We start from the raw sequence: 56336 nt of genomic DNA on the forward strand, positions 1-56336 counted from the left end.
GCGAATTAATGTAAATGGAAATGGTTATGAAAAACTGTTATTAAATAACTTTTTAGAGAATGGTTCCAATCCCTTAATTTATAGAAAAGCTTTAATTACATTAGGTGGCTTTGACGAATCTTTAAAGGCGGCTCAGGATTGGGATATGTGGCTGCGATTAGCCTCTAACTTTGATTTTATATGTGTACCATCTGTACAAATCTTATATCGTATCAGTAGTAATTCAGTTTCTTCCAATCTTGTCAGACAGGAAAAAACCTGCTTGCAAGTGCTTGAGAAAGCGTATAAAGAAAAACCTTCAACACTTAAGCAGAGTTGGAATATAAGCCTAGCAAATTTATATAAGTATCTGACCTGCAAAGCTCTACAAAAGCCATTTAATCGGCAAAAAGGCCTAGCATCTGCTAGATTTCTGTGGAAGTATTTTATTAACGACCCTTCAAGATTTCAAAATATAAATTTCAGCTTAAAATTATTCTTGAAAATCGTCATACTTTTTACTTCGCCCACCTTGCTCTACAGTATAAGAAATCGGCGCGAAGTCAAAAGCCAAAAAGCTGAAACATTGCTCAACATCTGGGTAGCTTAAAATTGACCAGAAAGCAAAAATGTATATTCAAGTGCATTTACGATCTCTAGTTAATGCAAAAAATCTTTGGAATAATTACTCTAACAGTGGTTTTACCTTACCAGAGATGTTAGTAGTTGTTGTATTAGTTGGTATATTAGCTACCATCGGAATACCCAACTGGCTAACTTTTGTAGAGATTCGCCGTCTTAACACTGCCCAAGACAAAGTTTATTATGCTATGCGCCAAGCGCAAAGCCAAGCCACCAAAGATAAATTGACTAAGCAAGCCAGTTTTCGTATAGAAAATGGTGTTGTGCAATGGGCAGTTCATCAAGCAGAAGCAGGACAGTTCATTTCTGATACTGTTAAAAACAATGGTACCCTATGGCATAATCTTGAGCCAAACATTCGTATTGATGAAGAGGAAAACAATAAAGGAAAAAAGGAGACAACTTTACAAAAACATACTTCACAGCAAATGTGGCGAGTTTTATTTAACTATCACGGTTGTCCTATCTCTGAAATTGGAAATCAGTGTACAGTAGGCGGATTAGGACAGATAACCTTCTACAGCTTGAATGGTGGTAAAGCTAGACGTTGTGTCTATGTTTCTACTATTTTGGGGGCTATGCGAACAGGAAAAGATCATCCTAGAGCTAACGAAAACGACAAGTATTGCTATTAATACCAATTCTATGTGAGGCTGCATAGAATTGTAGAATAAAGAGTGGAAAAGAATCAAAACTAAAATTAAACAATGGCACGCCCTTTCAATCTAGAAATATCGGAGAGTGCTGAATATTTGTCCAAAAGTCTTAGCAAGGCTCGGACATCTGCGGAAAAAGAACGATTGCTTGTTCTGTGGTGGATCAAAACAGGACAAGTGACACAGCATCAAGAATTGAGCCGCATATTAGGTAGAGATGGTTCAACCGTAACACGGTGGTTACAAAAGTATCGGCTTGGGGGGCTAGGGAAATTATTAGAGGTGAAAACATCACTCTTGTGCGACTCCCAAGATTACACTAGAAATGCGATCGCGGTTGGAGGAAAAACTAGAATCTCCTCAAGGGTTCGGTAGCTATGGGGAAATTGTAGAATGGCTCAACCAGGAATTTCATGTAGAAGTCAAATATAAGACGGTCTATCGTCTGGTAAGCTATCAACTCCAAGCGAAACTGAAAATACCTCGACCGATGAGTAAACAACTTTCCTGTACAGGCTGTGAGCCTGTTTAAAAAAACATTCCCCACGCCTTTGTCAGCTTGCAAAACCTTTTAGGTCAAGGAAAGCGACTGCGTTATCTGTGTCAGGATGAAACCAGACTTGGGTTGAAAACGGAAACTGGGCGAGTGATTACGGCTTGTGGTGTCAAACCCATAGTCACAGTACAGTGGCCAAGAGAGGCATTCTGGCTATATGGAGTAGTTGAACCATTAACAGGATGGCATTTTTGCCAGGAATATCCTCATTTGGATAGTGAGAATTTTCAGAAATTCCTTGATGTCCTATTCCAAGAACTAGGTAATGATATGGCGCTGATGCAAATGGATCAAGCATCTGCACATCAAGCCTTGAGACTGTCTTGGCCAGAAAATCTCATCCCGATTTTTCAACCTGCTCATAGTCCTCAACTTAATCCAATTGAGCGGTTGTGGCAGTTTATTAAACAACAGTTCAAAGGTGAGAATTTCTCTAATTTACACGAACTGCGCCAACGGGTTGAACACGAGTTAGCTCAAATGTCTTCTCTCGTAATCGCCTCTTTGACAAGTTATGATTTTATCCTCGAAGCTCTATTCTCTGAAGCTTTATTCTATGCATCTTCATAGAGAATTGGTATAAGATATTTTTAGTCGATTTAAGCAAGGTATTGTGTACTGAACTTACCAGCAAACTCAAAACAGCACCTGATTATTTTCACTCGCTATCCAGAAGCAGGCAAGACAAAAACCCGATTGATACCTGTTTTGGGAAATGTTGGTGCTGCCAATCTTCAACGAGAAATGACTGAATATACAATATTTCAGGTTCAAAAATTGCAAAAAGCCATTGACATATCTGTGGAAGTGCGCTTTGCAGGTGGCGATTTGCAACTTATGCAAGACTGGTTGGGGTTGGATTTGGTTTACCAGTCTCAAGGTGAAGGAGATCTAGGTTTGCGGATGGCGCGATCGCTTTTCGATTCCTTGCAATCTGGTGCAGAAAAAGTAATTATCATTGGTACAGATTGTCCTGGAGTGAATGCCCAGATTTTAGCAACAGCTTTTGAGAAGTTACATGCCTTTGACCTCGTACTTGGGCCTGCGCTCGATGGTGGATATTACTTAATTGGTTTGCGCCAACCCATCCCGGAGCTATTCGTTAACATCGAGTGGGGAACTGCTCAAGTATTCCAGAAAACCGTGGATATTGCTCAGAAACTTAATTTATCATACGTGGACTTGTTGCCCTTAGCTGATGTTGACCGACCGGAGGATCTGTCAATTTGGAAACAAGCCCTTACAGGAAAGATGGAGCGATCGCTTTAAGCAATAGAATCAAAGGGGGGTCAATTTAGATAATGCAAGCTAATTGAAAAAGTGTGTAGGCATTACTTTTCCATAAAGATCTGAGCCGATGAGCTTGGGGATGAGAATTAAGAGACAGAAGCAATAAAATCCTGTGGAATATCAGCATTGCTGAAATAGCTCCTTAAAGCTTTTTGAGACTGCTTCAGGTTTAGCAACAATTTCGACAATTTTATTGCGTGCATCGGCTTCAAACAGCGCCTCAACAACAACTTGGGCGACTTTTTGCCTGGGGATGCTACCATCAAACAGTGTATCTGCACTCTGCATCACGATGTGGTCTGAGTTGTCTTCATTCTTCAACCCCCCAGCCCGGACAATCGTATAAGTCAGACCACTTTTCTGAATATACTCTTCAGCTTGTTTTTTCCACAACAAAATTAGCCAAAACAAGTTCAGCGGATGGAAAAGCCGGGAAGTAGACAAAGAAGAAACTAAGATAAGATGCTCAATTCCCTTTGCCTTAGCAGCATCTACTAAATTTTTAGTCCCTTCAAAGTCCACTTTATAGGGACCAGTGGGGTCAAAGCTAGGTTTTGCTCCAGTCGCAATCAACACAACTGTGCTATCTCCCAACGCAGCAGTTAAACTTTCTGGTTGTAACACATCGCCCACCAATAATTCGGCTTCAGGAGACAGAATACCCCTAGCTTTCTCTATATCCCGCACTAAGGCTCGAACGGGAATATTCCGCGCAATCAATTCTTGCACAATCCGCCGACCTGTTTCACCAGTTGCCCCTGCTACAAATGCTTTCATGATAAATGCTATCCTGAGAAACTATTGTGTGCTTGTTCAGTTCTTTATTTTAGTAATTCTATGGAGTCGATCGCAGATTAATGAGGTTTCGGTCAAAATGGGATCTGAATGCGAAATGACCCAGGTGTGTGGGGAATCATTAATATAGACTAACGCCAAAATATACAGTAATGCATTTATGCTTTCAAGAAAAGGCGAATATAAATCCTGGGAAATAACAGAAGCAGTTTTACCTGTAGCGTCCAGCCAAGAAGCCGAGAACACATTAACAGAACCAAATGTAGCGACACTCACAAAATTTTACGGTCGTTATCAAGATTTTATGGAAATGGCTGCCCCAGTAGAGAAGGTTGCTGAGTATCTAAATGCTCACGCTTCATGGTTTTCGCGCTGTGCTGAACCCATGAAGGTACAATCACTTGGGGAAAATGGTTATGCTTTAGTAATTGGTCGTTTTGGTTCTTTTGGTTATGAAGTAGAACCGAAAATAGGTTTGGAATTGTTGCCTCCACAAGAGGGTATTTACCGCATCCGTACAATCCCTATTCCTGACTACCAACCGCCTGGTTATGACGTAGACTATCGTGCATCTCTACAGTTAATAGAAACTGATGTTTCCACTAGCATTAGCAAGGTTACAAGAGTTGAATGGGAATTGGACTTGATAGTTTATCTTCACTTTCCCAGGTTTATTCAGCGATTACCCAAGTCTATAATTCAATCTACAGGCGATCGCTTACTTAACCAAATTGTCCGCCAAGTTTCCCGCCGCTTAACTCGTAAAGTTCAGGAAGATTTTCATAAATCTTTGGAAATACCCTTTCCTGCTAATTCTAAACAAAAGCGCTGAGTTTACAGTCCTTTGTCATTTCTCATACACTAATGACAAATGAAAAAGCGCAAAGTCGAGCCAGTCGCACAGTCAGGGTTTCCCGACTTGGGCGAACTGGCGTTGAGCGGGGTTTTCCTCCGTTGGCGCAGCTCGCCGCAGGCATCAGACGGCAGTTCCTTTAAGCGGGGGAACCCCGCCAACAGACTGCCTCAACTTTGTAAGAGAGGACAAATGACAAATGACTACGCTTGAGTGAGAATTTTTTGGACAATTTGCACCCCAGTAACAGCCTGCCAGGCAAAAAGTCCCAAAAGGATAAAATTTAACAAAATGTGAGTCGCACGTGCCCAATTTGCCCCTTTCTGCATATAAGGAGACAAACCAGCAGAAAATGCAATCAAACTCGTCATACCCAGTCCTGCTAGTAAGTGAGAACCAAAAAATAATTTGCCATTATTAATGTAAGTGACAGCCATAGCACCGATCGCACCTGCTACCATCAAAGCCAGGAGTATAGACCCCATTTGGTAGTGTTTGACGTTATATCTACCTTTAATCAGTTGTTTCTTTTCTTCCCCCTGAGCATTTCTGGTACGCTGTACTTGCAGCCCCAAGTAGGCAGCATAAATTGCAAGTGCTAATAGCGCCCACATGAGCACCGGATGAATGAAGTTCAGCCAATATTTTACTGACGTAGAAAGTTCCAGACTCATCGTGTTCTCGCCTAATCATTAAATCTTCATAAAAATTAGCATAACTCTATTTTCTGTGCTTGAATTGGCACAAATTGAAGAAGTCATTAGTCATTAGTCATTTGTCATTGGTTATTAATTCTTCTCCCTCACTCCCTCATCTCCCCCTATCCCCTTGTCCCCTTGTCCCCTTGTCCCCCACTCCCCACTCCCTACTCCCTACTTACCATCTCCCCCGACTATTTTTCTTTGCCCTCTTGCCAAAGTGGATAAACAATCTCAGACTAAATTTTGAGGGTAGACGAACAAAATCCCCTGTGTGGGATCTGATCCATGACTGAAAACAAAGATACTTTGCTGCTTAAAGCTGCTAAAAGTGGTGATATTAAAGGGCTGTGTGCGCTACTAGCTGCTGGTACGAGGGTAGACGCGTGCGATCGCCAAGGCACTACGGCGTTAATGTTTGCCGCCAATTTAGGCTACACCGAAATTGTGCGATCGCTGCTGGATGCTGGGGCAAATATCAACTTGCCCAGAAAACTCTATGGTTTGACGGCTTTGATGTTGGCGGCTAGTGTCAAACAACTTGACATTGTGCAACTTTTACTATATAGAGGTGCAGATGTCAATGCCACTAATGAAGATGGCAGTACAGCTTTAATGGCAGCAGTACTCAAAGGTCATATTGATGTAGTGCGAGTTTTATTGGCTGCTGGTGCCCAAGTTAATATCGCTGATAAAGATGATGATACGGCGTTGAAACTCGCCGTTAAGCAGGGAAAAATAGAAATTATAGAAGCAATTCTCCAAACTGGTGTTGATGTCAATATCCACGATCAGGAGGGTGAAACACTCTTAATGCTAGCGGCAGACTTGGGACATCTGGAGATTGTGGAAGCACTGCTAGCAGCAGGGGCTGATGTGAATGTGAAAAACGCTGATGGTGGAACTGCCCTATTGGCAGCAGTGGCAGCTGGACACAGTGCGATCGCAGCAGCTTTACTAGATCGAGGTGCCCAGATTAATCTTCAAGATCGAGATGGTGAAACTGCCTTACACCTTGCCGTTGTGGAAGGCTACATTGATGTTGTGCAAATGTTACTTAACAGGGGTGCAGATGTCCAAATTAGAAACCACTTGGGCGATACACCACTGCTTGTAGCAGCATTGCAGGGACATAACCAAATTGTCGAGGCACTGCTACGTTCTGGCAAAGATATAAATGGGAAAAATCTTGGTGAAGTACCTTTAACGTTGGCTGCATCACAAGGACATACGCAAACGGTGCAAATTTTATTAGACTATGGTGCTGATGTCAACATTCCAGGGGATGATGGCAAAACTGCTTTGATTAAGGCAACCGAACGCAAACACAAAGAGATCGTACATTTGTTGCTGGCAAAGGGGGCAGATGTAAATTTTCAAGATTCAACGAGGGCTACATCATTGATGTGGGCTGCTTCAACAGGTTATGGCGAAATTGTGCGGTTATTACTCCAAGCAGGGGCAGATGTGAATTTGAAAAACCAGAGTGGTTATACTGCTTTGATGATTGCAGAATTTAATGGTTATAAGAATGTGGTGCGGAGTCTGCAAAAAGCTGGGGCGCAAGAATAGAATAGCTACCTAAATTTTTCTTCATCTAAAATCTTTTCAGATACAGCAGATTTCAAGGAAAGTGAGGTACACAACGATTCGTCTGTTATATCCAGATATGAAGGGTGTTTTACTCCTGAACTCTGAATTCTGTTGTATATCTTGACAAATTATTGAATGAGGGTTATCAACTTAAATCTAAAGAAGTTTAACTATTTAATAATTCGTAATAACACTCTCTATGAGACGCTGCGCGTAAAGAGCGTCATTATCAATTACGAATTATTTTAAAATAATTAAGTCTAGACCTAAGAATTGAAGAAGGCAGCTATGGTGGTCTTGCTGGAGGCAGAAGGTTTTTTTTCAGAAGGGGATTCAAATCCCTCACGCCAGATGCTCCACTTGGGGAAACCCCAAGACCGCACTAACTCCTGAAAAGGAGCCACCCTTACGGGTTCGCCAGTTACTCATGGGGGAAACCCCCTGTCCCCGTACTGACTCACCAAATTTTCAATTTGGTGCGGTGTTTCACCTTGTTCTAAGGGTACGAGCAGGAGGAATGAGGCAGTTTTACTCCTGCCTCCTGCCTCATTCCTCCTGCCTTCATTGATAAATAAAGCAAAACTCCGTCGTAGCTATTGTGAACTTGCTACGGCGGAGAAAGAAAAAATTAAAACGCCAAAAGGGAGCAGACCAAATGCTTGCGTCACAAGATAGAAAGAAAGCAAAAATGAAAAAGTAAATTTCTTTTTTACTTTTTACCTTGTACCTTTTACCTGCTCTCCCCCTTAGCGTTTCCTACTGTGCTAGATGTGCAAAATATATAGTTTTTAATTGAACAGAAAAGTATTCTAACGATCATTTTTTATGTATTATCTTAAATTATCTTAAAGACTAAATACAAACAAGTCACCAAAAAAGGTTGATGTACAACTATTTGGGTGATCGCTATGGAAATTTAAATAAAAATAAATAAAAAATTAAATTTAGTAGAATCACTGTGGTGAATCCTTTGTCACCATAACCCCAAGCATCGACTCATGACTTGACCAAGCATAAATGCCCAATGATTATAAAATTTGCAGAACTACTAGTGTCATATCATCAGTGTTTTGTTTATCAGCACCGATGAATTGCTGAACTTGGTCAAATAGGTAATCCACAATCTCCTCTGGCCCATTGCAGTATTTACAAGCCGTATTGAAGCCAGTAACAAAATTGTCTTCATCGAAGCGATCGCCACCAGCAGCAGCGGCATCAGTTAAGCCATCTGTATAGTAAATAATTGTATCTCCAGGCTCTAGCTGTGCCTGGGCATCTTCATATTGGCTGTTAGCATCCAAGCCGATTAGCATTCCCAAAGTATCTAAACGGGTGACAGTTTTTGTAGCTGCGTGCCACCATAAAGGAGGATTGTGTGCCGCATTGCTATAAGACAGAATTCGGCTGTAGGGATTATATTCTGAGTAAAATAGTGTTACAAAGCGATGGGAATTTTCCAAATCCGCATACATAACTCTATTTAAATTTTGTAGAATTCTGGCGGGGGAATTACCATGTAGCACTTCTCCTCGTAGCATTCCCCGCATCATCGTCATAATCAGCCCAGCAGGGACACCTTTGCCCATGACATCTCCAATAACCAAACCCCAGCGACTAGTTTCGGTGCTACCTTTGATCTTGGACTGAATTTTATTATGATTGGTAGCAATAAAGTCGTAGTAGTCTCCGCCGACGCGATTAGCAGGTTTACACCGTGCTGCTAGGACTGCACCAGGAATTGTCGGACATTGACGTGGTAGAAGTCGCCGTTGAATTTCTGCGCCAATTTCTAGTTCTTGGTCTAGGCGTTCTTTTTTTCTTAGTTCTACAGCTAGTTCATCGTTTTCGATCGCCACTGCTGTTTGGTCTGCCACTAACCTAACTAACTTTTGCCTGGTTTCTGTCCAACTATATTCTGGATCGCGGCTCAAGACATAGAGCCATCCCCGTTCTGTATGCTTTACCAGAATCGCTGTACCAAAGATTTGCACATCTGGCCCCAAATAGCGATGCATCTGGTCATCCAAAATCCCCGTGGCTTTCGCTAGGGGGGCAGTATTGGGCAAAAGCGTGATTTGACTACTGGCTATTTCTAGCGCTTTGCGGATATTCTTGCGCTGGCCACTATCTTGCCAATGTAACTGTTCTAACCTGACTTGACCATTAGGTTTGTAGAGAAACAGGGCGCTACCGTCTGCATCTGTTACTCTTGTTGCCATCAGCGGAATCAGTTCCAAAAACTGATTCAAATTATTGAAACTTCTCAGGGCAAATCCTAAAGAACTTAGCAAATCTTGAATTTTGTTCTGTTCCCGGTGCAACCTTGCGACGAGTTCTTTGAGTGCCACGACTGGTGTGACATCTGTGGTGGCACTACTATTATTATCAGTGGGTTGAGAGGGCAGTTGAGACACAGGCACAGGTATTATTGCACTTTATATTGGCAGATTTTAGATTACTTATAAATCTTTTGGCTTTGGCATTGCTAAACCATATTTAGACAAGACTTGCCATTTTAGCAAGAGTATAAAGACGTAACAGGCAAATTTTATAAGTATTTTATCTGCTTATTGTATTTCTGATGGAATATTAGTAATTTCAAATCATGTATTTTTAGTCCAAATTCTACCCGTAAAAATTACTAGTTTTGCTGATATATCAGAAAGCTTTTCATTTTTTCATCACTTAATTACCAAAGCATATCTCTAAAGTCATAAAATACTTTATTCAAAGAATAATTTATAACGCTTTCAGAGGGTCTGTTTGAAGTCTTTTGAGTGAAAACCTCTATAAGCACTCAAATTGAGCTTGATTTATTAAAAACAGACTTTCACTCATTCCCAAACTTGAGAATATGTCAATAAGTTTTTAAATACTGAATTTGTATACCATAATTGCTGAGATAATCGCCAAGATTGAGCTTTTCCATTTTACTTTCTCGTTTTGTGAATTTGGAGTCGCTGAATACGCAAAATTTAAACCCATCAAAACGGGATAAAAGTAAAGCAACTTTATCTTCTTGGTCTGATGTAACAAAGTTAACCCTCTTTTGTTACTTTCGGCAGATAATAATCTCTAACCCTTGCCCATATAGAATTTTACCTATAGAGCTTTGTTTGGAGGTTTCTATTAGTTTGCGATCGCTAATCTTCTCACTAAATCTAGGTTTCATCGTTTAGCTTCAATTTTTATTTCCCCAGAGTGACAAAAGAGGGGTTAAACCATTAGCCTGTAGCTTAATTTATTGAATCTCCTTCTCTGTTAGAGGTTTACGCCAACGCGCAGTGTCTCCCAGAGAAGAATCATACAGTATTGCGTAAGCCCTAAGTTTGTTAAGAAAAATTTTTAACTCGAAATTTTTCAACTAACCACTCAAGAGAGCTTCGACAAACTCATAGCTCGAAAAGGGGCGTAGGTCTTCAATTCCTTCGCCAGCACCAATAAAGCGAATGGGTAAACCTAGCTGCTGCACAACGGCAAGGGCAACACCGCCTTTGGCAGTGCCATCTAGCTTGGTTAAGACAACACCACTGAGTTGGGCAGCTTGGGAAAAAACTTCGGCCTGCCGCAGTCCATTTTGACCTAAAGTGGCATCTAGAACCAATAGTGATTCTACCTTGGCATTTGGGGCTTTTTTATCGATAATTCGCCGGATTTTACCGAGTTCGTCCATTAAATTTTTCTTGTTTTGCAATCGCCCAGCTGTATCTACCAGAAGCAATTCGGTTTGACGCGCTTGGGCGGCTGCGATCGCATCAAATACAACTGCTGCCGGATCTGTATTCTTTCCCGGATTGGCAATTACATCCACGCCGCTTCTACTACCCCAAACTTTCACCTGTTCTACGGCGGCGGCACGGAAGGTGTCTGCTGCCCCAATCAGGCATTTATAGCCAGATTTTTGTCCAAGATGAGCAATTTTACCAATAGTGGTGGTTTTACCGGCACCATTTACCCCAGTAATTAACCAAATATTTAAGGTTTCTTTTTCTGGGGTAAAGGTAGTTTTGTGAGAGGTTTTGCTCGGTGCATCCAGCATATCCCGAAGGATTTTTTTTAAGAAAGCGATCGCTTCTTCAGGTGCGGTAACTTCTTCTCGAAGTTTTGTCTGTAAGGCATTAATAATAAAGTCTGTCGCTTCTACACCCACATCCGCTTGCAAAAGCAATGCCTCAATTTCCGTCACAGCAGCTTGATTAAGCGGCCCTTGACCAACGATTGCCTTCAGTTGATTGAGAATACTACGGCGAGTTTTGTCTAATCCTTGCCGGAGCTTTTTCAACCAGGTTATTTCTTCAATCGAAACGTCTTCTGCACTTCTACCTTGAGCTGCTAGAACTTTCGCTGACCAGACAAACCCATCATCAAATACCAATCCGGGAATTTCTTCTCCTGTTTCTGAGGTTGTCGCTACTGGCTGTGCTACCTCCGGTTCTGGAACTTCAATGGCGGTGGCTATTAGTTGTTCTAGCTTGGCTTGCCGTTCTGCCGCCGCACGTTCTAAGAAGGATGGTACTGTTGGCTGTGTTGCCTCTGGGGTAGCTAGTGGTTCAGTAGGTGTTGGTTCAACTTCACTTGCCGTGAGTTCTTGGCTTTTGATATCTGGCTGTTCGGCAATTGCTGTCACTGAGGAATCTTCTGTAATTTCTTCCTCACTAGCAGCTTGGATAACTTCTGGCTGTGTAGTTTCTACGGTTGTATTAGCAACTTCCTCAGTTGCTTCTGATTCAGCGATTTTTGCAGTTACTGTTTCTGCGGTTTCAGGTTGTATTGATGATGCTAAGGTATCTGCTGAATCAGGTAGGGCTTCTACTACCTCAACTTGCTGTTTTTGTTGAATATTTTTGTAGGCAGCTTTTGCAAATGCCAATAAGTCTGCCGTTGTCTCTGGTGCAGTTTCAGCAGTTGGTGTTGAGGTTTCGGCTGACTCTGGTTGGGGTTCTTGTGCAGGAGGAGTTTCTTCCTGTTTTTTATCAGAGGGAGTGTTAGAGGAATCATTATGTTGACGACGGAACCAATTAAAAACCATTGCAGCAGTATTAGTTATATGAGTTATGAGTTATGAATTATGAGTTTAATTTAACTTTGCACTTTTTCTTGGGGTGAAAACTTCCGGGTTATCCTCACCTTTGAACGCCAGTTTGAGGAGAATCGGTAGAATAGGCGGTTCCCTGCGTTTGGGCAGCGTCTCCTCTTAGGTGAAGTTCCGCTTGGAGGAAGCCGCAGAAGCGGCTACAGACTTTTCTCCACGACAGTATAAAAATTATGAATTCCGCAAGGGTACTACGCAGTTTTTTTCTGCTCAGTGACTCGGCGCAGAACGCCGTTAATAAAGCGATGACCATCGTCTCCACTGTAACGTTTGGCTAGCTCTACAGCTTCGTTGATGGCGATACTATCTGGAACTCCTAAAAACTTCATTTCTGCCACAGCAATTTGCAAGATATCGCGGTCAATTTGGGCGAGACGAGTTACTTGCCAATCTACTAAGGCAGCAGAAATGAGTTCATCTATAATGTGTCGATTTTCGTTGACGGTAATCACAAGCTCTTTGGCGTAATTCCGAACTCCCTTGTCCTGATTAGCTAACTGAATCAATACTGGGAAATCAACTGCCGTACCCAACTGATTAATTGCTGTCTGGGTGCAGGCGATCGCTTCTTGAAGCATTGTTCTGGCAGTATTGAGGTCGGAGGCCCGAGTTTGGCTACTTAAGAGGCGATCGTTACTGCGTTGTAGTTCACCTGCGGCATTATCGAGGGTGTCTTGTACTTCTGATGTCAGAGTGCGTACTGCTCCTAGTAACAACTTCGATACTAGTTGATCGTCTTCCAATTTCTCTAATTTCTTGGGGTTAACTGGCAATTGGCTGAGGCTTAAAAGCGCCAACTCACGAGCAATTTGCTGGGGTTTACGAGTTTGCATAAAACTGAGGGGTGATTGTGCGAGAACTGATTAACTAGGCAAGACAAACTTACAAGCCTATCAATTTTGGCACAGTTAAACAACAACATTACGCATTTGCTTGTGACTATGCCAGATTGATTTTAAGTTTCTTCAACGGGAATAACCTGCTGCTTGATTTCGTCGTGTTTCACTTCCAGTGTGGACTCATTGGGGAAAACCAAAGGCGTATTGGAGGCGACAATGCCACCTGATACAATTATTTTAAAGGCGTCTTCAATCGACATGGAGAGGTTCACCACCTCATCTTCAGGAACGACTGCGTACCATCCGGTAGTTGGATTTGGGGTGGTAGGGATAAAGACACTTAGCACGGGGCGAGATATCTGGGCTTGGATATCACTGCTGATTGCACCAGTAACAAAAGCGATCGCCCAAATTCCTCGGCGGGGATACTCTACCAAAATTACCCGGCGAAACTTGCCATTAGAATCTTTTAGTATCGTTTCTAAAAGCTGTTTGAGAGTTTTGTATACCTGTCCGGCTAATGGAATTGCCTGTAATAATCGCTCACCAAAATCTAACAACCACTGCCCAGCTATATTCCGAGCCATTAAGCCCATCAGTAATATACTTAGTAGTGGTACAGCTAATCCTACTAGTAGATTAAGTATATTTACTAAAAATGGGTTTAATCCATCAAAGGGATTCAATTGTTTGGGAATTTGAGTGAGAAAGTTGATTACCCAAGTCGCAATGGTAATTGTCAGCCAGATAGTGGTTGCTAGGGGAATTACTACCAACAAACCAGCAATCAGGTCGTTTTTTAAGTCCTGTTTTAGGCGATCGATTACCAAGCCTCGATTCTCCTGTTTTAAGCTAGAGGAACTTTTGTTATTTGTATCTATACCAGCAGATTCGTCAAATTCCGAAGGCTTTAACTTTGGCAGATTCTGCCGCAAGTAACTGTCTACAACGCTAGCAAGTTTGCCTGCTGCTGGAAATCAGCTATTTTCCTATAAGCATACACATAGACATTAACCAATCCGATGTTGACTGGTTATTCTTAGAGGATGCTACTTTTCTTTATATGACTTGTAAATAATTGTTGCAAGTTCTTAGATATTATGTACATTTAGAGAACTTACAAAGTTAGTTTCAGCTAAGGAAATTTTTACAAATACTCAAAATTACATTGAAATTAGATGATTAAACGACTATTTCCTGTCCCCAATCATCTCCGCAAACAACTCCCAACCCTTACGGAAGACAAAAAGCAACTCCTCCAACAGCAAACCATCACCCAAGATCACCCAGAAACAATTCTGCGGGACTTTCAAACCATCCTAGAATTTCTCCAACCTGACGGTGTTGAAGTTAGCAGCACTTATCACCAATTCTCCCTCAAATATCTCCAGCAACTCAATTCTCGCTTGAGTTACCCGTACTTTTAAAGTAACCCTGTTGGATGCTTGACGACGCATAGCTATTCCTAGCAACCTCAATCTCGATCCAAGTCGCCGCCGCAGTTGTCCAAGCTTTTGATTTTGACTTTGAACACCTCTATCGATTCATTTACAAAGATCATTTAGGACGTACTTTTGAATTTTCCCATCCCTTTGTTGATATTCCTCCAAACACTAATGATTTTCGCTTGGGTGAATTACCACTGAAAACAGGAAATCATCTACAATTTATCTTTGATTTGCGGGATGAATGGGAGTTTGATTTGCAGCTAGAAAAAATTGAGCCTGCTAATACCAAAATGAAAAAGCCCAAAATTCTTGAGTCTCATGGTGAAGCACCAACACAGTATGGCGAAGAGGAAGAGCTTTACTGATGCGATCGCACATTCAAGACGTGTCAGAATTAGTGATGCGATCGCTATACAGGAAATCCTTCTAATCTCCAGCTATCTTCACGCCGCATCAACCTGTGTAGTTTCAGAATCCGCGCACTGCACCTGTTGTGTACTCTCTTGTACCAAAATTGCTGTTGTATCTAAATTAGGTTTTGGTAGATACTTCATTTCCCAGACTTTGAGCAAAATCAGGTATTCGTAGAATGCCTGCAATGTACACCAAGCAACTCCAGCGCGTCCATCTAAACATCCGCCTAAGATAAAATACATATATACAAACCGTAGCAACGGTCTAGCGGGCAAACGCAAAGACAAATCTTTCAAGGCACGCCGTCTTTCGACTTCCGATTTACCAAAGAATAAATCTTGCCAGTTAACCCTACCTTGTTCTAATTGATACAATGTTTCTTGAGCTTCATCCGTAGAATAACGGTTATGCTTGTCAATCCAGCGGCTCAAACCTTTGCTGCAAGTGTAGTGTGGGTATGTTTCTTTTAAAAAACTAGTTGCACCTTCACAAACTTCTCGCTCAGTATGACCGTAGTCCGTAAACCACACTTTACCGTGGCGGAAGAGTCGCATTTGGTAACGGGGATACTGTGTGCTGTAGCGAATCCAACGATTCATGAACATGACGCGTTCAGCCACGTAGTAACCGATGTAGTCTAGGTTCTGACTTGCCTTTTCGCATTCTGCAAACAGTTCTGGTGTCATGCGCTCATCAGCTTCGAGAATATAAACCCATTGATGCTTTGGAGGGATAGATTCTAACATCCAGGTGCGTTGGCGTCCGTGGCTTTCAAAAGCGTGTTGGACAACGCGGATGGGATAGCGACTGGCGATTTCCACAGTGCGATCGCTACTGCATGAATCCACAACAATGATGTCATCTGATAACATCGCCGATTCGATACAAGCAGCAATATCTAGTTCTTCGTTATATGTCAGTATGTAAATTGAGAACATTACTCAAGTTTTATAGCGATTTGACTCAGCGATAATTGTCTTTTTATTGTTATTAGCTGTTAGGCGCATGGCAGTATAATCCGTAAATAATTTTTATACGTCCTACTGCCATGTCAATAGTGGATTAGCGTGCGGCAGCTCTAGGTTTACCACCTTGTATAGCACCCATACCTCTTAAGCCTGTCCAGCCGATGATAATGTAACCAATGGACAATAGCAAACTGCTAATACCAATCCGTATTCCAGACTGCCAAGCATCATCTTTAGCTTGTTGCAGTGCTGCGTCTCTGCTCTGGCGAACTTGGCTCAGTTGTTGAGTTTGCAGCGTTTGAACATCTGTTTGTTGTTCGATAGCTTTGTCAAGTACTTGGGGATTTGTTTTAGCCTTCTTCAGTAACTCTTTTATATTTGCGGGAATTTGAGGGCTTTCAATTGCTTGCTTATATTTTTGGTCATCTTTGAGGATTTCATTAAACTGAGCTTTGGTTTGGTTTCGCAGTTGATCTAGTTGCGCTTTTCCTTGCTCAGTATTTAGTTGTGCTTGCAATTGCGATAACCGAGTGTTCAGTTGATTTTCTGCCAGATCTGCTTTTTGGGTGATTCCGTTGAGTGTTTGAGTCTTAAATTGATTCACGTTATTTAGGTGCACAGGAAAAATCAGCAAGAACATTAACCCTAAAATACTTGAGATAATCGCGGCGGGAAATCTTAAATCGATACCTTGGGGGCGATCGCTTGCTGCATCAGTATTATCAATCCAATAGGCAGCAAACAGCAGCCCCAAACCGACTAGAGGAACAATTCCTCGATCGACGAGCGCTGTTGTCAACTTGATTTGCCATACCCGATCAGTGGGTTGAAAGGGTAACAACAGAATCAAAAAGTCAACGAAAAAGGACAAAATGCAGATTATTCCAACTACCTTAAGTGTGAGAGCAGTACTCACGGAAGTAAAACGGTTAACCATAGTTTTTCAAACTGGTGGTGAATACGAGTGATTTTCATATTTCAAGCTACTTGAATATTGTGCCCATGACTATGACTATTGTGTAAAAACACAAAGCAGATTCAATATTGCTAAAGACTATCTGCCTCTTGGTTTTCAACTAGACCACAGTAACATTTGTTATCTACGGTGTCTTCAGAAAATTCTTGGTATTTTAAGATACGAAGTTGATGCGGGGCTAAAAGAACAGACTTATTAATTACCCAATCTCTCTGATCGCAGTTCTCAATCGGTCGTAATACAGACTTTTTATCGGGGATTACAGATGTGCGTTGGTGTCAATTTAAATCGAAACCTTTGCAATCAGGTTGTACCGACTTATCGCCCGATTAGAGCAAAAAAGAAAGCAATTATTACTGATAATATATGCTACTAGAAGTAAACAGGTTTATACTTAAATAAGATTTTTGCGAGTATTTTGCTTGCTATACTTAACATTAATTTTCTTTTGTATGAAGTACAAAGCTACGGATTTTAAGGCAGGAGGTAGAAACTCTTCATATTTGATGCGTCAGTCCTGCATTTTATACCTTAGTTACTTACAAACTCTTGTATTTATACTCTTTTTTGCTAATTCATAAAAAAAATGAGCAAATCGGAAATAATAACTAACAATCATGTGTGAACTTTACTGGAATCAGTTCGTCGATGATTTACGGAAAGCAAAAAGAGTGAATTTGAAGGAGTCAGACTCTGAAAGGCTTTGAATTCAAAGGTGTTGAAAAACTTATTGGCCCAATAGCCGCGCTTCTCGGGTTTGTGTATTTGTTGCAATGGTATATTGGAGACTTGCGATCGCCTTCCGATCCCATCTTTGAAAGTAAACAGCCGCCTTTGGTGATGAAACAGGGCGACCCTTATATCCGCGCTTTAATGCGAACTATCTCGGCAAGTGAGGCTAGTGGAAACCGTCCTTATTCGCTGTTGTATGGGGGACAGCAAGTCAACGACCTCAGCCGACATCCTGAGATATGCGTCACAATTGTCACAGGACCCAATACAGGTAATTGTTCTACCGCTGCTGGCAGATATCAAATTATCAACATTACTTGGTATCGTTTAGCTCCTCGTTATCACCCAAAGCCGATGCAGATGATGTTTTGGACTACTTATAGTTTTGAAGCAGAATATCAAGATGTAGTAGTTTACCGTTGGTTAAATGATTCTAAAGTTTGGGGAGCTGATATTTCGCAACTGCTGCGTCAGGGAAAGTTAAATGATGTTTTGCGGCTACTCTCTCCCACTTGGACAAGTCTAGGATATGGCATAGAGACTAATTCTGTTAGTAACTCTTTGCCTAAGGTTTATCAAAAAATGTTGCAAGAAGAATTAAGCGCAGCAAAACAACCAACATTCCCGAATTTGCCACCATCCCCAACTCCTTCTAGCAAGGCAGTAAAAAAGTAGTAAGATTATCCTAATTTTTAACTTGCTGTAGACAAAAAGAATTTGATATTTTCCACAAATGCCAAAGTATTTTCAAAGTGAATATTGTGTCCAGCATTACTAATTATTTTTATTTGAGTAAATTCACAGATTTTAGCCATTTTTGTATTAATAAATATAAATTTTTGATCGTATTCACCGACTAGTAAAAGCATGGGAATTTTATTGCATTGTAGCTTTCCCCATAAGGAAGGTTGACATCCAGTACCCATAAAGCGCAAAGATTTATCTAATTCCTGTGGATTGTTCTGCAACCGACTTTCTACCATGCGATCATATTCTGGATGATTTTTTATATAACCAAAAATCGGTTGATTATACCAATTTGATAGAAAAGCGGCAAAATCAGTTTGAATAATACTCCTGCTTAATTTTATAGCTATTTGAGCATCACGCCTAACTCGTTCTAATCGTTCTGCTTCTGTTGCTAAACCTGGTGAGGCTGATTCTAATACGACTTTAATAAAACGTTCTGGGAAATTTAGAGTTAGGTATAAACCTAATCTTCCACCCATCGAATAACCCATTAAGTGGCATTTATCTATTTTTAATTCATCTAATAAATTGATTATTGCTTGAGCAGTGGGTTCTATTTTATAGTATTCATCACCTCCTACAACTTCGGTTTTACCATGTCCTGGTATGTCAAGAATAAGATAAGAAAAATCTTCTGTTAGAAATTTTATAGCTTCATCAAATTCATTAATGTTTCCCATGAAGCCATGCAAAAACATAATTATAAATTTATTAATATTTATATTTAAATAATAGTTAAATTTATATTTTTTTAAAGTCATTTTAGAAGATATGTGTAAAGGTACAAGCTGGTCTAATTTTTCATTAAAAGTGGAGCCAAGCTGAAAGTTTGTTGATTTTATAAGAGAAAATAAAGCTAATTAGTTTCATGGGTTTTAGCATTGTTAGCAAAATAAGGAATAATTACATCATTTTCAGGAAAATTTTTATAAATAAAATATATCAAAAAGGGAGTAGATATAGCTAGCAGAAAAACTCGTTGACTCAATAACGGTTGTATTGAAGTTTGATAATCTTTTACCGAAACAAATGCATTTCTGTCGATTGCTGATGTGTTGAAATAGTCTATGATATTTAAAGTTGTAACAATAGTATTATAGAAAAAGTGAAAAAGCATTGATGTTATTAAGCACCGGGTTTTAAAATACAAAATTGATAATAAAATACCCGTGATAAATAAAGGAATAATATCGAATCTAAAATGTAAAATTGCGAATAGCAAAGATGAAGTTAAAATTCCTGCTCTAACACCCCATTTAAGTGCCCATTTCTGCAAAATTATTCCCCAAAAAAATAATTCTTCTATTATAGGAGCTAAGAGCATAGCTGAAAAGCTCCAGATAATCATTTCTAAAATATTAGTAAAATACTTTTCATTGATATGGCTTTCTACATATTTTGGTAAAACAAATGATAAATTGTATAAGATTAAGGTACTAAAACCTCGTATAAAAGTAAATTCTATAGCAATAAGAACTATAACCAATTTTAAATTAATATGGTTTTTATAACCAATGAAATTATTAAAATTTAACCCCGCTCTTTGGAAATTCTTTAATAATATAAATACCCATAAAATGTTACAAATTATAGTTAATAGTTCAATTATAGTTATATTTTTTGCTAGCGCAGATAAATTTAAATTCTCGAATAAACAAAATATTCCTAATATAGACCAAAATAAAACTGGCAGGGCAACGAGCCAAGATAGGAATAACTCTGGAATATTAATTTTATCTCAGGGTTCACTTGTCAAGCTTTCACCCTGTAAATAAACTACATTTTTTTTGGAAGGAAGAAGTAATAAAATTGATAAGCCAAGCAAACTTAATAACCCTAACCATGCCCAAGGATACAAATACCCTTTAGTTTGACTATAGAGATAACATCCTTTAATAAAAAATACATAACCTACTAGGAAAAATCCTAAGATTAAAAAAGATATCAATATACTCAAACTAGGTAATAAATTATTTAAATATCCCTTCAATAATCCAATGATAATTAATGGAATAAATTTTAAAGCAAGTCCTAGCAAAATTTTATTGATAGCTTTTTCTTTGTTCTTATTCTCCATACATTATTTTCAAGTAATAACTTCACGCAAGATAACTACGTAGGGTTTGCTGCTATAGGTATAGCTTTTTCTAGCCTTGGCAAGATAAGTAATGCCAAAACGCCCCCGCCCCAATACACTTTTGAGGGCATATCTACCATACTGCAATTACTTTAGAACTGCCTAGAACATCAGCTATGACTGTGAGACACTTATGTTAATTTTGGCATAAAGAAGACTTTGCCTCGATCAATATACTAAATCTCGCATCTCTACAAAATGTCTTGTCATACAAGTGAATTTTTTATTTTTAAGGTAAAAATCGATCTAAAGCAGCCTTTAACTGTTTAATTTCAACGTCAATATTACCCTCTTGTGCAGCTCGAGCAATACATTCGGTTAAATGTTCATCCAAAACAATTCGCGCTACGCGATCCAATGCGCCCCGCACTGCGGCAATTTGCAGTAGAACATCAGGACAAGGGCTACTTTGCTGCACCATTGCCTTAATACCACGAACATGTCCTTCTATACGCGATAATCGATTGACAATTCGCCGTAAAGACTCTTCGCTATGGATATGAGGATGAGCTGACTCTCCAGTTCCATGAGTAGGATCTGTATGATCGTGGTCTGTATCGTGATGGTGGGAATGTTCTGCTTGCTGGGATGTTGGCAAAGATTCCTTACCTAATCGGTTTGATCCATTCATGGGCTATCAAAAGACTTGTATTACTAAGATCCTAGTCTAGTACTCGACCAACCCAAAATTTCTGGGTGAAGGTGGGCTTCATTCACTTAACTTTACTGCTGATTGAAGAACACTCATAATACAAGCCCCTTTCTTACAAAGTTGAGGCAGTCTGTTGGCGGGGTTCCCCCGCTTAAAGGAACTGCCGTCTGATGCTTGCGGCGGGCTGTGCGAGAGCGTGGAAACCTCCGCTCAACGCCAGGAAAGCCCAAGTCGGGAAACCCTGACTGTGCGACTGGCTCGACTTTGCACTAAATTTATTTATGGGGATTATTAATTTTGAATTTTGAATTTTAAATTTTGAATTTTGAATTTTGAATTCTCCGAAGGGGTTAACGATTGGCTTTTTCTTGAGGAATAATCTCCGTTACTACCCTACCGCTAGAACTGCCACCTTTGACAACAATATTTTCTGTTTGCAGATTACCAACTGCTGTTTCACCCACAAAATTTAATGGTGGATCAATTTGTCGATAAACAACATTTCCTTGAGCTTCAACTAATTTATTATCTAAATACCAAGTTAGTGTATTGGATCTTAGAGACTGGCGACGCAGACCAACGGCGTTGACATTACCTGTTAAATAAACAGTTTTTTGTGGTATTTTCATTTCACCTTGGTTAGCTGTCACTGTAACATTTTCGGCACGCTGGAACATTCGCGTCGGCGAGTTTGTAGTGACAGTTTCTGCGTTCATATTCCAGGTCATAGAGTTACTAGCTATTTGCATTGGTGGGTCTAGTAATTCTAGTTGAGCATTTTTTTGGACAGTGGCAATTTTTGTTTTTAAGTTGACTTCGGCTGAATTTCCCTTACCGCGATCGCTAATTTTATTATCTTTGTAGCGGTCAATTTCTAGAGGGCGATCACCAATTAGTTTTTCATCTTTAATATTCCAGATTAAATGTTCAGTTCTCACTTGCATTTGGGGATCGATAGAATTTGCTACTACTCCTCCAGAAAATTCCATCCGCTGTTCGCGGGTTTTAACTCGCACTTCCTGTGCTACTGCTTGTAGTTTTTTATGAGTACCGTTAATCTTGTTACGAACAATCAACAAATCTTCTTTGGGACGCCATTCTAATTCATTACCTTGCAACACAATCCCATTATTAGGATCTGTGGCAAATATTTTACCTTTAAGAAACAACTGCTTTCCATCTTGTTCAATGTCTGCTACATCTGCCTTAATTTGGTAAACAATTTTGCCATCTTGATATAGTTCACCATAAGGGTTTTCAGCCTGACCAATTTGTTTTTCTTTGGTGTATTTTGCGGTTTTAGCCCTGACTTTCCAAATTGGTCTTCCCACTTCATCTGCTTGTTCTAGGGTGACATCAAAGAAAGTCAAATTGCTATCTGGATTAGATGAATCCGCAGTGTTGTGTTGGGAAGCTGACGGAGATTTACCGCCGCAGGCGACTAAACCAAATATTAATAAAAGTAAAATAAGAAATGAGGGAGTGGAGGAGAAATTTTGAATTTTTCTCTTTTTCCATCTCCCTCTTTTATAAAATTGATACGCCATTATTCTTGGATTTCTAAGTGTCCGTCACTAGTTCTTGGGTCTTCCAAAAAACCGATACCAGATAACGGTCGGTATGGATAGCTTTGGCGAGGGGTTTTTTGAATATCTTCTTTGATGGCTTCTAAATCAATGTAGCGATCGCTTACATTAATTAAGCTGTCGCTGGTCATCGAACGCAAGCTCACCACTTCTACCCGCACGCCACGATAGCTGACTGAATTTACCGCATAAGCCAAATCCCCATCACCGCTAACTAAAACTGCGGTATCATAAGAATCTACTAGTGCCATCATGTCTACTGCTATTTCTACATCTAGATTAGCTTTTTTCGAGCCATCTGGTAGCTGGACTAAATCCTTAGCAATGACTCGATAGCCATTGCGACGCATCCACAGCAGAAACCCCTGTTGCTTCTCGTTTGTCCGATCTACGCCAGTGTAGAAAAAAGAACGTAGTAATCTAGAACCTCCTGTTAATCGACATAATAATTTTGTGTAATCTATTTCGATACCTAGTTGCAGTGCAGCATAAAATAAATTTGAGCCATCAATAAATATGGCAACTCTACCCCGATTCTCCAAAACTTGTTCTGGCGTAAATATTGAATCGTTTTCCAAATTATTCAACATCATTGTGATACCTCAATTTTTATCCCTGTTATTTTTGATACAAATTACCAACTTTTAGATGCTAGTCACAGCAGCTTATGATAATGTTCTGCGGCTAATTTAAATTGAGCCACGATAAATTTTATGAGAAAATAAAAGATTGAACAAAATCAGAGTTTGATAAGGACTAATCGTTTTTCGGGGGTTCTATTCGCTTAAAAATCGGTTGGGGTGTGCCCAATTGTTGTTTGCTCGATAGTAGTCCCCATTTAGCATGAATGGCAAAAGGAGCTGTAACTGAACTTTGTTTTTGATCGTTAAAATTTATTCCAAAGCCCAGCTGCTGATAAATATCGCTACTAATGTTCGGAATAATTGGGGATAGCAGATAAGCTGCTAGTCTAACTGATTCTAGAACTGCATAGAGAACCTTTTCCACTGCCTCCTGCTGTCCCTGTTTATATAATGTCCAAGGAGCTTGTTCGTCAATAAATTTATTACTGGCTTGCGCCAGTGAAAGGATAGCCTCACAAGCTTGACTGAAAGCTAGCTCCTGGTATGCTTGTTTCACCTGTTCCCCTAGACGTAAACCAATGGCTTTCAAAGGATTTTCGTCAGGAATCGCCTCATTGCCGATTGATAGTACTTTATTCTCAGCACAGTATTTTTTTACCATGCTCAAAGTGCGATTGAGCAAATTGCCTAATTTATCTGCTAAATCTGCATTCAGAGAATTAATGAACCTAACTTCATTAAAATCTCCATCCTTGCCAAATTCGATTTCCTTAAGGAAGTAATAACGAACGGCATCACTACCATAGCTCTTAACTAATGCCACAGGATCAAGGGTGTTACCCAGACTTTTGCCCATCTTGAAACCATCTTTAGTCAAAAAGCCATGTCCAAAGACTCTCTCTGGTAAGGGTAAGCCAGCTGATAAGAGCATTGCTGGCCAGTAAACTGCATGAAAGCGCAGAATATCTTTACCAATTAGGTGCAGGTTGATTGGCCACCATGTTTCTAAAGCATTTGCTAAAGTCGGTTTTGCATCTGGTTCTAGTAATGCTGTGACATAGCCTAGCAGCGCATCAAACCAGACATAAAGGGTGTGTTTGGGATCGACTGGTACGGGAAAACCCCAATCTAAATTCACTCGTGAAATGGAAAAGTCTTGCAGTCCTTGATTGACAAAGCTGAGGACTTCGTTGCGCCGACTTTCTGGTTGAATAAAATCCGGTTTAGATTGATAAAATTCTGTCAGCTTAGTTTGATATTTGGATAAGCGGAAAAAATAGTTTTGTTCGTCTCGCCACTCCACTTCTTTGTTAGTATGAATTGGGCAACGGTGGCCTTCTAGCAGATCCCGTTCTTCTTTGAATTCTTCGCAGGATACACAGTACCAGCCTTGTTGCTGTCCCTGGTAAATATCACCAGATTCCCAGACTCGTTCAAAGAATTCTTTAACGATCGCTTGATGACGAAGCGCAGTAGTCCGACTAAAGCGATCGTATTGAATGTCTAATAATTGCCATAAACTTACGAAACTAGGGACAATTTCATCGCAAAACTCTTGTGGTGCTTTCCCTAAACTTTCTGCTGATCGCTGAATTTTTTGCCCATGTTCATCTGTACCTGTAATTAGTAATACCCGATGCCCTAGTAGCCTGTGAAATCGCGCCACTACATCGGCTGCGATCGTCGTATAAGCACTGCCTATATGAGGGACATCGTTCACATAATATAGGGGTGTAGTCAGCGCAAATGTCAATTCTTTTTTATTCACTAGATTCATGCAAAATAAAAATAACTTATTAAAACGTTTTACATCTTAGCTTTTGGTGGCAAAACCACGCAATTATACAATATAATTCCTATTTTTTCCAATAACGTCTTCATCCTAGCAAATTTATCTGGTCAAAAATTGTTTGGTAATATGCATCAATTAAACTCATTTTTACCTAAAAAATGGAAATTAACTAATCATAATTTTTTTGAATAGTTTCTATTAAATATTCTTGTGTTCAAGAATACATAATTGAGAACGCAAAAATCTAGTTGCTTTTAGAGATTAGATATTTCTATCTTAAGACGGTCATGGCAATAGTAAAGAAATGTAAAACTAAAATTAAGACAAATTGCCATATTTACCGGAAAATATATTGATTAGGTATGAGTGGAAATAGCCCCCTAGAGATTTCTCGCGCTTTGGTGGCGGCATTCTCAACGCAAATGTTCCGCTATTACGAAGACCGCATTCCCCAGGATGCGAGCGTCTTAGTAGTCAGCAATCACCGCAGCTTTATGGATGCACTGATTTTAATGGCGGCGTTATCGAGTCCGATTCGCTTTGCTTGCCATCACTATATGGGACAAGTTCCAGTCATGCGAGAGATTGTCACCGGTCAATTGGGGTGTTTTCCTTTGGAAGAAACTCAAAACCGCCAGCAAAGCTTTTTTTCGCAGTCACAGGTGCTATTGCAGTCCAAGCAAATGGTGGGAGTATTTCCAGAAGGGGCTGCACCAATGGTGAAATTTACTCAGCCAAACCAGGTGGGTGAGTTTCAGCGGGGATTTGCCCATTTGGCATTGCGAGCGAATGTGCAAGATTTAGCTATTTTGCCGATCGCGATCGCTTCTTTAGAAGAAGTAAACACCAATGGCTTCCCATTAAGGCTTTTGAGTGTATTCGACCCTTCAGAACCTTTATTTAATCAAAGTGGTTGGCATCCTTTGGTAATTTATCGTCGGGTTACAGTGTTAATCGGTCGTCCTTATTGGATTACGCCCCAACATCATAAAAAATATCATGGCAAACAAGCTAGAAGTGTTGTGGCTGAACTGACGGAATACTGTCATGGCGAAATTAGCAATTTACTGCATCAAGGTTGCTATTAAAGTTATTCGATTTTGAATTTTGGATTGTCTCCACGACTTTCAGTAGCTTGTTCCGAGACTTTTTTGTTTTTGCTCAAAAGTACCGAAGCTCATAAAAGCAACAATCTAGCAGTCCAAAAGTTTTATACCATTGACAAATGACCAATGACAAATGACCAATGACAAATGACCAATGACCAATGACTATCACAGAAGTTGAGCTAAACCCTTGTTTTCTGACTCCTAAACGAGTACAGCCAAAGTATCCGCTATTGGTATATTTGCCAGGAATGGATGGAACTGGTCAACTATTACGATCGCAAACCGCTGGATTAGAAGCTGGCTTTGATGTCCGTTGTTTGGCGCTCCCCCGGAAAGATCTTAACAATTGGGATGTCCTAACTAAGAGTGTATTGGACTTGATCGATGCCGAATTAGAAAAAAACTCTCAAAGACCAGTTTACTTGTGCGGTGAGTCCTTTGGTGGTTGCTTGGCAATGAAAGTGGCAATCCAAGCACCCGATTTCTTTAAGCGAATTATCCTAATTAACCCAGCTTCGTCCTTTCAGCTTCGCCCTTGGTTAAGTTGGGCATCCCAGCTAACTTTCTTAGTGCCATCAGGATTGTATGATATTGGTGCATTAGGCTTGTTGCCATTTTTAGCATCTTTGCCACGCATTTCTCAAAGCGATCGCCACGATTTGCTAAAAACGATGCGTTCTGTACCAGCAGAAACCGTTCTTTGGCGGTTGTCTTTACTACGGGAGTTTCATGTTGATGAGGAACAGTTAAGGCGTTTAACTCAACCAGTTTTGTTGATTGCTGGTGCTAGCGATCGCCTTTTACCTTCTGTAAGTGAAGTCAACCGGATAGGGAACATCTTACCAAATAACAAGATTGTAGTGTTGCTCAATTGTGGACACGCTTGCTTGCTAGAGCAAGATACTAATCTCTATAAGATTCTTAAGGATAACGACTTTTTAGAAAGTAATGCTGATATGGGTACAGGGCAAGAGGTAAGAGGATAGGGTGAGGGGCGATCGCTGTTTTGCCGAAATGGGTAGGCTTGCTCGCAAAAGCGTGCTTGTTAGGGACTTCCAGAAATTAAATTATTCAGTTTTACCCTTTTCACTCTTACAACTGAAATTCACTACTACTAGCTATTAAAACTCGCTTTGCAAGGTAATGGATTAGTTCAATTTCGCAGTTTAGTAAATTAGCTTCTTTAGTAAAAGGATATATCGATTTTGCATTGTCAAAATTATTCTCATTTTTAGTGTGGACTATTCTACATCTAACATCATAGATTCGTTTTGCTATGCTGTTTATTAATATTTCATCATTATCATTTAAAGCTAATGGCTCTAAATCCAGCATTTTATCCTTTTTTGTTAAAAAAGATTTTAGCCTTTCATTTTTTTCCAAAAATTCTTTAAGTAATGAGATTTGAATACATTCCTTGAGTGTTGCTTCTAATTGGAAAATTTCAGTTATAAAACCTCTAGCCAAACTGGATTTAGCTATACTTAGCACTTTTATTATATCGTTATTATTATGAATGTTAAATTCAGGCGTTTTCATTAAATTTTGAATTGTGCGTGTAGCTTTTATTTGTGAATAAGTAGAGAAATAAAACTCTATTACTTGATAGTAGGCTAGGTACTGTAACAAAGGCATTTCATTAGCACTTCGGGATACCAATAAAGGGACAGAGCTTCCTTGTCATACTGGCATACTGGGTACTTAATATTTAAATTAGTTTGAGCATCGTGTTGTAAAATATTTTCTTCTTGAGTTTGAATACGTTGAACAGTTAAAGGCAACCCTAAAACTGAATCAATCTGAAAAAATATAGAATTTGCGTATTTTTCAAGATAGCTAACAGTTTTATCTTGTTGTGTTATATTCAAACCAATAATTTTTAAAGAAATACTGTCATCCTGTATATTACCCAGTAAAGTTTTTGCTATATCAGAAATAGGGCTAATCAATATAGTAATATTTAAGCCCTCAGATGAGTTATATGTTAACTCTAATTTAGTATCATTTTCATGCAAAATGTTATTTATATAATTTTTTGAATTATCTAAATTAAAAAGACGATCATAAATTTTGTGAATTGAAGATTTGTCCAGTGAATTAATCAAAACTTCAATATATTTATCTTCATAGGAACATATTCCATTATAAACAGACATAAATTTATAATTTTCAAATTTATGTTCTAAAAGTATTCTTGCTTTTCTTACATTATTAATGCTAATTAATACACTTCTTTTACTACGTCCTTCCTTTAAGAATATTTCTAAACCTTCACTATTGTCATTATCAAATATAATTCTTTTACATTCAATATCTGCAATTTTGCATCTTTCTTCAATTTTTGTTTTTATTGATTCAAAAATTTGTTCAATATCGGGTACAGTGTCTAACTGAACTCTTATTTTTTCCATATTTATCATTAATTCATTAAGTTGCTCCCTTAACTTTGCATTTAAGTAAACATCTGAAAAAGTAACCTCAGTCAAATAATACTCTATGTCATTTTTTGCGTCGGAAAGAATATCAGAAATCATAATTTAAATATTTTTAATAGATAAGTTAGTAATTATACAATAATTATAATAATTTTTTTATTGATGAGATTGTTCAAAAGTCCAAAGCAGAGATTACGTCTTGCTTTTGCTTCTAGGTGACACCCAGATATTGCTCCAAAGCTGCCAAAGTCTGATGTCCCGATATCTTCTGAATGTAGCGCAACGGTATCTCGGCATCGCTCATCGAAGTTGTACTTATCGAGAGATGTCAAAGCCCCTCAAACTTCGCTACAACCAAAAAAGAGAGGCTTTACAAGATGGTGTCAAGCAATGGCAGACAAACCCCAAGAAATAGAAGTGAATAAATTAGTTACTTCACCCAAAAAAACTTCAGAAGTGAAAATTCAGACTCAATCATCAGTAGAAAATGAACCGTCTATAGTAGAGTCTTTGATTAAAACTGTTGCTGAGACTGGCCAAGCAGTTTTAGACACAGCAATAGGGGTGGGAGAAGCGACAGCGAAAGAAACACACAAGTTCATTGAGCAAACAACTCAAACCAGCGGTGAGGTTGTGAATCGCCTCAGCGAAAATTGGCTGATTAGAAAACTATCTGGAGTCTTAAATCTCAATTGGCTAATTAGCGATACTAACCTTGTTGATTTGGAACAAGCAGAAGCGGCAGTAAACAAACTCAAGAAACAGTATCCAAATGAATCACCCAGCCAGCTTGCTCACCGAATCATGGTGGAAAAATCAACTAAAGCAGCCACAGTTGGATTAGCCACTAGTTTTTTACCAGGAATAGCAGTGGCATTGTTGGCAATTGATTTAACAGCCACAACAAAATTGCAGTCAGAAATGCTTTATCAAATTGCATCTGTCTACGGGCTAGATTTAAAAGATCCTGCTCGTAAAGGTGAAATTTTAGCAATTTTTGGGTTGGCTTTGGGTGGAGGGCGTTTGTTGAAAGCTGCGGGGTTAGGCTTGCTGCGAAATGTGCCTTTGGCGGGTGCAGTGATTGGAGCTAGTTCCAATGCGACGATGATCTATTCATTGGGGTATGCTGCTTGTCGATTTTACGAAGCCAAGCTGGATAAATCTACTTCCTTGGCATCGCCACAGACATTGGCAACATTAAAAGCCGAAAGTGAAAAGTATCTAGAAAGTGCGATCGCTCAACAAGCCCTCATGGATCAAATTTTAGTTCACATGATCCTAGCTAGTCATCCAGAAAAGACTTGGCAAGAAATTTTACCAGAATTAAAAGCTCTAAACCTTAGTCCTACTTCGTTGGATGCCATTGCCCAAAATATCAAATCGCCCAAACCCTTAGATGTATTGCTCAATCAACTGAATCATGACTTTGCTATACCTTTGTTGGCTCAATGTTACAAAATTGCCCAGCTTGATAATCAGATTACAGCACCTGAGCAAAAAATAATAGAAGCGATCGCCAGCAAATTTGATATTGACACAAATAAAATTGGGGCATAGGGTATAGGGGCATGGGGCAGGAGGTAAAAGAGTAGAGTTCATAGCCTCATTAACGAGTATCAAAGACTCTTTAATGAAGTTCTGAGGTGGATTAATGAGTATCAAAGACTCATTAATGAAGTTCTGAGGTGGATTAATGAGGATCAAAGACTCTTTAACAAGTGCTTTTTATACTAATTAATTAACTTATACTTACTGACCCCTGCTCCCCCATGCCCAATCCCCGCTCCCCTCACCATGAAACCAGAATTTTGAGCAATACTGGTACAAGAAGGAATATTTACACAAAATCCCAAAATGACAATTCAACTTAGTGATAAGCCTTTGCTAGAGTGGGCAGGCGATAGTTTGGCAATTGGATTATTTGAAGATGCAGTAGAGTTAACCGGAGAACTAGCTACTTTAGATCAAAAGTTTTCTGGAGTCTTAAAAGAACTGATTGCCGAAGAAGAATTTAAAGGTAAAGCCAACAGCACTATTTTCACCCGTGTGAATGCTGGTAGCCCAGTGCGGAAATTGATTTTAGTAGGTTTAGGCAAACCAGAAGCACTAAAACTAGATACTCTGCGCCGTGCTGCTGCGGCTGTAGCCAGGGTAGGAAAAAAGCAAAAAAGCAAAATTCTCGGATTTAGTTTTCCATTGTGGAACAACGATCCAGCAGCGAGTGCCCAAGCGATCGCAGAAGGAGTGGAATTAGCACTTTATCAAGATATTCGCTTTAAATCCGAACCAGAAGATAAAGGTTCACAAATAGAAAGTGTAGATTTACTAGGTTTCGGTGGACAAGAAGCCGCCATTACTCGCGCCAATCAAATTGTTTCTGGGGTAAATTTGGCACGGCAGTTAGTGGCAGCACCAGCTAACGCAGTCACACCGATTACTTTAGCGGAAACTGCTCAAGCGATCGCCAAAGATTATGGTTTACAACTGGAAATTCTGGAACGAGAAGACTGTGAAAAGTTGGGTATGGGCGCATTTTTGGGAGTAGCCCAAGCTTCCGATTTGCCACCGAAATTCATTCACCTAACTTACAAACCAGAAGGTACACCCAAAAAGAAATTAGCAATTATTGGCAAAGGTTTAACCTTCGACTCCGGCGGACTCAACATAAAAGGTGCAGGTAGTGGCATCGAAACCATGAAAATTGACATGGGTGGTGCAGCTGCCACCTTGGGCGCAGCAAAAGCAATTGCTCAAATTAAGCCAGATTCGGAAGTTCACTTCATCTCGCCAGCGACCGAAAACATGATTAGCGGCCACGCCATGCACCCTGGAGATATTCTCACAGCATCAAACGGCAAAACAATTGAAGTGAACAACACCGACGCTGAAGGACGTTTGACCCTCGCAGATGCCTTGGTGTATGCCGACAAATTGGGCTTAGATGCGATCGTTGATTTAGCCACACTGACTGGTGCCAACGTCATTGCCTTGGGTGACGATATTGCTGGTTTGTACACTCCTGATGATGCTGTAGCCTCCCAGCTTGAAAAAGCTGCCCAAACTTCAGGGGAAAAGATTTGGCGGATGCCAATGGAAGAAAAATATTTTGAAGGGTTAAAGTCTGGTATTGCGGATATGAAAAATACAGGCCCGCGTCCAGGTGGTGCAATTACTGCTGCCCTTTTCCTCAAGGAATTTGTCAAACAAACCCCTTGGGCGCACTTAGATATTGCTGGCCCAGTGTGGGCAGAAAAAGAAAATGGCTACAACGGCTCAGGAGCAACTGGTTACGGCGTTCGGACACTAGTTGATTGGGTGCTGGGAAGTGGGGAATAAGGAGCAGGGGAGAAATCAATTCAAAATTCAAAATGACGCTCTCTACGAGACGCTAAAAGCGAACGCGGACTCGCTAACGCTGCGCTAACAAAATTCAAAATTGAAGATTCAATCCCAATGCCCAATGCCCCATGCTCAATGCCCAATACCCAATACCCAAATTCGTGCTATCTTGAGCTTGCCAGCAAAAATTGTTGCAATAGTAACAGAAATAATTTGGCACTCAGAAAGTTAAGCTTTTTCGGCAAAGCCATCTGGTAAAATTTGTAAGGTTTCTAGAAGCTGTGAGCAATGGGATCGACTCGTGTACGGATCGCAATTGACGCAATGGGAGGGGATCATGCACCCGATGAAATCGTTGCTGGCGCATTGCGAGCAAGAGAAGAATTGGGTGTAGATATATCTTTGGTTGGCGATGCCCAACAAGTAGAAGCTGCCTTGCCATCAAAAACAAGTTTAGGGCAGGTAGAGATCGTGAATGCTGAGGAAGCGATCGCTATGGATGAGGAGCCTTTAAATGCAGTTAGACGCAAACGCAGGGCTTCTATCAATGTGGCGATGGATTTAGTCAAGCAACAAAAGGCAGATGCCGTATTTTCTGCGGGTCACTCTGGAGCAGCTATGGCATCAGCTTTGCTCCGCTTAGGAAGATTACCAGGAATCGATCGCCCAGCCATCGGGACAGTTTTTCCCACAATTATTGCTGGTAAGCCAGTGCTGGTACTTGATGTTGGCGCAAATGTAGATTGCCGCCCCAAGTTTTTAGAGCAGTTTGGCGTTATGGGGTCGGCTTACAGTCAATATGTCTTGGGTACAGCTGAACCGAAGGTGGGTTTGCTGAATATCGGTGAAGAAGACTCTAAGGGAAATGATGCAACCGTCCGCGCCCACCAACTGCTACGCGAAAATTCCCAAATTAATTTTATTGGCAATGCTGAAGGGCGTGATGTGCTTTCCGGTCGCTTTGATGTGATTGTCTGCGATGGCTTTGTAGGCAATGTATTGTTAAAATTTGCCGAAGCCGTTGGAGAAGTGATTCTGCAAATTCTGCGGGAAGAATTACCCCAAGGATTGCACGGTCAAATCGGTTCAGCACTCTTAAAACCCAACTTGAAGCGGATTAAGCAGCGAATGGATCATGCAGAACATGGTGGTGCTTTACTGCTAGGCGTGGCAGGAGTCTGTTTTATCGGTCACGGTAGCTCCCAAGCACCTTCAATTTTTAATGCAATTCGCATGGCAAAAGAAGCCGTTGACAACCAGGTAATACAACGAATTCAGTCCCAATATATCCTAGAGCGCGAGAGCGGTTAGTCATTGGTCATTAGTCATTAGTCATTTGTAAAGGACAACTGACAAGGGACATAGACGCGCCAGCGGTGAAGCAGCGCGGTCTTCTCCCAAAGGGAGAGGCTAGCGCCAAGGGGGTTTCCCCCATGAGCGACTGCTGAACCCGAAGGGCTTCCCGCAGGGTAGGACAACTGACAAATGACAACTGACAAAGGACAAAGGACATAAAGACAAAAAGCTGATAGCTTGGGAGATTAGGAGTGCAAAACTTAGGCGTAGCAATTACTGGAAGCGGCTCGGCAGTACCAGCAACTTCCCTACACAACCAGACATTGAGTGAACTAGTTGAAACATCAGATGAGTGGATCGCTACAAGAACGGGAATTCGTCAACGCCGATTAGCTCTGCCATCTGAGTCCTTGAGTGTACTCGCTACTGCCGCCAGCAGTCAGGCGATCGTCGCTTCAGGAATTAAAGCAGAAGACCTAGACCTGATTCTGCTAGCGACTTCCACCCCTGATGATTTGTTTGGTAGTGCTTGTCAAGTACAGGCTAATTTGGGAGCTACCAACGCAGTAGCCTTTGACTTGACCGCTGCCTGCTCCGGCTTTGTGTTTGGTTTGGTTACAGCAGCCCAATATATTAGAACAGGTATCTACAAAAATGTACTTTTGATCGGGGCAGATATCCTGTCTCGCTGGGTAGATTGGGAAGATCGGCGGACTTGTGTGTTGTTTGGTGATGGTGCTGGAGCAGTGGTATTACAGGCTGCCAAAAGCGATCGCTTATTAGGATTTGCACTTAAAAGTGATGGTACTCAAAATCATTGCCTCAACCTTGCTTATGCAGGTGCTTCCCAAGAATTGCTGACTGATGTAAATATCACCAAAGGCACTTACCAACCGATTACGATGAACGGCAAAGAAGTCTACCGCTTCGCTGTCCAAAAAGTGCCAGAAATAATTGATAAAGCCTTGTTTCAAGCTAACCTCAGCGTCGATCAAATAGATTGGCTGCTGTTGCATCAAGCCAATCAGCGGATTATTGATGCTGTTGCCCAACGCTTGAATATCCCAGAACACAAAGTTATAAGTAATCTCGCTCACTATGGCAATACTTCAGCTGCTTCCATCCCCTTAGCTTTAGATGAAGCAGTACGACAAGGTAAAATTAAACCCAATGACATTGTTGCTACATCCGGCTTTGGTGCCGGTCTTACCTGGGGCGCGGCAATCTTTCAATGGGGAAGATGAATCTTTTGTCCTACCCTGCGGGAAGTCCTTCGGGTGACGCTCCTGCGTCGAAGAGGCTGCGCTAACAGCAGTCGCTCATGGGGAGCCAGTGTGTTGGAGAGCCAGCGCGGTCTTGGGGGTTTCCCCCATGAGTGACTGGCGTCCGGCTCTGCCGACTTGTACCCCTCCGGGGAAGCAAGCTACGCGCAGCGTCTCCCCTTGGGAGAAGCAACTGGTGTGGAAACCCCCTTCGCGCTAGCCTTTCCCTTTGGGAGAAGACCGCGCTGCTTCACCGCTTTGCGTCTATGTCATTAGTCATTTGTCCTTTGTTATTCACTAATGACCAATGACCAATGACCAATGACCAATGACCAATGACCAATGACCAATGACCACTGACTAATGACCAATGACAAAAACTGCATGGGTGTTTCCCGGACAAGGTTCCCAAGCGCTGGGAATGGGAATGGATTTACTAGATATACCATCCGCTAAAGACAAGCTTGCCAAAGCTGAGGATATTTTGGGCTGGTCTGTAACTGAAATTTGTCAAACTCAAGAAGAGAAGTTATCACAGACGCTATATACTCAGCCAAGTCTTTATGTGGTTGAAAGCATTCTTGCTGACCTGCTTCGAGAACGAGGATACCAGCCAGATTTAGTTGCTGGTCACAGTTTAGGAGAATATACTGCCCTTTATATAGCGGGTGTCTTTGAGTGGTCGGCTGGTTTATATCTGGTGAAGCGTCGTGCAGAGCTTATGGATAGTGCTGTCGGTGGTATGATGGCAGCTTTGATGAACTTTGACCGCGAACAGTTAGAAAAAGTGATTTCCCAAACGCCTGATGTGGTGATAGCAAATGATAATAGTTCGGCTCAGGTGGTAATTTCAGGTACGACTGAGGCTGTACAAGCGGTGATGACTCAAGTTAAAGCCAAGCGTGCGGTTCCCCTAAAAGTTTCTGGAGCATTTCATTCACATTTAATAACACTAGCAGCTGTGGAATTCCAAGACATTCTAGAATCTGTAGAATTTCAGCCAGCTATTGTGCCGGTGCTGTCTAATGTCGAACCAATTCCATCTATTGATGCTGAGGTTTTAAAGCAACGCCTGAACAAACAAATGACTGGTTCTGTAAGATGGCGAGAAATTTGTTTACAATTACCAGCCAACGGTATCCAGCGAGTAATGGAAATTGGCCCTGGTAAAGTCCTTACTGGCTTGATTAAACGTAGTAGCCCTGACTTAACATTAAAAAACATCCAGAGTGCTGCTGATTTACCTGTTTAATTTTTTTAGAACTTCATTTCTATTAAAAATTCTGTACCCTGACCTAAAACAGAGTTAAAACTCAATTTGCCATTGTGGGTTTGTTCAACGATAGACTTTGCGATCGCAAGTCCTAATCCTGTTCCTTTACCCACACCTTTTGTAGTAAACAAATGGTCAAAAATCTTATGTTTGACTGATTCAGTCATCCCCTGACCATTATCAGCAATAGCAATTTTCACGCCTTCATTTTCCAGGGAGGTTTTAATGGTAATTCGGTTAGGATTGGACTTAATTTCCTTAAAACTCCGTCCCGTATTTGATTCATCCAGCGCATCAATGGCATTAGCCAAAATATTCATAAATACCTGATTCAATTGTCCAGGAAAACACTCAATCTTAGGGAAATTGCCATAATTGGTAATCACTTCAATTGCTGGACGTTGTTCGTTTGCTTTCAGGCGATGTTTGAGAATTAAAATTGTGCTATCAATGCCTTCATGGATATTAAACGGAACTTTATAATCTTTATCAGCGCGGGAGAATGTCCTTAAGCTAGTGCTAATGTTGTGAAGGCGATCGCACGCCATTGTCATAGAATCAATCATCTTGGGTAAATCTTCTAAGCTATAATCCAAGTCGATTTTTTTGGCATGGTCAATAATTTTATCACTCTTGTTGGGGAGACTTGATTGATAAAGTTTCAAGTGTTCAACAATATCCGTAAGGCTGGGTTTAGCTTGTTGAAGGCTAGCATAAATAAATCCCAAAGGATTATTCATTTCATGTGCTACCCCTGCTACTAAGTTACCCAGTGCCGACATTTTCTCACTTTGGACGATTTGTAATTGTGCCTGTTGTAAATCTTGTAATGCTTGCCCAGCTTGTTGATAAAGTCGAGCATTCTCTAGAGATATTGCTGTTTGGGAAGACAGTAGCTTAATTACGCTGAGGCGATCGCTGTTAAATACCCCTTGAATCATTTGATTTTCTAGGTAGAGAATCCCCACCAAATGCCCTTGATTAATAATTGGAGTACAAAATACACTTTGGGGTTGATGTGACAACATATATTTCCCAATTAAACCAGGGATATCTGTTTTACAATTGTCAATAAAAACTGTTTTTTGGGTATTTTTGACGTAATGGATAATATTTACAGGAATATCTTCACAATTATCTAATGATTGTGGACTGAGGCTCGTTTGTATTTCCTCATAATGAATAAAAGTAATTGCTCGTACTTGCCAAATATCTTCTTGGGGAAGCAGCAGTACAGCTTTTCTCGCGCCAGAGTTTTCTAAGATAATCCGGGTGAGACTGGCGATGAGTGTATTTAATTCCAAAGTACTGGAAATAGCTTGAGCCGCTTTCAAAGCAGAGGTAAAATCTAAAACGTCGGAAATATTGGTGCTGTCAGTGGTATTCGTGCGGGTAGGTAAGAAAGTCCCATGAAAACCAAGAGTTTCTTCAGGGTTGAGGTTGAATCGTTGCTGTTGCAGGATGGGTTGAAGTAATTGGGGATAGCGTTGTTCTAACTCGGTAACTTTGGCTTTTGCTCCCCACCGGGAATAAGCATAGTAGGCTTCAATCAAATAATCTTTAGCAATGCGTTCTTTGCCCCATTCGAGATAGAATTTGGTGGCGAGTTCGTTGGCGAGAGCTTCTTCGTTGAGGTATTCGTGTTCCTTGGCAAGGGCGATCGCACGATCGTAGTTTTCTATTGCTTCGGCTCTAGCCCCCAAGATTCGACACCGTTCTGCGACAATCAAGGCGCAGCGGTGAGCCTGATTACTCGGTGCATAAGCTGCCCACCCATTGAGTTTTTCCAGGTTGGTAGCAACCCGTTCTAGAATGCTTGATTGGTCTGTTTCGCTGGCATCTGGATAAAGCGCTAATTGTACTAGCGCATCGTAGAAATGGAAAATCGGAACACCCATCAGTCCTGCCGTTCCACCCAAATGCTGGGCTGCTTTATTGGCGTTTTCCAATGCTTGTTCATAGTGTTGAAACAGGTAGCAAAGTATCAGCTTATGGCGATAAACTTGGTGCAGTGCAGTCACTTCACCCGTTTTCTGGTAAAGCTGAATTATTTCACGCTCATCGCAGTATTCGCCAACCAACCGATATGGCTCTGTTGACGCCCTTAACAGATTCACAACTACCTGATGGTAAAGACTCTGCGTGTAAAGATAAGTATGCTGGCGCAGTTGCTGCATCACCTTGTGATGTTCTTCCATCACTAGCTTGAGGGAAGACAGTTCCTGTCCACAGAAATAGGCATTAGAGTCATACACGAGTAGGCTGAGTGCTGCAAGATTGAGATTACCAATTTCTAATCCACTGGCATAAGCTTGCAGTAATCCTGCCTGGCAGCTTTTTGCAGGTTCTTTCCAGTGTTTGAAGAAGCAGTTAAAGTCAAAAAGGGCTGTAGCAACAAGCTTGGGTGAGTGAAGGTGTTCCAAGAGGTTTATGCCCAGTTGCCCAAAGCAATAGCCTGCTTCAATATCACCTAATATGGCAATCAACATTAACCCATACAGACCATAGCCATGAATCGAGTCTGGTGCATTTCCGTACTGTACAGATAGATCGACCTGAGCAAAGACCACCAGGGGCATCAGGTTTGGGGCAGCTTGATAGGCAGGCGACATTATGGTGGACAAAATCATCATTGCGGCTTTTTTGTCCGGTGCAGTCATTTCCGGTAAATACAGCAAAGATTCCATCGATCTGTTGCTGAGTTGGATTTGGGTGTGCTGGAGTGCCTGCTTGATGTCTGCCGGGGTAGGCTGTTCTGGCAAATGCACCCCCAGAGGTTCCAGCACGAACCTTGCCAACTGCAACGCTTCTAAAAGCTGGTTTTGAGCCATGCAAGCCCGAATCTTCGTGTCATAAACATTAACCCGATCGAGCCAAGAGCGGGCATGAGTGAGTACAACCTCAGCGAACTGCTCCATTTGTTCAAAGTTAGCACTGAGGAAAGCAGAATTAGCTGCACCTTCATACAGAACGAGGGCGAGAGTGTAGTGGTTCTGCCAGCAATTGCCCCTCAACAAAGAAATGCCCGTGTTGAAATAGTTTAAAGCCGCTCCATAAGCCGTTGCACCCTTAGCTTTCTGTCCAGCCATCAAGTTTAACTGCACGAGTTCTTGTTGCTCCGTCTCATCCTCAATCAGAGATATCCCCTTGTTGAGGTGGTTAACGATCGCAAAAATCTGCTTATCCTGTTCACTCCCACTCGTTGCTTGTTGCAGCAAACGTCCAATATTCAGGTGGGTGATTTGCTTTTGCTCTTCTGGAATCAGAGAATACGCTGCTTGCTGAACGCGATCGTGCAAAAAGCGATAAGTTGGATTAGCTGCTGCATCACAAACCGACGCACTGTCAGACTGAATAAAAAACTTATAGATTTCTGTATTCGGAATAATCAAACCTTCTTGTAATGCTTTCCACAGTGCCGCAGCCGTATCTTCAGGAAACTGCTGGGACACAATCGCCAATGTTGCCAAATCAAACTCTGCTCCAATACAAGCCGCCAATTTCAACATATCCTGAGTTTGTGTCGGCAACTTCTGCAATTGCAGTGCCATAAACTCGACGACATCATCGGTGATTGCTAAAGCTCTGACTTGGGCAATATTACACTGCCAATGCCGTACTTCCCAGTCAAAAGTAATTTGTTCCTCTTCATAGAGTGCCTTGAGAAACTGAGTCGCAAAAAAGGGATTACCCTTGGTTTTTTGGTATACCAGTTCAGTCAACGGTTGAGCCAGGGAGCGATCGCAATTCAACGTATCCGCCACCAACTGATTCATATCAACTAGACTTAACGATTGCAGCGTAATGGTATTGACCACTGCCCCAGTTTTGACGATCTCATCTACGGTTAGGATGAACGGGTGAGCCGATGATACTTCATTATCTCGATACGCACCTAAGATTAATAAATGTCCTGTCTGTTCCATCAACAATTGTAGCAATTTCAGCGATGCCGAATCTGCCCATTGCAAATCATCCAAAAATATCACTAATGGATGTTCTTTACTAGTAAAGACTTGGGTAAACTTTTGGAAGAATAAATTAAATCTATTTTGTGCCGCACTTCCTGATAATTCTGGAGCAGGTGATTGTTGACCAATAATTCTTGATAATTCGGGAATTACTTCAATGATTATTTGTCCGTTCTCACCTACAGCCTCTAAAATCTTGCTTTTCCATTGTTGAATTTCTGCATCGCTTAGAGTTAACAATTGCCCCATCAAATTCCGAAAAGCTTGTACAAATGCCGAAAAAGGAATATTTTTTTGAAATTGATCAAATTTCCCTTTGATAAAATAACCGCGTTGACGGACAATCGGTTTATGAACTTCGTTAACTACAACGGTTTTACCAATACCGGAAAAACCCGCAACCAGCATCATTTCTGTTGTCCCAAGGCTGACTCTTTCAAATGCTTGCAGTAGAATTTCTACTTCTATTTTTCGTCCATAAAGTTTATCGGGAATAAGAAAGCGATCGCATATATCTGTTTGTGCAATTGGAAAACTCTCAATTTTGCCAGTTGACTGAAGTTTAATTAAACAATTTTCTAAATCATATTTTAGTCCTAATGCACTCTGATATCGTTCTTCGGCATTCTTTGCCATCAATTTCATCACAATATCTGAAATCGATTTAGGAATATTGAATGGCTCCAAAGGAGCAGGAAGTTTTGCAATATGACAATGCACCAACTCCATCATATCCTTGGAATCAAAGGGTAACTTTCCTGTAAGTAATTCGTAGAAAGTGACACCCAATGAATAAAAATCAGTCCGGTAGTCAATCCCCCGATTCATTCTTCCTGTTTGTTCTGGGGAAATATAAGCGAGTGTCCCTTCTAACACATTGGGACTGATCAGCGTTTGAGTTTCTCGTGGTAGTAGAGATGCAATACTAAAGTCAATTAATTTTATTTGTTTTGTTTCTGGATTAATTAAAATATTTGCAGGTTTAATATCTTTATGAATAATCCGATCGCGGTATAGTATATCTAAGATATTGCATAGTGCGATCGCTATGTTTAAAAACTCCATTAGAGATTCTACGCTTCCCCTGACTCCCCATTCCTTCAAGGAAATTCCCCCAAAGTCTTCCATCACTAACATATAGCCATTTTGGTAAGGTTCTAGGTGGTAGGTTTGGATGATTAGGGGTGAGTTGAGATTTTTGGCAATGGTGTACTGATTGCGAAACTGCACCAATTCGCTGAAACTGGGATAAAGATTCTTCAGCAGTTTAATCACTACTGGTAAGTCGTCAGTTTCTCGATACCCGCGATAAACTACAGTTCTCGAACCATTGTACAGTTCTTTGCTGATTTGATATCCAGGAATGCTTACTTTAGTGCTAACCATACTGCTAAATCTTTAAGACTTCCAGGTTTAGTGTTCCCGGATATCGCTCTCCCATCACTCTAAGCAGAGGAAAATAAGAAATGCTCGGATTCACTAGTATCTGGGATAGCACCTCGCATTCGATTCATCAACGCTATTAGTGTTAGCGGGACTTAAACTTGCATGAAAGGCTCTCCATCAAACCCACCATCAACCCAGATGGTTGTTAAGCAAGATTGTGGCTGAGAGACTGTTTGACTCGTTTGAGAACTTGTTGACCACCAGCGCGCTCACCCACATTGGTAGCTGTGACCAAAACTCGTAACACTAATCCCAAGGTATCGACTGTGATAAATCGCTTACGCCCTTTAATTTTCTTACCTGAATCAAAGCCTACGTCTTGACTCACCATCGCCGCAATTTTCACACTTTGACTATCGATGATGGCTTCTGATGGACTCTTGTGCCGTTGCTGCTAGTACTTGTAGTATCAGCTTTAATCTCATCTTTCTCAACTAGGGACAATTTCCAAGGAGATTCTGTTCAGAAATGCAATAGCCCTTGCTCGTTACTTAAACCTACCACACGCGAGGAAAGCTGGTAGAGTTTTGCGTTTAATATCCGATATCATCCCAATGTGTAGATATTTAAACGCCTCAAAACTTCTCACTTCTGGAAATAGTTTTTTATACCATTCACAGTAATCGTCAACAAATTTTATCGTTTCGGATGTAACTCTAGCCTCAAACATAGTCCAGCAAAGAGTTTATGATACTTTACCTGATTATTCTCTCATGAGAGTGATGAAAGAGCGATAGCTCAACCTAGCTGAGAACAGACTCAAAACTCGCGATCGCAAGAAGCAGACAGATTGTTTCAGCAAAAAATAATGCTGACATGGCAACAGAAATACTAACAGGCAATACAAATATTGGAGCAAGTTTTAGCCATTGTACGAGAACTCAAAGACCAAAAACTTGAAGCAACTGCACTGGTTTAGCTTGGGTTTAACTACGACGATTTAGAAGAAAAGCAAAAAGCGCTCGAATTTTACAACCAAACTCTGCCACTATATCGTGCTGTGGGCGATCGCACTGGTGAAGCTGTCACTTTGGGTAATATTGGTGGACTCTTCCAAAGTACAAATCGATCAACCCAAGCCATTACTAATTTAGAGCAATCTTTCAAAATCAGCTTAGGAACTTGCAGGGATCGATAAAATGCCAATGGTGCTCCCAGGTTTAGCAACAACTACAGTATCTCCTTCCAGAGTAAAATTTACTGTGTCTGTTGCACCAAGCTCCTGTGATAATGCTGGTTTAAATTGGGTTGTTGAAGAATTATATAAAATATATTCTCCATTATAACTACCGCTTTGTCCAGGTTGTAAAACTTGCTGTTGTGGCAGTACGCTCTGTCCAAAATTATAAAAACCTCTTGTACTACCTGAATTATTGGTAACTGTAAAACCTCCCATAATTTCAGAGGCTTCATCAAAGCTTAATTCAGATAACAAATTGTCATTCAAATCGCCAAAATTCATAGAAAAAGAACCTTTTATTGTTTTAAAAGGTGTTCTTAGCATGTATAGATTTTCTAATACTTAGACTAATACTAATCTGCTAAACTATAGAAATTTTATCAAGCATTTTAATATTATTTAATAACTTTACAAAAAGAATAATTTAGGCGGCTGGAAGTCGCAACTACACAGATAAAATCCACCTTCGCAGACTAATTTGAAAATAGGGTTTTTTTTATATGATGAGAGTAATAGAAGAGGGTTAGTAGAGCGCATGATGCAGCTTTTAAAGTAACAAATGCGATACTTTTAATGCTCTTTCGTTCTGGTGAAATTGTCATATTGCTTAATATTAGTTAACTCTTCCAAATTAGAAATAAACTAACTGAAGCCATTGCTAATTTACAGCAATTTTCATATATTTGAACCACATCTGTGGTCAGGGCAGAGCATTGCTGTGCCCCTACCGAGTGGTCTATTTAACAGCGTCTTGGATTGCTCTTAGCTTTTTGGGGTAAAAGTAAAGTATTAAATCTCGCTTTGGAGTTGCTAAATTACCTCTATTTTTGGTCGAGATTGAGCGCAAGTAATCAATTTAGCGTTTAGTTTGAAGTTCCTGAAAATTCTCAATTGTCAAAAATATTTCTTCATCAGCTATTTGACTATTGTAATCGATATTAATTTTAGTTGGATAGCCAAGTTTAGCATTGTATTCTACATCCAGGTTGTATGCCTTACGATTGATAGCATCTTGAATCACATTAAAGAGTTCGGGAATTGTATCGTATTTTTGAAAGTATTGCGGATTAACTGGTTTCCCAGTAGCTACAGAAGTGATTGAAGTTGTTTGACCATTACGTACTCGAATAACTACTGGACCTCTAGCATCTGGTATGCAGAAGCAACTGTTACTAACCGTAATGCGATAATTATAAATATTTGCCTGCTCCCACAAACGCTGATTAAATCTCAACCGTCTTGAATTCAAGCTATTATTCGTTGGGCTTTGATATTGGGCTTTCTCTGCGGTAGTTTCGGATATAGCTGTTAGGTTCAGACCTAAAGATAGCAATAGTGTTGCACTGATAATGATAGGTAAACGCATATTAATCGATTTCTTTGTTGTACAAACTCTAACTATTATTATACTACAGAAAGTTTCAATTTTTGTAAGAGAAGCTATTTAAATAAACTTTATCTTTTAATTATTTCTTTGTAGATAAATAAACCTGCATTTTGAAGAATACCCATTCATAATCAAACTTTCAAGACATAAATCAACAACTTTGTCAAAATATTTTTGATCGCTCCAAATTAAATTACAGCAGTTTGCAAGTAACTTAGGTACAAAATGCAGAACTCTGCCTCTGCACTCTCATACTTCATGCAAAAGAAAACTGCTGTATAATCCTCCCCGTACTTGAAGTATGAGGAGGATTCAATTATTCTAAATTAGCAATATTGATGATTGCTAATTTGGATTTAGCTGCAAGCTTGCAGACATGCCTTAGCTTCTGTATAGATTTTGAGAGATGTTTATGCAACGATCTCAAAGTTTGTAGCTGATAATAATGGTGGGGCTGTGAGTTGATTGTTATCGTTATCAATGTTGGCAAACAGACTACCTGTTCCCAAGCCTGGTGATGTCAAGTTTTGGTTGAAGAACAAGTTGCCAGTTCCAAGACTATAAGTAATGAGTCCATAGCTAGTTGCAGCTGCTGCATCATTAGCTACTATCGTAATTTGGTACTGATTATTGAGTCCGGCAAAAGTTGTCTTATCGAGAACAATTTTATCGCTATAGCTGCTGAAGTCAGTAATTTTATCTACACCGAGGTCGGCACTATTGTACACGGCTCCTGAGTTGAATACAAAGCGATCGCTACCAGCACCACCAGTCAAGATGTCATTACCTTTACCACCTCGTAATATATCGTTACCAGCATCTCCATAGAGATTATCATAGCCAGCACCACCATAGAGGATGTCATTACCCTCACCACCGAAGGCTCTCAACGGTGTTGCTGTACCACTACCATCCAGGAAGTCATTTCCAGCCCCGCCTGTGAACCATACCGCATTTACAGAAGTTGCTGACAGGTTATTGACATCGAGGATGTCATCACCTCCACCACCATTGATTTCAAACCTCTCTGCACTGTCTACAGTCAGAGTGAAGGGAACCAAGTTCAGTCGATCAAAGATTGCTCTACCTTGAGCATCTTGTTGCAGGCGGAAGTTGTCTCCTACAGGTGCGCCGTTGACCTCAACCACGTCATAGCCAGCATTACCACTGATTCTGTCGCTACCATCACCATTGTTCCAGATCAGGCGATCGTTGCCGTATCCACCAGTGAAGGTGTCGTTTCCACGATTTCCAAGTATGATATCGTTCCCGTCCCCACCAGATAGATAGTCGATACCATCACCACCTCGTAACAGATCGTTACCAGTATCACCATAGAGGCTGTCATTGCCAGTACCACCTGTTAGACTGTCATAACCCTCACCACCAAAGGCTCTCAAAGGTGTCGCTGTGCCACTACCATCCAGCACATCATTTCCAGCCCCGCCTGTGAACCATACCGCATTTACAGAAGTTGCTGACAGGTTATTGACATCGAGGATGTCATCACCTCCACCACCATTGATTTCAAACCTCTCTGCACTGTCTACAGTCAGAGTGAAGGGAACCAAGTTCAGTCGATCAAAGATTGCTCTACCTTGAGCATCTTGTTGCAGGCGGAAGTTGTCTCCTACAGGTGCGCCGTTGACCTCAACCACGTCATAGCCAGCATTACCACTGATTCTGTCGCTACCATCACCATTGTTCCAGATCAGGCGATCGTTGCCGTATCCACCAGTGAAGGTGTCGTTTCCACGATTTCCAAGTATGGTATCGTTCCCGTCCCCACCAGATAGATAGTCGATACCATCGCCACCTTGTAACAGGTCGTTACCAGCATTTCCATAAAGGCTGTCATTTCCACCCAAACCATTGAAGTTATCAGAAGCGGTATTACTAATACCTACATCTGCACCATTAGTTGGCCCTGGGCCAGGAATCCAAGTTACTGCCATGATTAATACTCCTAATTCTTAATTTATCTAAGTGAAAATGAGTTCCTAATACTTCATTTTTAAGAAAAGTATAGAAGTACTAGTTTCTGTCTACTAACTACAAAACTTCTAGTTTTTAGCTGCTAAGTATTAATCAGAGATATGTTCTTCTTTTATGCAGAAAATTGGTTTTTGTAAAATTTCTTTACTATGAGTTTTAGAGAAAGACCTGACCTTTTCACGTCATTTTCAAAAGAGAGAATAGCTTGTAAATGCCTTTTGCAAGCTAGCTTTCGACTATTGAACGATTTTCGTTAAAGTTTAAAATAGTGCTTCTAATCTGCGAAGATTAAATACCTAATTGTTAAAATTAGCACTTAATTTTAAAGTATATACACTGCTTGCAATATATTGATTACACAGTAATCAATGACTTCTATGAAGATAAAAATCTCGTTAAAAGCAGTGCCAAAAAGTAATTTCAAGCGTTATTACAAAGCGTACAATCAGTATCTTACCTAGTGCAATAGGCATTATAGTTAACACATGATTTAGTTTCGCGTGTTTTTAACAATACCCATCAATAGTCCAATCTTGAAGAGATAAATTAGGAACTTTGCTAAAATCTTTATGATTACGCATAACAAGAATTGCCCCTTTAGCCAGAGCGATGCCTACGGCTGGCTACGCCTACGCAGCAATTCTTAAGTCTTGCGTACCTACCTGAATTTTTTGCTGTAGTGTTTATATATCTAATTAACCTGAGTTCGGGTTAAGCCAGAAGCTAAAAAGCTTATTCTATAAGGATTGAACAAAAATCTAAGCGATCAAAGAAGCAATTAAAGTCGAATCAGTTTGTCAATAAGGTTCGCAAATGAGATTAATATCAACAATATGCTTTATTGAGAATAGGTTCAAACAGAGCTTCAGACCGAACAACGAGAATTTAAGGGTTTTGAGGATTTATTATCCCGAACTCAGGTTAATTAGCATCTATATAACATCGCAAATGTGTTAAAATCCTGCTTGAAGAACTTCATAACCGTTTGTATTCAATTCGTCATTGAAAAAATCACACAAGGGATGAAGAATATCAATCATTTCTTTATCTTTTTCTCTATATAAACAAACTACTTTCCTTTGTCGGCTTATGTTGTATGTTTGAAAACATAAAGCTTGTATCCAAGAATGATTATTTAAAATCCCTTCTACGCTTAATTCACCTTCAATATTTCTCGCTCCTTCAAATTCAATGGCTGAAAATATTCTTTCACCTACCTTGCCAAATGCTGAATGCCAAAATACACCGCTAACCAGAGATTTTCCTAGCTTTTCTTGAAATATAGGAACAGAATTCAATCTCCAATCGTATGGCATTAGCATTAGAGATAAATCGATAAAAAGTATAGTTTTTCCAAGGGAAAATTGTTCTTTATTTAAATTATTATTAATTTTAGTAATTAAAATTTCAATAATTTTAGTTTGAATTAAATTATTATACAAATTCCCTTTATTACTAATATTAAAAGAACTAGTAACAGCTTCAGCAACTGCTATCTCTCTTCCAGCTTTTATTTGCTCTACAAGAGAAACTTGAGCATTTAAACCTTCGTTTATAGCATCATAATAATTTAGCTCTCCGTTAGCAAAACCTAACGTTTTCATTTCAATATAAAATGTTTCATTATTTAATTTAAATCGAAAATCAGGTGTGTTTTTTCCTTGGATTTCGGTTATTCTCTCTATAAGTATATTTTTATTTTTAATAAATAAATAAGTGACAGCTTCGTTATAGTCATCAAGAGCTTGTTTCAGAAAAATATTATGTCCGACTGTGTAGTTTTGCAAAGAATTAATTATACTTTTTCTCTTGATTTTAATGAATTTTTCATGATTAGAAGCAGTATCGATCTCTTTACAAGAATCTAAGGAGAAAGTATTTAAAATGGGATTAATAGTAGTAAACTTTCGATTTTCATGTAGTAATTTAAGGAGAAGTAAATATAACATCTTTTAAATATGAATCGGATAATTGTTTCAATTAAATTATATTATTCCCTATCTGAATAGTCTTTCTAATTAAAATTTTATATTAATTTTTATTGTTATCACTTTTCTAAAAAACCAAAGTAGAAATCGCATTTCCTTTCTGCTGCTCAGTCACACCCAAATATCGCTTCAGAGCAGCTATGACCAGAATTTTACAAATCTCCCCAATTAAAATGTAGGAAGCGTCGAGCATTCAGCTTGGTATATTTTTCAGTTCCTGTTCTCTCAAAAGGCGTAAGCCCCAATAAAAAAATCGGCGTTATGGACAGTAGCGCAGGCACGATTTTTTCCAAATTGGGAAAAGCGATCGTCTACGGTGCGATAAATTCAGCTTCATGAATCATACACTTGTAAATACTTGTGTCAATTAAATTACTCTATCGATAAACAGATATTGGGCTGGCATATTCAAGTAATCGTTACCATCCCCAGACCCATGCAGTTTTCATTAGAGAGGCAGTCCACCTAGTGCATTGCGGCAATGGAGGCGGCAGCCCGCCCACCAATAAGCATTCTCTGGCAGAGCCAGGGAATGAGAGAATACTAACTCGCGGCTAAATTGCTCCAACCGACGTAGGGTAATTTTGTAGCTGTTGCCCGAACTTGGTCAGCGTTAGCTACTAACTGACCGCAAGCGTCCCAAGTTCCAGAAATAAATGTGCTTCTTGTACCTTCACCGATCGCAACTGAAACAATATAATCACCAATTTCCACTTGCAAGGTTTCCAAATTCACTGTTACGGTGGCTTGAGGATTGGCAGCCACTAAATCTTGCAGTTTTTTAACAGTAACAGCATCGGCTGTCACACAAGGTATGCCCATTGCCACACAATTACCGAAAAAGATTTCGGCGAAGCTTTCACCGATTAAAGCTTGGATTCCCCATTTTGCGATCGCTTGGGGTGCATGTTCCCGTGATGAACCACAGCCAAAGTTACGATTGACTATTAAAATATTCGCGCCTTGGTATTGGGGTTGGTCAAAGGGATGTTCACCTTTAAGTGCTGTTCGGTCGTCGATAAACGCACCTTCGCCTAACCCATCAAAAGTAACGGCTTTCAAATATCGCGCGGGAATGATCCGATCAGTATCTATATCATTGCCCACTAAGGGTACAGCGTGCCCTGAAACTGTTTTAACTTCACTCACCATAGATTTTATCTATTATTTCAATGACAGTCTGTTGAAAAATGGATCAGGGAGATAAGGCGACAAGGGGAATAACCAATGCCCCATGCCCAATGCCCCATGCCCTTTTGGAAATTACAACAACTCGCGCACATCAGAGACTTCGCCTTTAATCGCAGCAGTGGCGACCATCGCCGGACTCATTAACAATGTCCGACCGGAAGAGGAACCCTGTCTTCCTTTAAAGTTGCGGTTGGAGGAAGAAGCACTGATTTGTCTTCCTTGTAGCTTATCGGGGTTCATGGCTAGACACATAGAACATCCCGGTTCGCGCCACTCAAATCCGGCTTCTTGAAAAATTTTATCCAACCCTTCAGCTTCTGCCTCTTCCTTCACCCTTTCCGAACCAGGGACAACGAAGGCTTTGATTCCCTGTGCAACATGGCGACCTTTGGCGATTTTTGCAGCTTCTCGCAAATCACTAATTCTGCCGTTGGTGCAACTACCAATAAAGCAGACATCGATTTTTGTACCCTTGATTGCTTGACCAGGATATAAATCCATGTAGCGGTAAGCTTCTTCGGCAATAAATCGGTCTTCTTCCAGTAGTTCTTCCGGTTGAGGTACTGACTGGTTGACACCGATACCTTGACCAGGAGTAATTCCCCAGGTGACGGTAGGAGGAATTTCCGCAGCGTCGAATACCACTACATCATCGTATTGGGCATTAGTATCACTCTTGATGGATTTCCACCAAGCTACTGCTTGATCCCAATCTGCATCTTTGGGAGCAAAATCTCTGCCTTTGAGGTAATCGTAGGTGACTTGATCGGGATTGACGTAGCCGCATCTAGCACCACCTTCGATCGCCATATTGCAGACAGTCATCCTCTCTTCCATATTCATTTGCTCAAAGGTCGTACCTGCAAATTCATAAGCATAGCCCACACCACCTTTCACCCCAAGGGTACGGATGATATGCAAGATGACATCTTTGGCATAAACTCCTGGATTGAGAGTGCCGTTAACTTCAATTTTGCGGACTTTCAGTTTCGAGAGGGCGAGGGTTTGGGAAGCGAGAACATCCCGGACTTGGCTAGTACCGATACCAAATGCGATCGCACCAAATGCGCCATGACTGGAAGTGTGACTATCTCCACAAGCGATCGTCATTCCTGGCTGAGTCAGTCCAAGTTCTGGAGCGATGACGTGAACTATACCCTGACTGCCAGAACCAATATTATAAAAATTGATGCCATTTTCTTGACAGTTATTTTCCAGCGCCTGAATCATTTCCTCTGCCAAGTCATCGGCAAAGGGACGCGCCTGATTTTCTGTGGGCACAATATGATCGACTGTGGCAACAGTCCGCTGTGGAAACAGTACTTTTAGATCCCTTTCGCGTAACATAGCAAAGGCTTGGGGACTGGTGACTTCATGAATTAGATGAAGCCCGATAAATAGTTGCGTCAGCCCTGAGGGAAGTGTACCAACGGTGTGTAAGTCCCAAACTTTGTCAAACAGGGTACCTTTGCTCATACGTCAATCAATATTTAAAGAGTCCGGACTTAAATAGTATCAAAAAAAAGTCTCGGTTTTTACAGATTGCTTCATATTACTTACAGATTTGCAGTTGAGGAGTGAAATTTAAACGCAGAGGAAGGCTGAGGTACGCAGAGAACTTATGAATGTAATTTACTCGCCTTTTAGGCAGCAAAAGCGCGAATTCTCCGAAATATTGAGATGCAAATATGTAAATAATTTTATGAAAAAAGTTAGGTTTAAAACCTCGCCCGCAAGTGGCGCGAAAGAATTCTTATCTCCCAAGGTAGGTAGAAACCCCACCCCTTGTAGGTGGCTGAATTTAATTTTGAATTTTGAATTGATTATTTATCCTTTTTCACAAGGATATGTTAAGACAATACCAGATTATTGCACTACCAGGCTATGTCCATAGATTTACGGGAATTTTATCAGGCTAGCGATCCCAGCAGAACTCTGTTTGTCAGCAATAGCTCTGATGGCAAATATTATATAGATTTTTCCTCGGTACGAGGTGGTGATATTCTTGGCAAGCTGAAGCAGAAGATTACTTTTTTTAAGCCGAATGAACCCACTTGCACTTTATTTACTGGACATATTGGTTGTGGGAAATCGACAGAATTATTACGGTTACAGGCAGAACTGGAAAAGTTAGGCTTCCATGTGGTCTATTTTGAGTCCAGTGATGACTTGGAAATGACCGATGTCGATATTGCTGATGTGCTGCTAGCGATCGCTCGTCGTGTGAGTCAAAGTCTGGATAAAATTACCCTAGAGTCACCCAACAAGTTTAATGAGTTGCTACAAGGTGCTTGGAAGGTCTTAAACTTCGAGGTGACGGCGGGAAAAGTTAAGCTTCCGGTGGTTGGGGATGTCGGTTTATCCGCAGATAAAGAAAAGTTTTCTCTGTCAGTGGGCATTGGTGAAATCACTGCGAAGATGAAAAATGACCCAACGCTGCGCGAAAAACTCAATCAGTATTTAGCACCGCAAAAAACTAAGCTGCTAGAAGCAATTAATCAAGAATTATTGGAACCTGCGATCGCGAAACTCAAACAGCAGGGTAAAAATGGTCTAGTGGTAATTGTTGATAATCTTGACCGCATAGATAATCGTGCCAAACCTTGGGGTCGTCCGCAGCAGGAATATTTATTTGTCGATCAGGGTGAGTTTTTGACAAGGCTTAATTGTCATCTACTTTACACCATGCCCTTGGCTTTGAAGTTTTCCAACGATTACGGAATGCTGACTCAGCGTTTCCCAGAAGATCCCAAGGTGTTACCAATGGTACCTGTACAAAGGACTGATGGCAGTGTTCATACACAGGGAATGGCACTCATGCAGCAGATGATACTAGCTAGAGCTTTTCCTGACATGACGCCAGAGGAGCGTTTAAATAAAGTTACCGAGATTTTTGATAGTGCTGCAAGCCTAGAACGGTTATGTAAAATCAGCGGTGGTCATGTGCGCGACGTGCTGAGACTGCTGAATACTTGGATTATGGAAGAGATGAGTCTTCCCCTAACCCGTGAAACTTTAGAGCAAGTGATTCGTTCTCGGCGGAATGAAATCATATTACCGATTTCTGAGGATGAGTGGCAATTGTTACGTCATGTCAAGGAAAAGAAAAAGGTGAGTGATGACCACGGATATCAAAAACTGATTCGCAGTCGGTTTGTATTTGAATATCGGGATGGTGGCGAGACTTGGTTTGATGTTAATCCGGTTTTGGCAGAAGCAAGAGAGTTGAACGTTTCTTGACGGTAGGGTGTGTTACCGCGAAGCGTAACGCACCCTACATTTGCTATTCGCTTGGCTCTTTTAATCCAAAATTCAAAATTCCAAATTGGTATGACAGATTCACAGCAACCTGAAAACGAAAAGGGACTGCAACAATTAGCTTGGGCAATCGAATCCTCTGTGGGACAGTTTAAGCTGATTTTGGCACGGTGTAATTATACTAGCTTGCGCGATCGCTTAATCTCCAGACTGCGAGAAATTTGTCAAGTCGAAATTCGTGTCTTGACGGTGCAGCAATCAAACAGAACTCTTTATACTGCCATTCAGGAAGAATTCGGCGCAGAAATACCAGCCTGTGTGATGGTTGTGGGTTTGGAATCAGTGCAGAATTTGTCTGTGATGTTAACTTCTGCAAATCAGGTGCGGGAAGAGTTTCGCAAGAATTTTGCTTTTCCCTTAGTGTTGTGGATTGACGATGAAATCTACAAGCAACTAATACAGCTTGCACCAGATTTGGAAAGTTGGGCAACTACGAGAAATTTTGCCATATCAACACAGGAATTAGTAAATTTTATCATCGAAACGGCTAATCAATGGTTTAGTAATAACTTAAAATTTAACGTCAATGTATATCTGAAACTGGAAAAGGAGTTAGAAGCAGCACAAAAAGACTTACTCCAAAAACCAGATATTTATAATTTAGAAATTCAAGCTAATTTAGAATCTTTATTAGGTTTGATTAAACAGATAAAGAATCAAAAAGATTTGGCGCTACAGCATTATCATAAAGCTTTAGAGCTTTGGCAGCAAAGTGATAACTTAGAAAGACAGGTAAAAATCCTTGGCGAAATTAGTTTTTGCTATTATCTGAAAGCTTTTAACAATCAAAATATCAATTGTCAAGATTGGCATACAAGTTGGCATTACTTTCAAAAGTATATAAGTTTTATTAAACAGTTTAAAATTCCAGATTTAATTGCTAATGCAGTAGTTAAATTCGGTGATGTATTGCGAGACTTGCAAAAGTGGGAAACGTTGCACAGTCTTTCAGAACAAGCTTTAGTAATCCATCAAAATAACAACCAGCCAAGGGAATTAGCCAAGGATTACGGTTTTTTAGCTGAGGTAGCTTTGGCTCAAAATAACTGGGTTAAAGCAAATCAGTTAGTCAAGCAAGCCTTAGAAGTTTTTGCTGCGGTTCCCAATTTAGAATCACTGAATATATCAGGGATTTTAGGTGATATTCCCAAAAAGGTTTTAGAATCAAAAGATTTGAGCTTGTATCAGTTTATTTTAGGTCGTTCTCAATACCATTTAGGTCAAATTCAACAGGCAACTCTTAGTTTAGAAACTGCTAGGGATGTGGGTAATCCCCTAGAAGATGTCAGGCTTTACTTGGATATTCTCAGATTTTTGCAGCAGCTTTATTTTGAGCAGAAAGAATATCTCAAAGCATACAAAATCAGACAGCAACGCCGTTCTATTCAACAGCAATTTGGTTTGCGGGCTTTTACTGGTGCGGGTAGGTTAGAAGCTACAAAACAGGCATTTGTAGAGACATTGCGCTCAAACTCTCCCCAAGGAAATATTGCCCCAGAAATTGCTGCATCTGGTCGCCTGTTGGATATAGAACGTTTGATTGAACGTATGGGTCGCCCTGATTATAAGCTGATAGTCATTCATGGGCAATCAGGTGTAGGCAAAAGTTCCCTGGTGAATGCGGGACTTATACCAGCTTTAAAGGATAAAGCAATCGGTACTCAAGATTATTTGCCGATAGTAATGCGCGTTTACACCAACTGGGTGGAAGAGTTGGGGAGGCTTTTGGCAGGAAGTGGGGAGTGGCGAGAGTTAGAACCTCAACGTTCAGCCTCAGAACTCGGAACTTCGACCTCTGAACCTCAACGTTCAACCTCAGAACTCGGAACTTCAGCTTCAGAGCATCAACGTTCGACCTTTGAACTCGGAACTTCGACCTCTGAGCTCGGAACTTCAGCCTCTGAACTTCAACATTCGACCTCTGAACTTGGAACTCCGCAATATTTAATATCCAGACTTAAAGAAAACGAACAGCACAACCTCCGCACAGTGCTAATTTTCGATCAATTTGAGGAATTTTTCTTTGTTTACACCGAACCTGCACAAAGAAAGCAATTCTTTGAGTTTCTGGGAGAGTGTTTGAATGTTCTATCGGTGAAAGTTATCTTATTGCTGCGGGTGGATTACATCCATTACTTGTTAGAGTGCAATGATTTGTCCAGTCTCAAGATTATTGGCAATGACATTCTCAGTAATAATGTGCTTTACAAGTTGGGGAACTTCTCACCTGCTGATGCGAAGTCAATGATTGAACGTTTAACTGAAAATACTAGCTTTCACTTAGAACCTGCTTTAGTAGAACAACTGGTGCTAGATTTAGCCGGAGAATTAGGTGAAGTTCGTCCGATTGAGTTGCAGGTTGTGGGGGCGCAACTGCAAACGGAGAATATTACAACACTGGCAGAATATCGGCAACGCGGCACTAAGGACGAATTGGTTAAGCGTTATTTGGATGAAGTTGTTAATGATTGCGGTGAAGAAAATCAGCAAGCAGCAAATATATTACTGTATTTGCTGACCGATGAAAAAGGAACTCGCCCTCTGAAGACTCGCGCTGAGTTGGAACGCGATTTGACGCCGTACTTCTCGAAGATCCCCCCAACCCTGCTTAAAAAGGGGGGCTTTATTCTTGCTACCCCCTTTTTAAGGGGGTCGCCGAAGGCGGGGGGATCGGAAGCTAGGGCGGAACAAGCTTCTGAAATTAGTAAATTAGATTTAGTGTTAGAGATTTTTGTCCAATCCGGCTTAGTAGTTTTGCTACCAGAAAATCTGACCGACCGTTATCAACTGGTACACGACTACATCGCTGGATTTATCCGCAAGCAACAGGAACCGAAGTTAAAACAGGTAATGGCAGAACTGGAAAAGGAACGAGAACAAAGAAAACTGAGTGAGGCGAAACTGAATAACTTTCTCAAACGCGCCCTTTTTAGTTCTATTGCCGCAGGTTTAGGATTTGCTGGACTAGCAGTAGTAACATTTCAGTGGACAGTAGAAGCAAATGTTCAGCTAATTAACGCCATCAATAATTCTTCGGAAGCCTTTGTTGCATCTGGACAACATCCAGATGCTTTAATAACAGCCTTAAAAGCAGGTAACAAACTCAAGCATACAATTTGGGCACAGCACAGAAGCGATATCCGAATGCAAACGGTGTTAACTTTACAGCAAGCTGTTTATTTAAAGCCAAACGAGAAGAAAGAAAACCGTGCGATCGAGGTGAATACCTTAGAAAGTCATAGCGATCAAGTCAGAAGCGTCGCCTACAGCCCCAGTGGAGAGCAATTAGCTTCTGCTAGTGATGACAATACCATCAAAATCTGGGATGTCAGTAGTGGTCAACTCGTCAAAACCCTGACTGGTCATAGCAGTTACGTCTTTAGCGTCGCCTACAGCCCCAATGGACAGCAGTTAGCTTCTGCTAGTAATGACAAGACCATCAAAATCTGGGATGTCAGTAGTGGCAAACTCCTGCAAACCCTCAGCAGCCATAGCAATAGCGTATGGAGTGTCGTCTTCAGTCCTGATGGACAAAATTTAGCGTCCGCTAGTGATGACAAGACTATTAAAATCTGGGATATTGCCACCGGCAAAGTCCTGCGAACCCTTGAGGGACATACCAATTCGGTCAATAGTGTCGCCTACAGCTCTAATGGACAAAAGTTAGCATCCGCTAGTGATGATAAGACTATTAAAATCTGGGATATCTCCACTGGCAAAGTCCTACAAACCCTTGACGGACATACCGATTCGGTCATTACTGTAGTGTTCAGTCCTGATGGGCAAAAGTTAGCATCCGCTAGTGATGATAAGACTATTAAACTCTGGAATATCTTCAATGGCAAAGTCCTGCGAACTCTTAACCAACATACCGATTCGGTCTATAGTGTAGTGTTTAGCCCCAATGGACAACTGTTGACTTCTGGGAGTCGTGACAAAACCATCAAATTCTGGGATATTTCCACCGGTAAAGTCCTGCGAACCCTTGAGGGACATACCAATTCGGTCAATAGTGTCGCCTACAGCCCCAATGGACAACAGTTAGCTTCTGCTAGTTATGACAAGACCATTAAAATCTGGGATGTCAGTAGTGGTCAACTCCTCAAATCCCTGA

The 56336-nt window shown here is 40.7% G+C and carries 47 protein-coding genes and 1 pseudogene (1 of these 48 only partly in view); 22 read left to right on the forward strand and 26 right to left on the reverse strand.

Annotated elements, in window-relative coordinates:
* From V7K56_RS31790 to V7K56_RS31810, 5 genes are all read left to right on the forward strand, one after another.
* On the forward strand, positions 1 to 589 hold the 3' portion of the coding sequence (locus V7K56_RS31790; RefSeq protein ID WP_334917269.1) for a glycosyltransferase. The gene continues 410 nt to the left of window position 1, outside the view; 589 of the gene's 999 nt are visible here — the last part of the coding sequence; its start codon lies beyond the left edge, outside the window; the stop codon is at positions 587 to 589.
* A gap of 19 nt (positions 590 to 608) precedes the next feature.
* Positions 609 to 1256: a pilus assembly FimT family protein gene (locus V7K56_RS31795; protein WP_334917271.1), complete on the forward strand. Its 648-nt coding sequence runs from the start codon at positions 609 to 611 to the stop codon at positions 1254 to 1256.
* Positions 1257 to 1328: 72 nt separating this feature from the next.
* A complete protein-coding gene (locus V7K56_RS31800; RefSeq protein WP_334917273.1) occupies positions 1329 to 1652 on the forward strand; it encodes a hypothetical protein in 324 nt (107 codons plus the stop codon).
* Between the two features lie 184 nt (positions 1653 to 1836).
* Positions 1837 to 2403 (forward strand): IS630 family transposase, encoded by a 567-nt coding sequence (locus tag V7K56_RS31805; protein ID WP_334917275.1) that lies wholly within the window; start codon positions 1837 to 1839, stop codon positions 2401 to 2403.
* A gap of 48 nt (positions 2404 to 2451) precedes the next feature.
* The gene (locus V7K56_RS31810) at positions 2452 to 3102 is read left to right on the forward strand and encodes a TIGR04282 family arsenosugar biosynthesis glycosyltransferase (RefSeq protein WP_334917360.1); all 651 of its coding nucleotides are present in this window, start codon (positions 2452 to 2454) and stop codon (positions 3100 to 3102) included.
* Between the two features lie 141 nt (positions 3103 to 3243).
* On the opposite strand, the gene V7K56_RS31815 is transcribed toward V7K56_RS31810, so the two are convergent.
* Positions 3244 to 3900 carry an NAD(P)H-binding protein gene (locus V7K56_RS31815; protein ID WP_334917277.1) on the reverse strand — a complete coding sequence of 219 codons (657 nt, stop codon included), beginning with the start codon at positions 3898 to 3900 and terminating at the stop codon, positions 3244 to 3246.
* A 178-nt stretch (positions 3901 to 4078) separates the two neighbouring features.
* Here V7K56_RS31815 and V7K56_RS31820 point away from each other — a divergent pair, with 178 nt between their 5' ends.
* Both V7K56_RS31820 and V7K56_RS31825 read left to right on the forward strand, forming a co-directional pair.
* Positions 4079 to 4750, forward strand: a complete 672-nt coding sequence (locus V7K56_RS31820) for a DUF1997 domain-containing protein (protein ID WP_334917279.1) — start codon at positions 4079 to 4081, stop codon at positions 4748 to 4750.
* Between the two features lie 32 nt (positions 4751 to 4782).
* Entirely contained in the window at positions 4783 to 4914 is a 132-nt protein-coding gene (locus tag V7K56_RS31825) for a hypothetical protein (RefSeq protein ID WP_334917280.1), read from the forward strand.
* A gap of 60 nt (positions 4915 to 4974) precedes the next feature.
* Here V7K56_RS31825 and V7K56_RS31830 read toward each other — a convergent pair whose 3' ends face one another.
* Positions 4975 to 5445: a DUF4079 domain-containing protein gene (locus V7K56_RS31830; RefSeq protein ID WP_334917281.1), complete on the reverse strand. Its 471-nt coding sequence runs from the start codon at positions 5443 to 5445 to the stop codon at positions 4975 to 4977.
* Positions 5446 to 5757: 312 nt separating this feature from the next.
* Here V7K56_RS31830 and V7K56_RS31835 point away from each other — a divergent pair, with 312 nt between their 5' ends.
* Positions 5758 to 7041 (forward strand): ankyrin repeat domain-containing protein, encoded by a 1284-nt coding sequence (locus V7K56_RS31835; RefSeq protein ID WP_334917283.1) that lies wholly within the window; start codon positions 5758 to 5760, stop codon positions 7039 to 7041.
* A gap of 1049 nt (positions 7042 to 8090) precedes the next feature.
* On the opposite strand, the gene V7K56_RS31840 is transcribed toward V7K56_RS31835, so the two are convergent.
* From V7K56_RS31840 to V7K56_RS31855, 4 genes are all read right to left on the reverse strand, one after another.
* The gene (locus V7K56_RS31840; RefSeq protein ID WP_334917285.1) at positions 8091 to 9482 is read right to left on the reverse strand and encodes a PP2C family protein-serine/threonine phosphatase; all 1392 of its coding nucleotides are present in this window, start codon (positions 9480 to 9482) and stop codon (positions 8091 to 8093) included.
* Between the two features lie 944 nt (positions 9483 to 10426).
* Positions 10427 to 12091, reverse strand: coding sequence for a signal recognition particle-docking protein FtsY (gene ftsY, locus V7K56_RS31845; protein ID WP_334917287.1), 1665 nt, complete (start codon positions 12089 to 12091; stop codon positions 10427 to 10429).
* Between the two features lie 254 nt (positions 12092 to 12345).
* On the reverse strand, positions 12346 to 12987 hold the full coding sequence (gene nusB / locus V7K56_RS31850; protein WP_334917289.1) for a transcription antitermination factor NusB: 642 nt from the start codon (positions 12985 to 12987) through the stop codon (positions 12346 to 12348).
* Positions 12988 to 13109: 122 nt separating this feature from the next.
* A complete protein-coding gene (locus tag V7K56_RS31855; protein ID WP_334917362.1) occupies positions 13110 to 13874 on the reverse strand; it encodes a DUF502 domain-containing protein in 765 nt (254 codons plus the stop codon).
* A gap of 297 nt (positions 13875 to 14171) precedes the next feature.
* On the opposite strand from V7K56_RS31855, the gene V7K56_RS31860 reads away from it, so the two are divergent.
* A complete protein-coding gene (locus V7K56_RS31860; RefSeq protein ID WP_334917292.1) occupies positions 14172 to 14420 on the forward strand; it encodes a hypothetical protein in 249 nt (82 codons plus the stop codon).
* 119 nt (positions 14421 to 14539) lie between these two features.
* Entirely contained in the window at positions 14540 to 14806 is a 267-nt protein-coding gene (locus tag V7K56_RS31865) for an IS1096 element passenger TnpR family protein (RefSeq protein ID WP_334917364.1), read from the forward strand.
* A 78-nt stretch (positions 14807 to 14884) separates the two neighbouring features.
* Here V7K56_RS31865 and V7K56_RS31870 read toward each other — a convergent pair whose 3' ends face one another.
* Positions 14885 to 15793 carry a glycosyltransferase family 2 protein gene (locus V7K56_RS31870; RefSeq protein ID WP_334917294.1) on the reverse strand — a complete coding sequence of 303 codons (909 nt, stop codon included), beginning with the start codon at positions 15791 to 15793 and terminating at the stop codon, positions 14885 to 14887.
* A gap of 124 nt (positions 15794 to 15917) precedes the next feature.
* Complete coding sequence (gene hpsJ-B / locus V7K56_RS31875; protein WP_334917297.1) at positions 15918 to 16760, reverse strand: hormogonium polysaccharide biosynthesis protein HpsJ; 843 nt, start codon at positions 16758 to 16760, stop codon at positions 15918 to 15920.
* 798 nt (positions 16761 to 17558) lie between these two features.
* Here hpsJ-B and V7K56_RS31880 point away from each other — a divergent pair.
* Positions 17559 to 18206 (forward strand): glycoside hydrolase family 24 protein, encoded by a 648-nt coding sequence (locus tag V7K56_RS31880; RefSeq protein ID WP_334917299.1) that lies wholly within the window; start codon positions 17559 to 17561, stop codon positions 18204 to 18206.
* Positions 18207 to 18223: 17 nt separating this feature from the next.
* Here the strand turns inward: V7K56_RS31880 and menH are convergent, their stop codons facing one another.
* The 7 genes from menH to metG form a co-directional block, all read right to left on the reverse strand.
* On the reverse strand, positions 18224 to 19042 hold the full coding sequence (gene menH, locus V7K56_RS31885; RefSeq protein ID WP_334917301.1) for a 2-succinyl-6-hydroxy-2,4-cyclohexadiene-1-carboxylate synthase: 819 nt from the start codon (positions 19040 to 19042) through the stop codon (positions 18224 to 18226).
* 95 nt (positions 19043 to 19137) lie between these two features.
* Positions 19138 to 19767, reverse strand: a complete 630-nt coding sequence (locus V7K56_RS31890; protein WP_334917303.1) for a CPBP family intramembrane glutamic endopeptidase — start codon at positions 19765 to 19767, stop codon at positions 19138 to 19140.
* A 252-nt stretch (positions 19768 to 20019) separates the two neighbouring features.
* Positions 20020 to 20358, reverse strand: a complete 339-nt coding sequence (locus V7K56_RS31895) for a hypothetical protein (RefSeq protein WP_334917305.1) — start codon at positions 20356 to 20358, stop codon at positions 20020 to 20022.
* 289 nt (positions 20359 to 20647) lie between these two features.
* Positions 20648 to 21049, reverse strand: coding sequence for a metal-sensing transcriptional repressor (locus V7K56_RS31900; protein WP_334917307.1), 402 nt, complete (start codon positions 21047 to 21049; stop codon positions 20648 to 20650).
* A 371-nt stretch (positions 21050 to 21420) separates the two neighbouring features.
* Positions 21421 to 22617 carry an LPS export ABC transporter periplasmic protein LptC gene (gene lptC, locus V7K56_RS31905; RefSeq protein ID WP_334917309.1) on the reverse strand — a complete coding sequence of 399 codons (1197 nt, stop codon included), beginning with the start codon at positions 22615 to 22617 and terminating at the stop codon, positions 21421 to 21423.
* A complete protein-coding gene (locus tag V7K56_RS31910; protein ID WP_094348455.1) occupies positions 22617 to 23246 on the reverse strand; it encodes a LabA-like NYN domain-containing protein in 630 nt (209 codons plus the stop codon). Before V7K56_RS31910 ends, lptC begins: the two co-directional genes overlap by 1 nt.
* A 166-nt stretch (positions 23247 to 23412) precedes the next feature.
* Entirely contained in the window at positions 23413 to 25017 is a 1605-nt protein-coding gene (metG, locus tag V7K56_RS31915; RefSeq protein WP_334917311.1) for a methionine--tRNA ligase, read from the reverse strand.
* A 377-nt stretch (positions 25018 to 25394) separates the two neighbouring features.
* Between metG and V7K56_RS31920 the strand changes: the two genes are divergently transcribed.
* Together V7K56_RS31920 and V7K56_RS31925 are read left to right on the forward strand one after the other, a co-directional pair.
* Positions 25395 to 26120: a lysophospholipid acyltransferase family protein gene (locus tag V7K56_RS31920; RefSeq protein WP_334917313.1), complete on the forward strand. Its 726-nt coding sequence runs from the start codon at positions 25395 to 25397 to the stop codon at positions 26118 to 26120.
* A gap of 179 nt (positions 26121 to 26299) precedes the next feature.
* Positions 26300 to 27127 (forward strand): alpha/beta fold hydrolase, encoded by an 828-nt coding sequence (locus tag V7K56_RS31925; protein ID WP_334917315.1) that lies wholly within the window; start codon positions 26300 to 26302, stop codon positions 27125 to 27127.
* A 106-nt stretch (positions 27128 to 27233) separates the two neighbouring features.
* Here the strand turns inward: V7K56_RS31925 and V7K56_RS31930 are convergent, their stop codons facing one another.
* Entirely contained in the window at positions 27234 to 27680 is a 447-nt protein-coding gene (locus V7K56_RS31930) for a hypothetical protein (protein ID WP_334917317.1), read from the reverse strand.
* A gap of 74 nt (positions 27681 to 27754) precedes the next feature.
* A complete protein-coding gene (locus V7K56_RS31935) occupies positions 27755 to 28675 on the reverse strand; it encodes a hypothetical protein (RefSeq protein ID WP_334917319.1) in 921 nt (306 codons plus the stop codon).
* Positions 28676 to 28829: 154 nt separating this feature from the next.
* Between V7K56_RS31935 and V7K56_RS31940 the strand changes: the two genes are divergently transcribed.
* The 6 genes from V7K56_RS31940 (at position 28830) to fabD (ending at position 35725) form a co-directional block, all read left to right on the forward strand.
* Positions 28830 to 28991 (forward strand): hypothetical protein, encoded by a 162-nt coding sequence (locus V7K56_RS31940; protein ID WP_334917321.1) that lies wholly within the window; start codon positions 28830 to 28832, stop codon positions 28989 to 28991.
* A complete protein-coding gene (locus tag V7K56_RS31945; protein WP_334917323.1) occupies positions 28967 to 30133 on the forward strand; it encodes an EcsC family protein in 1167 nt (388 codons plus the stop codon). Before V7K56_RS31940 ends, V7K56_RS31945 begins: the two co-directional genes overlap by 25 nt.
* 297 nt (positions 30134 to 30430) lie before the next feature.
* Complete coding sequence (locus V7K56_RS31950) at positions 30431 to 31912, forward strand: leucyl aminopeptidase (RefSeq protein ID WP_334917325.1); 1482 nt, start codon at positions 30431 to 30433, stop codon at positions 31910 to 31912.
* Positions 31913 to 32203: 291 nt separating this feature from the next.
* Entirely contained in the window at positions 32204 to 33226 is a 1023-nt protein-coding gene (gene plsX, locus V7K56_RS31955; RefSeq protein WP_334917327.1) for a phosphate acyltransferase PlsX, read from the forward strand.
* Positions 33227 to 33462: 236 nt separating this feature from the next.
* On the forward strand, positions 33463 to 34455 hold the full coding sequence (locus V7K56_RS31960; protein WP_334917329.1) for a beta-ketoacyl-ACP synthase III: 993 nt from the start codon (positions 33463 to 33465) through the stop codon (positions 34453 to 34455).
* 388 nt (positions 34456 to 34843) lie between these two features.
* Positions 34844 to 35725 carry an ACP S-malonyltransferase gene (gene fabD / locus V7K56_RS31965; RefSeq protein WP_334917331.1) on the forward strand — a complete coding sequence of 294 codons (882 nt, stop codon included), beginning with the start codon at positions 34844 to 34846 and terminating at the stop codon, positions 35723 to 35725.
* A 5-nt stretch (positions 35726 to 35730) separates the two neighbouring features.
* Here fabD and V7K56_RS31970 read toward each other — a convergent pair whose 3' ends face one another.
* From V7K56_RS31970 to V7K56_RS31980, 3 genes and pseudogenes are all read right to left on the reverse strand, one after another.
* Complete coding sequence (locus V7K56_RS31970) at positions 35731 to 41103, reverse strand: ATP-binding sensor histidine kinase (protein ID WP_334917333.1); 5373 nt, start codon at positions 41101 to 41103, stop codon at positions 35731 to 35733.
* 205 nt (positions 41104 to 41308) lie between these two features.
* Positions 41309 to 41494, reverse strand: coding sequence for a transposase (locus tag V7K56_RS37315; protein ID WP_442940332.1), 186 nt, complete (start codon positions 41492 to 41494; stop codon positions 41309 to 41311).
* A 61-nt stretch (positions 41495 to 41555) separates the two neighbouring features.
* Positions 41556 to 41833, reverse strand: a pseudogene (locus V7K56_RS31980) (IS701 family transposase); the annotation flags it as partial.
* 330 nt (positions 41834 to 42163) lie between these two features.
* Between V7K56_RS31980 and V7K56_RS31985 the strand changes: the two are divergent.
* Positions 42164 to 42301, forward strand: coding sequence for a hypothetical protein (locus tag V7K56_RS31985; protein WP_334917335.1), 138 nt, complete (start codon positions 42164 to 42166; stop codon positions 42299 to 42301).
* On the opposite strand, the gene V7K56_RS31990 is transcribed toward V7K56_RS31985, so the two are convergent.
* From V7K56_RS31990 to leuC, 6 genes are all read right to left on the reverse strand, one after another.
* Positions 42278 to 42667 (reverse strand): hypothetical protein, encoded by a 390-nt coding sequence (locus V7K56_RS31990; protein WP_334917337.1) that lies wholly within the window; start codon positions 42665 to 42667, stop codon positions 42278 to 42280. The two genes, V7K56_RS31985 and V7K56_RS31990, sit on opposite strands and share 24 nt — an antisense overlap.
* Positions 42668 to 43199: 532 nt before the next feature.
* The gene (locus V7K56_RS31995) at positions 43200 to 43709 is read right to left on the reverse strand and encodes a DUF6174 domain-containing protein (RefSeq protein ID WP_334917339.1); all 510 of its coding nucleotides are present in this window, start codon (positions 43707 to 43709) and stop codon (positions 43200 to 43202) included.
* A gap of 431 nt (positions 43710 to 44140) precedes the next feature.
* Positions 44141 to 45685 (reverse strand): calcium-binding protein, encoded by a 1545-nt coding sequence (locus V7K56_RS32000; protein ID WP_334917341.1) that lies wholly within the window; start codon positions 45683 to 45685, stop codon positions 44141 to 44143.
* Positions 45686 to 46678: 993 nt separating this feature from the next.
* Positions 46679 to 47512: a hypothetical protein gene (locus V7K56_RS32005; protein WP_334917344.1), complete on the reverse strand. Its 834-nt coding sequence runs from the start codon at positions 47510 to 47512 to the stop codon at positions 46679 to 46681.
* Between the two features lie 744 nt (positions 47513 to 48256).
* Complete coding sequence (leuD, locus tag V7K56_RS32010; protein WP_334917346.1) at positions 48257 to 48865, reverse strand: 3-isopropylmalate dehydratase small subunit; 609 nt, start codon at positions 48863 to 48865, stop codon at positions 48257 to 48259.
* A 111-nt stretch (positions 48866 to 48976) separates the two neighbouring features.
* Positions 48977 to 50380: a 3-isopropylmalate dehydratase large subunit gene (gene leuC, locus V7K56_RS32015; RefSeq protein ID WP_334917348.1), complete on the reverse strand. Its 1404-nt coding sequence runs from the start codon at positions 50378 to 50380 to the stop codon at positions 48977 to 48979.
* A 408-nt stretch (positions 50381 to 50788) separates the two neighbouring features.
* Here leuC and V7K56_RS32020 point away from each other — a divergent pair, with 408 nt between their 5' ends.
* Together V7K56_RS32020 and V7K56_RS32025 are read left to right on the forward strand one after the other, a co-directional pair.
* On the forward strand, positions 50789 to 52144 hold the full coding sequence (locus V7K56_RS32020) for an ATP-binding protein (RefSeq protein ID WP_334917350.1): 1356 nt from the start codon (positions 50789 to 50791) through the stop codon (positions 52142 to 52144).
* Positions 52145 to 52234: 90 nt separating this feature from the next.
* Positions 52235 to 56336, forward strand: a 4102-nt coding sequence (locus V7K56_RS32025) for an nSTAND1 domain-containing NTPase (protein WP_334917352.1), incomplete at its 3' end; no start/stop codon positions are given.

The sequence above is a fragment of the Nostoc sp. genome (assembly GCF_036917535.1).
Classification (GTDB): Bacteria; Cyanobacteriota; Cyanobacteriia; order Cyanobacteriales; family Nostocaceae; genus Nostoc.

Bases quoted from the DNA above. Each gene is read 5' to 3' on its own strand.
- V7K56_RS31795 (WP_334917271.1), top strand. From the start codon at position 609: ATGTATATTCAAGTGCATTTACGATCTCTAGTTAATGCAAAAAATCTT.
- V7K56_RS31800 (WP_334917273.1), top strand. From the start codon at position 1,329: ATGGCACGCCCTTTCAATCTAGAAATATCGGAGAGTGCTGAATATTTG.
- V7K56_RS31815 (WP_334917277.1), bottom strand. From the start codon at position 3,900: ATGAAAGCATTTGTAGCAGGGGCAACTGGTGAAACAGGTCGGCGGATT.
- V7K56_RS31820 (WP_334917279.1), top strand. From the start codon at position 4,079: ATGCTTTCAAGAAAAGGCGAATATAAATCCTGGGAAATAACAGAAGCA.
- V7K56_RS31825 (WP_334917280.1), top strand. From the start codon at position 4,783: ATGACAAATGAAAAAGCGCAAAGTCGAGCCAGTCGCACAGTCAGGGTT.
- V7K56_RS31830 (WP_334917281.1), bottom strand. From the start codon at position 5,445: ATGAGTCTGGAACTTTCTACGTCAGTAAAATATTGGCTGAACTTCATT.
- V7K56_RS31835 (WP_334917283.1), top strand. From the start codon at position 5,758: ATGACTGAAAACAAAGATACTTTGCTGCTTAAAGCTGCTAAAAGTGGT.
- ftsY (WP_334917287.1), bottom strand. From the start codon at position 12,091: ATGGTTTTTAATTGGTTCCGTCGTCAACATAATGATTCCTCTAACACT.
- nusB (WP_334917289.1), bottom strand. From the start codon at position 12,987: ATGCAAACTCGTAAACCCCAGCAAATTGCTCGTGAGTTGGCGCTTTTA.
- V7K56_RS31860 (WP_334917292.1), top strand. From the start codon at position 14,172: ATGATTAAACGACTATTTCCTGTCCCCAATCATCTCCGCAAACAACTC.
- V7K56_RS31870 (WP_334917294.1), bottom strand. From the start codon at position 15,793: ATGTTCTCAATTTACATACTGACATATAACGAAGAACTAGATATTGCT.
- hpsJ-B (WP_334917297.1), bottom strand. From the start codon at position 16,760: ATGGTTAACCGTTTTACTTCCGTGAGTACTGCTCTCACACTTAAGGTA.
- menH (WP_334917301.1), bottom strand. From the start codon at position 19,042: ATGACTTTAAAAAAATATAAATTTAACTATTATTTAAATATAAATATT.
- V7K56_RS31895 (WP_334917305.1), bottom strand. From the start codon at position 20,358: ATGGAGAATAAGAACAAAGAAAAAGCTATCAATAAAATTTTGCTAGGA.
- V7K56_RS31900 (WP_334917307.1), bottom strand. From the start codon at position 21,049: ATGAATGGATCAAACCGATTAGGTAAGGAATCTTTGCCAACATCCCAG.
- lptC (WP_334917309.1), bottom strand. From the start codon at position 22,617: ATGGCGTATCAATTTTATAAAAGAGGGAGATGGAAAAAGAGAAAAATT.
- V7K56_RS31910 (WP_094348455.1), bottom strand. From the start codon at position 23,246: ATGTTGAATAATTTGGAAAACGATTCAATATTTACGCCAGAACAAGTT.
- metG (WP_334917311.1), bottom strand. From the start codon at position 25,017: ATGAATCTAGTGAATAAAAAAGAATTGACATTTGCGCTGACTACACCC.
- V7K56_RS31920 (WP_334917313.1), top strand. From the start codon at position 25,395: ATGAGTGGAAATAGCCCCCTAGAGATTTCTCGCGCTTTGGTGGCGGCA.
- V7K56_RS31925 (WP_334917315.1), top strand. From the start codon at position 26,300: ATGACTATCACAGAAGTTGAGCTAAACCCTTGTTTTCTGACTCCTAAA.
- V7K56_RS31930 (WP_334917317.1), bottom strand. From the start codon at position 27,680: ATGAAAACGCCTGAATTTAACATTCATAATAATAACGATATAATAAAA.
- V7K56_RS31935 (WP_334917319.1), bottom strand. From the start codon at position 28,675: ATGATTTCTGATATTCTTTCCGACGCAAAAAATGACATAGAGTATTAT.
- V7K56_RS31940 (WP_334917321.1), top strand. From the start codon at position 28,830: ATGTCCCGATATCTTCTGAATGTAGCGCAACGGTATCTCGGCATCGCT.
- V7K56_RS31945 (WP_334917323.1), top strand. From the start codon at position 28,967: ATGGCAGACAAACCCCAAGAAATAGAAGTGAATAAATTAGTTACTTCA.
- V7K56_RS31950 (WP_334917325.1), top strand. From the start codon at position 30,431: ATGACAATTCAACTTAGTGATAAGCCTTTGCTAGAGTGGGCAGGCGAT.
- plsX (WP_334917327.1), top strand. From the start codon at position 32,204: ATGGGATCGACTCGTGTACGGATCGCAATTGACGCAATGGGAGGGGAT.
- fabD (WP_334917331.1), top strand. From the start codon at position 34,844: ATGACAAAAACTGCATGGGTGTTTCCCGGACAAGGTTCCCAAGCGCTG.
- V7K56_RS31970 (WP_334917333.1), bottom strand. From the start codon at position 41,103: ATGGTTAGCACTAAAGTAAGCATTCCTGGATATCAAATCAGCAAAGAA.
- V7K56_RS37315 (WP_442940332.1), bottom strand. From the start codon at position 41,494: ATGGTGAGTCAAGACGTAGGCTTTGATTCAGGTAAGAAAATTAAAGGG.
- V7K56_RS31990 (WP_334917337.1), bottom strand. From the start codon at position 42,667: ATGCTAAGAACACCTTTTAAAACAATAAAAGGTTCTTTTTCTATGAAT.
- V7K56_RS31995 (WP_334917339.1), bottom strand. From the start codon at position 43,709: ATGCGTTTACCTATCATTATCAGTGCAACACTATTGCTATCTTTAGGT.
- V7K56_RS32000 (WP_334917341.1), bottom strand. From the start codon at position 45,685: ATGGCAGTAACTTGGATTCCTGGCCCAGGGCCAACTAATGGTGCAGAT.
- leuD (WP_334917346.1), bottom strand. From the start codon at position 48,865: ATGGTGAGTGAAGTTAAAACAGTTTCAGGGCACGCTGTACCCTTAGTG.
- leuC (WP_334917348.1), bottom strand. From the start codon at position 50,380: ATGAGCAAAGGTACCCTGTTTGACAAAGTTTGGGACTTACACACCGTT.
- V7K56_RS32020 (WP_334917350.1), top strand. From the start codon at position 50,789: ATGTCCATAGATTTACGGGAATTTTATCAGGCTAGCGATCCCAGCAGA.